The sequence below is a fragment of the Microcoleus sp. B3-D2 genome, assembly GCF_036705345.1.
GTDB lineage: Bacteria > Cyanobacteriota > Cyanobacteriia > Cyanobacteriales > Microcoleaceae > Microcoleus.
This window is the reverse complement of the sequence record NZ_JAUBUG010000038.1, coordinates 1-40,470: the sequence shown is the minus strand read 5'-3', so window position 1 is coordinate 40,470 and position 40,470 is coordinate 1. Positions and strand designations below refer to the sequence as shown.

Below are 40,470 nucleotides of genomic sequence, written 5' to 3'. Positions count from 1 at the left end.
AGCAATGTCAATTTACAAGGAGAATTGGTAGCGGGAAACTGGCAAGCAACAGCAGAAACAGATCGCACTTCCATCAGCCGCTTGGTAGATTTGACACTGCCGATTTTAGATGTGGCTTCAGCATTCAATCCCGAAAATCAGCAATCAGCCAATCTCAACAATCTCAAATCCAAAATCCAAAATCTCAAATCGATTGACGGACTGCTATCGAGTCAATTTACAGCATCGGGAAGTCTTGACAATTTGACTGCTAGCAGCATCAATGCCAGCGGCAACGGCAGACTCAATCTTGCCGACAGCAATGTCAATTTACAAGGAGAATTGGTAGCGGGAAACTGGCAAGCAACAGCAGAAACAGATCGCACTTCCATCAGGCGCTTAGGAGATTTAGGATTGCCCCTGTTAGATGTTGGCTTAGCTTTCGCTGCTGACAATCCCCAAACAGTCGCCAATATCAACAATCTAAAATCCAAAATCCAAAATCTCCAATCGCTTGACGGACTGCTATCGAGTCAATTTACAGCATCGGGAAGTCTTGACAATTTGACCGCTAGCAGCATCAATGCCAGCGGCAGCGGCAGACTCAATCTTGCTGGCAGCAGTGTTAATTTAAAAGGAGAATTGGTAGCGGGAAACTGGCAGGGAACGGCAGAAACAGATCGCACTTCCATCAGGCGCTTAGGAGATTTAGGATTGCCCCTGTTAGATGTTGGCTTAGCTTTCGCTGCTGACAATCCCCAAACAGTCGCCAATATCAACAATCTAAAATCCAAAATCCAAAATCTCCAATCGCTTGACGGACAAATATCCAATCAAATTCAAGCCAGCGGCAGTCTTGATAATTCAACCGCCCCCGACATAGGCGTCAGCAGCAGCGGCAATCTCAATATAGGGGACGGTACTCTTGCTTTTAGAAGTAAATTAGAAGGCAGACGCTGGCAAGCTTTCGCCGATGCCGATCAAGTTATTCTCAGTCGCTTAGAACAAACAATCCGCAATACCCAACTCTTTACCCTAGCGGCGACTTTGCCTAAAGGATTTGACGGCAGAGTTAACGGCGAATTCCAAGCAGCGGGCAGTTTGGATAACTTGACAGCGAAGGGAATTAATGGTAGCGGAGAAGGAGTGATTGTGGTCGATCGACTCGGGGCGATCGATACTACGGCCAAATTAGAAAACGGCAACTTGCAAGCATTGCTGGAAACGAACGGAATTGCCGTCAGTAATTTAGAACAAACCCTCAAACAAACAGGTTTGCTGACAGCGGATTTACCGTCAGAAATCGACGGAACCCTCGACGGCCAAGTCCGCATTTTGGGAACAGTAGACAATCTAACCGCCAACGGCATCACCGCCAACGGCGACGGACAAATTCGACTCGCCAACGGCGGAGGAATTGTCAATGCTAAAGGCCGCGCCGAATCGGGGAATTGGCGGGCGTCAATCGAGGGCGAGCAAATTGCTCTAAGTCGCTTCCAGCAAGCCTTTGACTCGCAGCGACAAAGCTTGCAAGCCCAAGGTGTAGTATCTGGTGCCCAAAATCTCCCCCAGCTTGGAGGACTGTTTAACGGCAATATCAATTTATCCGGCCCGATTGTGGCGGGCACGGGGGCACCACCCCTACAAAATGTTCGCGCCGGCGGCAGTTTCCGCATCTCGGAATTGCCGTTTTTGAACCAACCTTTTGAGGCAGTATTTAATTGGGACGGCAAACGGGTGGAAATTGAGAACGCCACAACTCCCGGTTTGACAGCAAACGGCTTTGTTAACGTCGAACTCGAAGGTAAAGGAGGGCCCTCAATTTCCAACTTAGATTTGGATGTCAAACTCGCCAACTTTAACCTGGAAGCCTTACCAGCAGCAGAAAAGTTAGGATTTTTGTCTGCAATTGCGGACAAAAATTCCTCACAGCAAAACCCACCCCTGCGCGGCAATGTAGATTTTACCGGCAGCCTCACCGGAACCCTCGCCGAACTCAGCTTAGTTGGCGACGTGGAAGTGCGGGATTTAGCAGTAAATCAAATCGCTTTTGACCCGGTACTGGCGGGGAGTGTGAATGCGGATGCTGGGAAAAGTGTAGATTTGCGTTTGGCCGGCCGCCAAGACAAAATCCAAGTAGCTTTAAATCCATCTTTTCTGCCGACATCTTTCTTAGTTCAACGCGGGGAATCTGTGGCTAGCGGCCAAACTGAGGGAGAAACTTTGCGAGTTAATTTAAGCGATTTTCCCCTCGCTGCTTTGAATCTATCACCCGGTAAAGAGGCTGGTTTGGGGCCGATAACTGGTACGGTTTCGGGACAAGTAAATGTGCCGGGTTGGAAGATGCCGTTAAATCCGGCGACTTTGCAAGCAAGCGGACAAATTGCGATCGCCCAACCGGCGATCGGCTACATTAAAGGTGACAGTTTCCAAGCCGAATTTAGCTACGCTAACGGCAGCGCCACTCTCACAAATGGCATATTCCGCCAAGGCAGCGGTCAATACTTAATTTCCGGCAATGTTCAAACAGGCGCCAACCCGCAATTTGCCGGGAAAGTTAACGTCCAGCAAGGCAATTTGCAGCAGGTTTTAGCCGCTTTGCAATATTTCAATTTAGGCGACTTGGCTAGAGGCTTAAAACCTCCGGTTTACGCTAGCGCCGCCGACGTGCAAACTGTAGCAGTAGGAGAACCAGAAGCCCCGCTAATTGAACAGTTGCGCCGCTTGGCAGAAATTGAAACAATTTTGCAACAGCAGCAGCAGGCCGTGGAATCATCAGAAAAATTGCCTCCCTTATCCCAATTGCAAGGCACTTTTGGCGCGGAAATTGCTGTCGCCGGTTCTTTGCAAACAGGTGTGCAAGCTCAATTTAACCTCAAAGGCGATAACTGGCAGTGGGGAGAATATGTCGCTGAAAAGTTCAGCATTGAAGGCAGTTTTCAGGACGGGATTTTAACTGTTTTGCCTTTGGAAATTCGATCGGGAAAAAGTGCGATCGCCTTTTCGGGACAACTCGGGCAAAAAGCTCAATCCGGGCAGTTGCGCGTAGAAAATGTGCCAGTGGAAGAGTTAGCAAAAGTGGTGGAATTGCCTTTTGTGGATGTCACAGGAAATTTGAATTTGCGGGCGAATTTGGCCGGCAGTTTGGAAAACCCGCAAGCCACCGGGGAATTGAGTTTGGTTGAGGGCACGCTAAACGGAGAACCGATTAAACAAGCCGACGGCAGTTTCAGTTACAGCAACGCCCGCCTGAATTTTGGCGGCAGCGCTTTGGTAACTCAAACTGAACCGATTGAGGTGCAGGGAAGTTTGCCTTTTGAGTTGCCATTTGCAGCGGTGAAGGCCGACAGCGATCAAATCGATTTGAGGGCAAATTTGCAAAATGAAGGTTTGGCAATTATTAATGTATTGACTCCGCAAGTTGCGTGGGTCAGCGGCCAGGGACAGGTGCAAATTCGCGTGGGAGGAACGCTGCAAGATCCTGTAGCGCAAGGAATTGCGAATTTTGAAAATGCAACCGTCCGTGCGAACGCCTTCCCAGAACCGCTGACAGGGCTGACTGGGACGGTGCGCTTTGAGGGCGATCGTATTCGGGTAGAGGGAATTCGGGGACAGTTGAGTCAGGGAGAAGTTGTCGCCGCTGGCGTGATTCCGCTGTCTGTGCCTTTTGCTGAGGGCGATGTCGATGCGGCTAATCCTTTGGCTGTGAATCTCGACAAGTTAGCACTAAACCTCAGAGGATTGTACCGCGGCGGCGTAGTCGGTCAAGTGCTGGCAAGAGGCACGGCTAGGCGCCCGCAGTTGAGCGGTAATATTGAACTGTACAACGGCGAAGTATTTCTCCGGAGTCCCGGCGGCGGCACAACTGAGTTAGCTTCTTCCTCTTCTGCTTCTGATTCTCCTTCGACATCTTCCCCTTCCCCTGCGACTGAGGTTTCTGCTTCCCCGACGACTGAGGTTTCTCCTTCTCGTGCGACTCCGACTTCCCCTCCCTTTGAAGTTGGACTGAACGATTTGCGGCTGAATTTGGGCCGGGGAATTCGGGTAACGAGTGCGCCGATATTGAGTTTTCAGGCCACTGGGGGCTTGACGGTGAATGGAACTTTAGATGACCTTCGCCCTGTGGGTACGATTCGGTTGACTTCCGGATCGGTGAATTTGTTTACGACAGAGTTTAGACTCGATCGAGGATACGCGCAGACTGCTACCTTTGTACCAGGACAAGGACTCGATCCGACGCTGGATGTGAGATTAGCAACTTCGGTGCAGGAAGTAACGCGGTTCCGCACTCCGGGCACATCTGTAGCCTCTGAAATCGCAGACGAACCGACAAGTTTCGGCAATGTGCGAAGTGTCCGAATTCAAGCGTTAGTGCAGGGAAGGGCTTCTCAGTTGGCGGAAAGTCTGGAGTTGAGGAGCTCTCCGAGTCGATCGGAAACAGAGATTGTAGCGCTGTTGGGCGGCAGTTTCGTGCAGACTTTGGGACAGGGAGACAGTACGCTGGCGATCGCAAATTTAGCTGGTGCGGGTTTATTGAACAACCTTCAATCTGCGATTACTAACGCCACAGGATTGAGCGAATTTCGCTTATTTCCCACTCGGATTAGAGGCAACGAAGTACAAACAGCTAGTTCCAGTTCTGGTGCGGGTTCTCTCGGTTTAGGTTTAGAAGTTGGGTTTGACATCACGCGCAATATTTCAGCATCAATTATTCGAGTTTTGTCAGCCAATCAACCGACAGAATTTACTGTGCGCTATCGATTGAGCGATAAAATCTTACTCAGAAGTTCCAGTAATTTTCAAGGAGACAATCGCGTCACTGCTGAATATGAATTGAGGTTTTAGGCATCAGCCAACAGCCAACTGTCAGCAGTCAGCAGTCATTAATTACCGCGAAGGCAGCGACAGCGGAGTGAACCAATAGCATATTCTGCCATGCCACCGTATATAGCGATCGATATAATACCAATTATGTAGGGAAACGGCATTTTCGTGTCCGGCACTAGGCGCGGCGACTTTTAAAAATTGGCATAAAATTAAGGACTGTAGCAAGACTTTTTTAAATGGGTATAACCGAACATCATAATCGCAATTCCCATTCCCCTTTACCAATTAATTTGCTATAATAATAACAGCAGCAAATTGGTGCTGCCAACCCCGCACACAAGGTTATAGGAGTTAAGTCAGATGGCAAACAAACTCCAAGTTAATACACAGTCGCTCGGCTACGGCGACTTGTACTGGAACCGCTTTAGTCCGAGAGTTGCGACTATCAGCAGTGTCCGCAACGCCAATCATTGGGACGGCGGATTTATCACCTATATTGCATTTCCCACAAAAGTAGAAGCTACAGCAGCAATGAAATATTTGCTCTTGCATCAAAAAGCTGCTGATGTCGATATGCGGAAAGCCAAGCGACTGAAAGCAAAAGGCATTCGGTGGGAACTCAAAATTCGGGGTTTAGCTTTTAATGAAGTGCTGAAGCTTGCGACGATGGACATAGCTGGAAAGCTAGTTATGTCACCTGCAACTACTACTGAAGCCACAGGCTGATAAAAGCATTCAGATAATAGGTTGGGTGGAGACAACAAAACCCAACCCTGCCCATATTTGTCAATATCCATCTTCCTCTCTTTTCTCCTCCTCTGTGTCCTCAGCGCCCTCTGCGGTTCATAAAAAAAATCCTATAAAATATATGCGCTTCATCAGTCCCAAAACAGATTTTGCATTCAAAAAAATATTCGCTTCTTCCGAACATCCAGAAATTCTCATCAGCTTCCTAAATGCAATGCTGTATAACGGAGAACCAACCATCCAAGAATTAGAAATAATTGACCCTTATTCAGCAGGAAGCGTTACAGGATTGAAAGACACTTACCTGGATGTCAAAGCCAAGATTACCGGTAACAAAACCGTGATTGTGGAAATGCAGGTACTCAACGTCGCCGCCTTTGAAAAACGGGTAGTGTACAATGCAGCCAAAACCTATTCTACTCAACTCAAAGCCGGAGAAGGTTATTTAAAGTTAAATCCAGTCATTGCTTTAACCATCACCGACTTTATCTTATTTGAAAACACCGAAAAACTAATCTCTAACTTTGAATTCACAGAAACAGAAGAGAAATTCGTCTATCCCAACTGCGAGTTAAAATTAGTGTTTGTCGAGTTACCGAAATTTAAAAAAGAATTGAATGAACTCGAAAATCTGCCGGAAAAATGGATCTACTTTATGAAAAACGCGCCCTCTTTGGAAGCAGTACCAGATACATTGGGGTCTGTTGAAGAGATTAATACCGCGCTGGAAATTGCCAACAGAGCAAATTTGACGCTAGACGAATTGAATGATGTAGACAAACGAGAAATGTTTATTCAAGACCAAATTGGGTCTGTGATGAAAGGGATAGAAATTGGTCTACAACAGGGAATCGAAAGGGGTAAAATTGAGGGGGAAATAGGATTAATTATGCGTCAGATAGTGCGGCGGGTGGGTGAGGTTACACAGGAAGTTCAAACTCGCATCCAGGGGTTATCTGCGGAACAGTTAGATGATTTGGGAGAAGCTTTGTTGGATTTTAGGAGTAAAGAGGATTTGATCGCGTGGTTGGAGTCGGCGGGATGAACTGATGAGTTAAAAAGAGAGTCGGGGATTTTTAACGCGGATTTAGTAAAATTCCCAATCTCTGCATTCATTTAAACTTTAGTATCTGCGGGAACTTCCCTCTGTACCAGCATCCAACCTAACAGCGCTAAACTAACTCCAAGAGCGAGAAATCCTAAATCCCAAGCTAACTCGTTGATACCGGGTTTGACGTGGTGGATTCCCAAAATTTGATGGTCAACAATGCCTTCAACAAAGTCAAACAATCCAGCACCAATTAATATGGAACCGAAAAAAGTGGGAGTTGACAAAGGAACATCTTTGCGCTTCACAGCACCCCACAAACAGAAGATTCCCGCCATTGTTACCAACCAATCCGCAGCGTGAAACAATCCATCTCCGAGGGTATTTAATTCTAAACCGGCAACAGTAGCATCGGTTTTAACGCTGCTAAACATATGGTGCCACTGGAGGAGTTGGTGCAGCACAATGCCGTCAAAAAAGCCGGATTGACCGATACCGAGGAGAATTCCTGCGATAATTAGAGGTCGGCGGTTGTTAACAGCGGTGGCGGGTGAGTGTGTACGATCGTTCAATAGAAAACCTCAGATACTTTAACTGCTGAGCCTAAGCCTGTGAAGAGATTTCTAAGTAGATTTTTTAATTTTGCTGGCGAGGGCGGGGCATCGCATCATCCGCGAGATAGATTTCTGGAGTGAAGTGCGATCGCGCCTTGATTTTTGATGGATGATTGGGAAAGTGCGATCGCCCTTTTTAAACAAATTATCCGCCTCTAACTTATCCAACGCGAAAAGATTGCCCCATCGCTTGAAATTCTTGAGTCTCTTCCCGCTGTAGCTGCTGTCTAATTTTGGCAAATTTCCTAACTGTTTCCACAGAATACAACCGTTTTCCACAGCTTAGGCAAACTTCAGTGGATACTTTTAAGATAGCAGTATGCTTGCCGCCCCGTAAAAGTTTATCGACTTCTTTGATAACTATTTCACCGCCGCAATAAGGGCATTTTTCTACAGAGTTCATTCGGAATTTATCCTATGCAAATACTGCTTCTACGGCTTTCGGCAATGCGATGGGTACGAAATATGCGACTGGATACAAATAATCTTCACCTGATTCATCAATAACTCGCATAAATTGATGTTCCGCAGCGCGACTATCCGGTATTATTCGATAAATTTTTCGCACTTCCAAGGATGCTTGATAATCTTGATTGTTAATGCAAACTACAAATTGTGTTTCTAAGTTATGGGGATTCATGACTCCTCCTATAAAATATATTTGATTTTGATTTCTTTTTTCCCAAGGCCGTGTGCTTCGTACCAATGTAGTTCAGCTTCGCAGGCTGTACCATCAGTAAGGATAATTGTTGCAATTCCTTTGAGTTTTCTCCAACGTCCATTACCATAATTTTTCTGCAAACGTTCCACTTCCCGAATAGATTTACCTACTGCTATTGTTTCAATATTAGTAATGTTTCCGATAATTTGAAAGTTCATTCGACATTAAACATTATGTTAAAAATTAGTATCACTGGTAGCCTTTTAGCCCAGTCCGGTGAGTGGCAGGTATCGGAAACGTATAACAGGCGCGGTTTCGTGGTTCAAGCTTTGGTTATTATAATCTTCACGAAACTCTGTAACCCTTAGATGTTACACTCTACAAGTCTCGACGCGAGAGAACGACGACTACCCCACAACACCATATAGTCCCCAAACCCCAAAACCCCTGGCAGGTAACCCTCTGGTGCTTGGGTGGGAAATTTTAGATGCTGGTAGTACAACCATGTGTTATTCACGCGCCAACCTACCCGATCGCCAAAAGCTTCCCAAATTTTCTGATCGTATTCTCCGCTTCCTTCCAGACTTTCATAGATGCGTTTCTGCACCGAAAAGCCGAAAAGTCCGTTACTGTATTTTACCCAAAGTTGGTCAATAATTCGTAAGTCTTCACAGGGGAATCGATAGATATCTTCAATTCTGAACCACCTCTCCGATTCTGTTCTGCCTGCTGCTTCCAGCATCTTATTCTTCGTTTCGTGATCCGCCTCTTGCCATTGTTCGCTAGCCAACAGCCGATCGAGTTTACCATAATCGACTCCTTTTGCGGAAATCAAATTAATAGGTTGGGGAAGCATATCCAACCATTTTTGCACTGACTGAGGCCGCTTTGTCTCATCCATTTCCATCCCTTTCATAATTGCCCGATGCACCGCATCGCTAATATTAGGATTAATCTGAAACGGCGGCTTTAAAGGATGATTTAAAGCCCTCAAAAATGCAGCAGTTGGTGGTGTTATCGTTAGCAGATAGTATAGCGTTGCCGCCAGAGCATAAACATCTGTGTACTCAGCAAATCTGCCCATTTCCCCGTACTGTTCGGGAGGCGCAAAACCATGTGTTAATCCCACAGTCATTTGTTGAGTGCGATCTGGAATAAAACCCCGCGCCAAACCAAAATCAATCAAAACTGCATCTTGATTGTCACGCACCATAATATTTTGTGGCTTGATATCCCGATGGAGCAAACCTTTTTCGTGAACAACTATTACGGCTTCTGCCACTTGGCGGATGTAGTTTAAAGCTTCAGTTTCCGACAGAAGACCGCGCCTTTCCACCCATTTCCACAAATCTTCTCCTGCCACATATTCCATCGCAATGCAAGGCAAATTACCGTGAGTGAAGTAGTTGTCTATTTGCACAATATTGGGATGCCTGCACAAAGATAGCAGTAGCGCCTCATCGCGAAATTTGTCCCGATACCGGGCAAAATTTAGATCGCTCAATAATTCATCTTTCAGCGTTTTGATGACAACCCGCTGCCTGTTTTGCGCCTTCTGCGCTAGGTACGTGACCCCAAAGCCGCCCTCACCTAACTTGCCTTCAATGATATACCGATCGCCATTTAATCGCTGCCCCGGTGTCCAAACCATTCTCCTCACCGCCAACCAATATTAATTTTTATCTCGGCCTAGCCTGTATTTTAACTGTATTTTCTAAGTTCGGTTTAGTTCCACCAGCCCAACTTCAGTTCGCCTTCCCGGTGACGGTTGGCTTTTAGTTCGATCGCCCTTTTCCGACATAATTCGATCGACAAATTCGCAGCAATCTCATTAAGAATTCTAAATCCCAAAACCTCTTTGCCCAAACTGACCCTTTCTGTGCAAACCTAAAAAACAGCAGACACAATTTTATAAACTCTAATTACAGAACACTAGCAACCAGTTATGCAAACTCTGCCGAACCCCACTAAAACCCCCACCACCGAACCAACCTTCGACACCACCATCAAACGCCGCAAAACCCGGCCAGTCCAAGTCGGTAGCGTCACCATCGGCGGCGGCAACCCCGTCGTCGTACAGTCGATGATTAACGAAGACACCCTCGACATCGACGGTTCAGTCGCAGGAATTCGGCGCTTGCACGAGATAGGCTGCGAAATCGTCCGCGTCACCGTGCCCAGCATGGCCCACGCCAAAGCTTTAGCCGAAATCAAGCAAAAATTGCACGCCACCTACCAACCCGTGCCCCTCGTGGCCGATGTCCACCACAACGGTATGAAAATTGCCCTCGAAGTGGCCAAACACGTAGACAAAGTGAGAATCAATCCCGGACTTTACGTGTTCGAGAAGCCGAAAGCCGACAGAAGCGAATACACCGACAGCGAATTCGCCGAAATTGGCGAAAAAATCCGGGAAACTCTGGAACCTCTGGTGATTTCCCTGCGCGACCAAGGCAAAGCTTTGCGAATCGGCGTCAATCACGGTTCCCTCGCCGAACGGATGCTGTTTACCTACGGCGACACCCCCGAAGGCATGGTAGAATCCGCCCTGGAATTCATCAAAATTTGCGAATCCCTCGACTTCCGAAATATCGTAATTTCCCTGAAAGCCTCCCGCGCGCCGGTGATGGTTGCTGCTTACCGCTTGATGGTGCACCGGATGGACGAACTCGGCATGGATTACCCGCTGCATTTGGGCGTCACGGAAGCAGGAGACGGCGAATACGGCCGCATCAAATCCACCGCAGGCCTCGCACCGCTGCTGACTGACGGTATCGGTGACACCATCCGCGTCTCGCTGACAGAGGCCCCAGAAAAGGAGATTCCCGTCTGCTACAGCATTCTGCAAGCCTTGGGACTGCGGAAAACGATGGTTGAGTATGTCGCTTGTCCTTCCTGCGGTCGCACTTTGTTTAATTTAGAGGAAGTATTACATCAAGTGAGAGAGGCGACAAAGCATCTCACGGGTTTGGATATAGCAGTAATGGGCTGTATTGTCAATGGCCCGGGAGAAATGGCTGATGCTGATTACGGCTACGTCGGGAAGCAACCGGGTTATATTTCGCTGTACCGGGGCCGGGAAGAAATTAAGAAAGTGCCCGAAGACCGAGGCGTGGCAGAATTGATTGACTTGATTAAATCGGACGATCGCTGGGTTGATCCTTAGCCCCCGAAGAACAGGCAAGATGCCTGTTCCACAAAACATCAAGTTTCTTGTGGGCCGTTGCTCCTAGCCCGTCAGGAACAGGCAAGATGCCTGTTCCACAAAACATCAAGTTTCTTGTGGGCCGTTGCTCCTAGCCCGCCCTGAATAGAAGTCGGCAAAGTGGAATAATATATGTACGCCAAACGCGAGCCGGCCTTGCCTGTGTTAGATTGAGCGTAATTATTCTGAACTCTTTTCCTCCCGCGCGTCAGACAAATGGTTATAACAAAACGAGGGCTTGTTCTAAGCGCAGCAGCGGTGGTACTCACTGCTGTAACTCTTGCGAACACTGGTTGCAGTTCTAAATCTCTGGCTTCTTTTCGGGGAAGCCCTAAAGAGTTGGTTGATGAAGTTTGGCAAATTATTGACAAAAGTTATGTGGATGGCACTTTTAACCAGGTTGACTGGAAAGCGGTGCGGAATGAATATTTGAACCGGACTTATACCAGCGACGAGGAAGCTTACAAAGCAATTCGGGAAATGCTGAAGAAGCTGGACGATCCTTATACGCGGTTTATGGATCCTCAAGAGTTCAGAAATATGCAGGTTGACACTTCTGGGGAACTGACAGGAGTTGGGATTCAGTTGACTCAAGATGAGGAAACCAAAAAGTTGGTGGTGATTTCGCCGATCGAAGATACCCCGGCTTTTACTGCTGGTATTCTGGCAAAAGATATCATTACTAAGATTGACGGCAAGAGCACAGAAGGCATGGATACGAATCAAGCGGTAAGTTTGATTCGCGGCCAGGTGGATACTGAGGTGACGCTGACTATTTTGCGGGGAAGCAAGGAATTAGAATTTAAGCTGAAACGCGCTAAAATAGAAATTCATCCCGTGCGGAAGTCGGTGCAGAAAGCTCCGATCGGAGAAGTCGGCTATATTCGCTTAAATCAGTTCAGTGCGAATGCTGCATCGGAAATGCGATCGGCAATTAAGGATTTGGAACAGAAAAAGGTAACGGGCTATATTTTAGACTTGCGTTCCAATCCCGGCGGGTTGCTGTACGGAAGTATTGAAATTGCTCGGATGTGGCTCAAAGAAGGTACGATCGTCTCGACGGTCGATCGAGTCGGTGAGGCCGATAAACAAACTGCAAATAAGGCAGAGCTCACAGACAAACCGTTAGTTGTACTGGTAGACGGCGGTTCAGCAAGTGCTAGCGAGATTCTATCCGGTGCTTTGCAAGACAACAAGCGCGCGGTTTTGGTGGGAACAAAGACGTTTGGTAAAGGTTTAGTTCAGTCAGTACGCGGCGTGGGAAATGGTGCCGGTTTGGCGGTGACAATTGCCAAGTATTTTACTCCCAAGGGCACTGATATCAACAAGGCCGGGATTGAACCGGATTTTAAGGTAGAACTCACCGAGGCTCAAAAACAGGAATTGAGGCGCGATCGCGATAAAATCGCTACAACGGCAGATCCGCAGTACGCGAAAGCTATGGAAGTTTTGACACAGCAAGTTACTGGTAAAACAGGGAACAATAAGGCGGAGTCGAAACCGAATGCAGCGCCACCTAAACCAAATGCAGCGCAAGCAAAACCGAGTGCAGCACCTTCTAAATCTAAATAGAAAACCTGTGTAAGGTTCCAGTTAAAAAAAAGCATTCGGGGGAAGATTTACGGCTAAAAGCCAAGATTTAAAACTCGAATGCTTCGCTATTTTTTGCAATGCGTCCCGTGCAACCGAAATTTATATAATTCATCGGCGTTAATCTGTGTTAATCTGCCCTCATCTGCGGTAAAAAAAAGAGAAGGTATTAACCGCAGATGACAATGGATTGACCCTGATTCACGCAGAGGTCGAGAAGAGAGATATGAATAATTCCGCTGCTAACAGATTTGATATCACGTTAGCTTTCGCGATGCGGAGGAAAGTAATAGTAATTCGTCATTGCGGCTGGCATTTGCCGGCGCGAATTAATCCGATGCGGCGGGCAATGGCATCTTCGGCAGAATCGTAAGGACCCCACTTTTCAATAATACTGGGGTTTTGTTCTTCAAGTTGCGCGATCCTCTGCGAGGGCTCCGCCAACGGCAAAATTTCGCAATTACCGACAGGACGTTTGACAATATAAAATTTTGGTGTTTCTGTCATAGCTAAATTCGTCACAAAAAAGCTGGATACTAACTAGGCAATTGGCTCATTATATCAAATAGGGAAACGGCAATGCCGTGTCTCAAGTGTGTCTTAGCATTAAAGTCGCAGTCCTACAGTAGTTCAAACCCCTCCCGGGCTGCGGATTTAACCGCCTGCAACTAATAAGAATTAAAAAAAACTAACACTTTTGGAAGATGCCACAATATTTATCTATGATCAAAATATAGACATTTGTCTAAACAGTGCATTCAACCATTTCAGAAGTGGCGAAATATTCTAATCAATACCAAAAAAAACCATGCAATTTCTACCCAAAACAATCCCCGAAATTCAACCAGAAATCATATCAGTTAAAGAATCACCGCCAGAACTTGTTACTTTCGATGTCGGCGGGATGAAATGTGCCGGCTGCGCGAAAGCTGTGGAACGCCAACTCATGCAATATTCAGGCGTAATTTCAGCTTGCGTTAACTTAGCCGTAGAAGTGGCGACGGTTGAGTGTCAACCGGGGACTGTCGATGCAGAGGCTTTAGCGAAAAAGTTGACTGATAATGGATTTCCCTCTCAGTCTCGTTTAGGTGAAAATCAGCGGGAAGCAGAAGCGGCAACAATTGAACGGCGACAGCAAGAAATTCGACAGCAAATCAAGCAATTGACGATCGCCCTGATCCTAATTATTTTATCCGGTTTAGGTCACGTACTCGGCACAAAAGCTCCAATTCTCAGCAATATTTGGTTTCACTGGGGACTCGCCACCCTAGCTTTGCTGCTACCGGGCCGCCCGATTATCGTTGACGGGTGCCGCAGTTTGTGGCGAAATGCACCCAACATGAATACTTTGGTAGCTTTAGGCGCTGTCACAGCTTACACGGCTAGCAACGCGGCGCTGCTGTTTCCACGGATGGGATGGGAGTGCTTTTTTGACGAACCGGTGATGCTGCTGGGTTTTATTTTGTTGGGCAAAACTCTCGAACAGCAAGCCAGACGGCGCGCTGCATCAGCTTTACAAGCTTTAATCGCATTGCAGCCGGCGAAAGCCCGCTTAGTTGATTTTAAACTCCCGAGTTTAGATTTGCGATCGCAAGAGTTGCCTTTAAATTCCACATCAGAGGTCTACGATCCACAATACATTGAAATTCCCGCCGATCGCGTCCGAGTCGGAGAATGGCTGCAAGTTTTGCCCGGGGAAAAAATACCGGTAGACGGCGAAATTTGCGAAGGCAAAACAACCATAGATGAGTCGATGCTAACTGGCGAATCAATGCCGGTTTTGAAGCAACCAGGAGATACAGTTGCGGCGGGAACTATCAATAAATCCGGGGCAGTTGTGATGCGGGCAACTCGCACGGGTAAGGAAACAACTGTAGCTCAAATGGTGGCATTGGTGCAGGCAGCCCAAACTCGCAAAGCGCCGATTCAAAATTTAGCTGATACTGTCGCCGGATATTTTGTGTATGGGGTAATGGGGATATCGGTTTTAACTTTCCTATTTTGGTATTTTGCCGGGACTCATATTTGGCCTTCTGTGCTTTTAGGACAAGGGGCAATGGATATGGGACACGGGGCAATGAATATGGGGCAATGGGCATCGGGCATCGGGCATCGGGCATCGGGCATGGTAAACCAATTACCAATTACCGATTACCCATTACCAATTACCCATTACCAATCTCCTTTATTATTAAGTTTGAAATTGGCGATCGCAGTTTTAGTTATTGCTTGTCCTTGCGCTTTGGGACTGGCTACCCCAACTGCAATTTTAGTCGGTTCTGGCATCGGGGCGGAGCGGGGACTTTTAATTCGCGGTGGTGATGTTTTAGAACGGGTGCATCAATTAGATACGGTGGTTTTTGACAAGACTGGCACTCTGACAACCGGAAATCTCACACTCACAGATTATTTGCCGGTTTTCCAGAATTCGGAGTGGGATTTGAATTCAGATATTAATGTTGGCAACAGGCAAGATGCCTGTTCCACAATTGATGGGGTTTCTGGCAACAAACAAGATGTTTGTTCCACAATTGATGGGGTTTCTGGCAACAAACAAGATGCCTGTTCCACAATTGATGGGGCTTCTGGCAACAGGCAAGATGCCTGTTCCACAATTGACTCAAAACTGCTGCAAATTGCGGCGGCGGTGGAAAGGGGCGCTTGTCATCCCATCGCCGCAGCGATTTTGCTGGAAGCTCAACAACAAGGTTTGCCGCTGCTAGCTGCTGAGGATTTCTGCACGGAACCGGGCTTCGGGGTTTCTGCTTTGGTGGAGGGCCGACGGGTGTTCGCGGGGAATGCTGAGTGGATGAAGAAGCAGGGGGTCGCTGTGGCGACGGAATTGTCGGGGTCTTTGCAAGGCAAAACGGCGGTTTACGTGGCTTCTGGGGGCGTTTTGCTGGGGGTAATCGGGCTAAAAGATACTCTGAGGCCGGATGCTAAGGCGACGGTGGAACGTTTGCGGGGCATGGGATTGCGGGTGATGATGCTAACGGGGGATACGGCGTCGGCGGCGGCGGTGACGGCGCAGCAGCTAGATTTGACGCCGGCTGATGTTTTGGCCGAAGTGCGGCCGGATGGGAAGGCTCGGGCGATCGCGACTTTGCAAGCCCAAGGCTGTAAAGTGGCTGTGGTGGGAGATGGCATCAATGACGCCCCGGCTTTGGCTCAAGCTGATGTCGGTATCGGTTTGCACTGCGGTACTGATGTCGCAGTTGAGACCGCTCAAATTGTGCTGATGCGAAATGCTTTGATGGATGTTGTTGAGTCGATCGAGCTGGGGCGCGCTACTTTCAACAAGATTCGCCAAAATTTATTTTGGGCTTTTGGTTACAATACTCTGGGAATTCCCGTGGCAGCGGGTATCTTGCTGCCTGCAACCGGAATTCTACTCAGTCCTGCGGCGGCCGGAGCATTTATGGCGTTTAGTTCTGTTAGCGTGGTTACAAATTCTTTGTTTTTGCGCCGGGGATTTCGAGCTTAAATTGAGGGCTTGTAGATCAAAGTCGGAGGTCATATCGTTTCCGGTTGCACTGGTGACCATATAAAGGACACGGCAGTGCCGTTTCCCTACCTGGATTAATTGTAGGGAAACGGCACTGCCGTGTCACAAGCTGTGAGTAATATTAATTTCGATGCTACCGGATTTGCTCTCACCGGTCATTAGCTGGAAACTAATGACTAATGACCTCATCTCAAGACGGATATAAGCCCCTGACACTAAAAGTGGAGAGCAAAGAAGTTTCGAGATTAGTTCGAGGCCCCAGATTCATCTGTGGAGTCAATCTAAAATCTAAAATGTAAAATCGACTGACTGATGGCTACAGTGCCATACTTTCCAAAAGTCGCCAGTTGTTGTTGTTCATAATTGAACGACTCACTAGCTCGAACATTTGACGGCAGTGGTTGTTGGTTTGCAGGGGCAGTTCTTCGTTTTTAATCACGAAGTTCATGCGAACCTCTGAGTCGCTGGCCGTGTTTTTCTCAATTAGGACTTCTGCGGTGACAAGTTTGGCAATCGAAACTTGACCTGGGAGCTCGCGAGCCATGACCGAATCTCCTGTATTGTAGATAATATCAAGATTGCATGACTCTAAAATTTCAATCAGGGACTGACGGAGACGGTCGATCGGAACGGCAACGATAAAAAAACCAGTATAGCGAGCCATAGACAACTCCAGCCGTGAGGCATTTAGACTTTATTATCATACCGAACCTAGAACAGATGCACAGAACAATATGGATTTATTTTATTCAGGTGGAAAGTTAGGGCAATGAAAGGCAAACTGATCGTGTTTGAGGGGGTTGAAGGTGCCGGTAAAACTACGCAAATACAGCGCTTGATACAGTTCCTGCAAGCAAGTTGCTTTCTGAGAGTCCGCTTGGTGGCTACTCGCGAACCGGGGGGTACTGAGCTGGGAAGGGGACTGCGACATTTGCTGCTGAAACAAGATGGGGGCGAATCTGTATCCGATCGAGCAGAATTACTCATGTACGCTGCCGATCGCGCTCAACACGTCGAAACTTTTCTCAAACCCGAGTTATCGAAGGGAACGATTGTTTTATGCGATCGCTTTACTGACTCTACGATTGCTTATCAGGGCTACGGCCGCGGTCTTAACTTAAATTTAATTAAGCAGTTGAATGACATTGCCACCGGAGGCTTGGAAAGCGATCTGACTTTGTGGCTGGATATTAATGTGGAGGCGGGTTTGGCGAGGGTAAGGGCCCGGGGAGGGTGCGATCGGATCGAGCAAGCAGATTTGAAGTTTCACCGCCTTGTACAGCAAGGTTTTGCGGAGTTAGCCGAGGAAAATAAATCTCGAATTGTCCGGATAAATGCCGATCGCCCTGAATATGAAGTCGCTCAGGAAATTCAAACTATTGTAACTAGCAGGTTAGAAGCTTGGGGATATTTAAATAATACCTCTTCTGAAAAATAGCCCTAGATAATGTGTAGAGACACGGCAATGCCCTGTCCGGCTCCAAGAACTTACAATTTAACATTCTTAACTCAAAACAATTATTTAGCAGTCCCTTAAACCACAATAACCTTTTAGTATTATAGCAGCCGCGCCGACGGTTAGGATGTACTTAATTGCTAAAACCCTAGATTTTCTTCCTTCATCCTTCATCCTGATATCCGTTACATCCGTTACATAATCCGTTGCCGAACTTCCTTCTTCCGCAAACATGAATTATTTCACATCATTAATCGGACAAGAGCAAGCAGTAGAATTGCTAACCCAAGCAGTCGAGCGCAACCGAATTGCTCCTGGTTATTTATTTGTCGGATCTAACGGCATCGGCAAAAGTTTAGCTGCTCAGTCTTTCATCGAGCTTTTATTCTCAGCCAATCTTCCCGAAACCCGACTCATAGCCTCTGTACAAAATCGCGTGCGGCAGCGCAATCATCCAGACTTACTCTGGGTAGAACCAACTTACATGAGCCAAGGCAAACGGCTGTCGCCAAAGGAAGCAGAGGAAGCAGGTTTAAAGCGGAAAGCACCACCACAAATTCGCTTAGAACAAGTTCGAGAAATCGGTGATTTTCTCAGCCGACCGCCGCTAGAAGCTGGGCGTTCTGTCGTAGTTTTGGAACAAGCAGAAACAATGGGCGAGGGAGCCGCTAACGGCTTGTTGAAGACATTGGAAGAACCGGGAAAAGCTGCGCTAATCTTAATTGCTCCGACAGTGGAACTTTTGCTGCCCACTTTGATTTCGCGTTGCCAAAAAATCCAGTTTTCTAGGCTGAATCCCCAAGCAATGGCACAAGTTTTGCAGCAAGCCGGATTCGCAGAGATTTTGGATCATCCCGAGGTACTGGGGATGGCTCAGGGCAGTCCTGGGGAGGCAATTGCTATTTGGCAGCAACTGCAATCAATACCCGATGATTTGCTGCAAAAGGTGAAGCAGTTGCCTCAAAATCTGCGGTCTGCTTTGGAATTGGCAAAGGAAATTGATAAAACTTTAGATACTGAATCTCAGTTGTGGTTAATCGATTATTTACAGCACTGTTACTGGCAACAATTTTTGGCAGGGGGAATTAGTCGATCGCCCTTAGAACCCTTGGAAAAAGCGCGACAATATTTGTTAAACTACGTACAGCCGCGATTGGTCTGGGAATGCACAATGATGGGAATATGTCAAGCATAATTTAGTGCCAAGTTTTATCCCAATACGATGAGTAACACAATGGAAAAAGCCACATTTGCAGCCGGTTGTTTTTGGGGAGTTGAACACAAGTTTCGCGCCGTTGCGGGTGTTGTCTCAACTGCTGCGGGCTATACAGGAGGTCACTGGCCGAACCCGTGCTACCTGGATGTTTGCGCCAGAGTGACTGGTCACGCTGAATCTGTGCTGCTAGAGTACGATCGATCGCAGGTGAGTTACGAAGCACTGCTAGATGTATTCTGGAACTGTCACGATCCAACCCAAATCAATCGCCAAGGCCCCGACAGAGGCGAACAGTACAGGTCTGTAATTTTTTATCATAATTCCGAACAAGAAAAAGCTGCTCGCCTCTCCAAACAAAAATTGCAAATTTCCGGTAAATACGACAAAGATATTGCTACCGAAATCAAACCTGCTGGTGAATTTTATATGGCCGAGGATTACCACCAGCAATATATTGAGAAGAAGCGACATTCGTCAAAAGTTATTAGTTAACAAGTAGGCAGACCCCACAAAAAATAAAATATGGTAGGGGCGGTAAGGCAATTATCTATACTAGCGACCCGTTTATTATTAATGCAAAACTCTGCCTCCCCCACGCCATCTTTATTTCACCTACTTAGTAATAAATCATTAGTCATGAGATAGTGTTTGGTAGGGGCAATCCCTCGGTGGTAGCCGGATTCTATGGGGATGCGGCACAAGTCTCAGCTTTGAAAATTGCCAAAAGAAATATAGATGCGGGGCGGGGAATGCCACTCTGAAGAAGAGCGAGCGCGTTTTAAACAGCTTGTTACGCAAGTCATAATATTATAAAAATGCTGTACTAGCTGGGCGCGTAAGACCCCAACAATTTTGAAATAAAGCCTAAATGAAGATTGAGAATTTCTGTTTCAATTTTCTTGAGTAATCCCGGTTTTTGCATCCCGGACTTTAGTCATTAGTCAGCAATTAGTAGTCATTAGTCAGATGACAGAAGGAAAAGGGAAGAATATCTAGTTTTGCCGTATTGCTTGTTTATTTGCTAAGCTAAAGGTGGCGCTCTGTCATCAATAAACTTTAGATTTATGCACAGGTTATTAACTGGGAAACTGCGAATAGAGTATTTAACAATACCAATCACTAATCTTCCAGCAAATCTATCCGGTATTAAAATTGTACAGCTTACTGACTTTCACTATGACGGGGTGCGGCTGTCGGAATGGTTGCTAGAAGAGGCGATTGCGGCAGCAAATGAAGCCGAACCCGACCTGATTTTTTTAACTGGTGACTTTATTACCTACGACCCCGCACCTATTTACACCTTAGTGCAGCGATTAAAAAATTTGCAAAGTCGGGTGGGAATTTACGCGGTTTTGGGCAATCACGACCACTATTGGCCGAGGGCAAAAACAGAGGTTACTAATGCTTTAAATAGCGTCGGGATTCGGGTTTTGTACAACGAAGCAATCTATCCTTTGGGGTCAGAATTGGCTTTAGTTGGGTTGGCAGATTTTTGGTCGGGCGATTTTGCGCCTAAACCTGTAATGGCATCCATAAATCCCGCGATTCCTCGGATTGTCTTGTCTCACAATCCCGATACTGCTGAAAAGCTGCAAAATTGGCGGATTGATTTGCAGTTGTCTGGGCACACTCACGGCGGTCAAATCGTTATTCCCGGTATCGGCCCTTTGTACGCTTGGGTCAGAAAAATTGGCTATTTGATTCCTAAACGAATCCGAAAGTTCATTCCTTTGCTGTCGGCTTCCGATCGAGTAGTTACTCACTGGGAATGGGCTAGCGGTTTGCATCAGGTGGGGAGTAATTTGCTGTACGTGAATCGGGGTTTGGGAACTTATTCGCCGGGAAGGCTATTTTGTCCCCCGGAGGTGACAGTAATTACTTTGGTTTGTCAACCTACGTAAAGGCTGGTTTAGGGTGCATACTTTCCCGATAATAGACAGGAAGAGGGAAGTTCGGCAACCGATTCTGTAACGGATGTAACGGATGTCAGGAAGAGGGAAGAGGGAAGTTCGGCAACGAGCACTGTACAAGATGTAACGGATGTAATGGATGTCAGGAAAAGGGAAGAGGGATTTTTGTACAATTGCTATTATTTTTAATTTGCTTCTCCAAAGCGATAGCCTCTGCCGTAGACTGTGTGAATTAGCACGGATTCGCCCGGGGCTTCTATTTTGCGGCGCAGCAGGCGGATTTGAGCGGCTAATACATTGCTGCTGGGTTTTTCTGCTTCACTCCACAAATACTGGTGGATTTGTTCGTGTGTTAGCAATTGACCCGTATGGCGCATTAAGTATTCTAATAACTGACATTCTTTTTCAGATAAGTCAATTGTGCGATCGCTCCGATAAGCTAATTGATTGTCGTAGTCTAGCTGTAAATCTGCAACTTGCAGCCGCCCGACAGCAACCTCGGCATCAATAGTAGGAGGCCGCCGCAGTAATGCACGGACTCTGGCTAGCAGTTCTCGCAGTTCAAAAGGTTTGACCAAATAGTCGTCTGCACCGGCGTCGAGTCCTTGTACGCGATCGTCTACGGTATCTTTGGCGGTGAGAAATAGCACTGGCGTACTCCGTCCTTGCGATCGCAACTTCTGGCAAATTGCCAGTCCGGTTTGTCTCGGCAGCATCCAATCCAAAATTAGCAAATCGTAATTGCCCTGCATTGCTAAATTGCTGCCACTTGCTCCGTCAAATGCCACATCAACTGTATAACCTTCGCGGGTTAAGACTCGACTCAAAGGGTCAGTTAACTCAACTTCATCATCAACTAAAAGAATCCGCATCCTGATTTCAAACTTGAGATTTGAGATTTTAGGTTAAGTAAACTGATTTATCCTAGATTTTAATGTGTGGAATACTTTCCGTTTCGCTCCAAGCTGCTGCTACCCATTCCTGGATGGCAGGCAAGGCTAAAATAGCCTCCGCATAAGCTTTGGCTGATGAATCTAATTTAACTCCGTAGGTGACAAAACGCATAACAACGGGGGCAAACATAGCGTCAACAACTGTGAATTTTCCGAATAGCATATTGCCGCCTGTCCCGAATTTTTGGCGGCATTCGCGCCAAATGGTAAAGATGCGATCGATCTCTGCTTCTACACCGGCAGTCATCCCTTCTCCCGGATAGCGGTTGCGGCAGTCCATCGGCATATTGTCGCGCAAATTTTGGAACCCCGCGTGCATTTCGGCGGCAATCGAACGGGCGATCGCCCGTTCCGCTACATCTGCAGGCCACAAATCATTTGCAAAGCGATCGGCAACGTATTCGCAAATTGCTAATGATTCCCACACTTTCAGATCGCCGTCGATTAAAACTGGCACTTTTCCCGAAGGAGAATAGCGCCGAATTTCTTCATGCGTTGTAGGCCAGTCTAAAGGGATTCTCACCTCGGCAAATTCCAGTCCAGCTTGTTTCATCGCCAGCCAAGCACGCAGCGACCAAGACGAATAATTTTTATTACCAATAACAAGTGTCAATTCGCTCATAGTTTAACTTTCAGCTATTTGCAATCCCAGTTAAATTTTAAGTTTTAGAGTTGAATACACAAAGGCGTGAGACTGAATGACGATCCTCTTCGAGGGTTTCGCTAACGCGCGTTAGCGAAGCCCTCGAAGAGGATCGGCCCGTTTTCTGCACCAGCCTCTGCAAGCATTTTAGATTAACAGCCTCCCAGCGTTCCGCGTTTTTCTGCAAACTGCGATCGGGGGGCTGTATCGAACACACTTGATTTGGCATCGAATGATCTGTCTCTGTGGATTTTGGCATCGTTAGCGGTAGGTACGGTTACTGTATAGTGCATTTCCTCTGCCTCTACACCACCGCCTGAGAGGATTTCATCTACTGTAATTTTTTTTAGGGAAGCTGGGTCTACATTGTGAAATTTTCTGTCAACTTCTTGACTCTCAAACTCTTGATTGTTTTCCATACTGACCGCCATTGAAAAACGTGACGACATAAAAACTTACTAAATATAATATATACCCAAACAAAGGATCGAGCAATAGCCAAAATTTATTTTTCGCTATGAACTCTATGTGTTATTCTGAGTTTGGTAAAAGCTGTTTCTGCTTAGACCGCGATCGCCCCCTTCCCAAATTGAGCAATTTACACTCTAGAAATTGACATGATTACTGTTGCACTTCCCAAAGGCGGATTGTTAGGAGATAGCATTCGCCTGTTTAAATCGGTTGGATTAGACTTCAGTGCTTTTCTCGATTCCTCTAACCGACAACTTCAAATATATGACCCTACCGGTACGGCCAAAGCTTTGCTAGTAAGGACGCACGACGTGCCGGTTTATGTGGAATACGGTCAAGCGGATTTGGGGATTGCTGGCTATGATGTTTTGCGGGAAAAAAAGCCGAAAGTTGCCAATTTAATTGATTTAAAATTTGGCAAGTGTCGGCTGTCGGTGGCGGTGAAGGAATCTAGTTCTTATCGACGAACTGTGGATTTGCCTCCTCACGGTAGAGTTGCTTCTAAGTTCGTACACTGTGCAAGGGAATATTTTCACAATTTGAATTTGCCGGTGGAAATTGTGCCGCTTTACGGTTCTGTGGAGTTGGGGCCGATTACGGGTATGTCGGAGGCAATTGTGGATTTGGTTTCGACTGGCAAAACGTTGCGGGAAAATGGTTTGGTGGAAATTGATGTTTTGTTTGAAAGTTCGGCTTATTTAATCGGTCATCCTTTGAGTTACCGTTTGAATACCGGAGGTGTGAATGAGTTAATCGGGAAGTTGAGAGAGCAAGTTTTGACGACTGTTTGATGCTAACTCCAATTAGAGTAGACTTATTGGATAAATCTTTCATTGATAGGGAAACCACAGACGCAATGCGGGATAGTTGGGGACTTTTGCACTAAGTCTAAACTATTGTAGGGTGGGCTTGTAGCTCGCCCTAAAAGTTAAATCTTTATGAAGTGCTATTTCCCGGTAAAAAACCTAGTTTTTCCTGGCAGCGATTTATATAAAAACGGACAACTGTATCCGCAGGGTTTTGTTCTATTAGTTGCTGAAAATATCTCAAGGCGGCGACAAACTTTTCGGATTGCCATCCTTGAATTCCTTTGTCAAATAAACCCTGGGTAAGCTGCTTTGCCTCAGAGTCGGGACAGGAGGCTGCCCAGATTTCGTAGATTTCAATAGCTTGCTGCTTGCCGCGCGGAGTTACTCGATCTATCCAGCGATAGTAATAATTGTTCCTTGCCAAACCGCTGTCTGTAGCAGTCGCCTCAGAAGTAGAAGTAATAGTCTCCTGTGTTTCCACTTCCAAGTCGCACTTTAATAATAGACTTTCTTTTGATTTTGAGTTGGAACTTATGCCATGTAGAAATTCTCTTGCATGAACGATCGCATTTTCGCTAACAATAATTTGGCAACCGTATATTTTAGTTAAATTTTCTAACCTAGAAGCTGTATTTACCACATCGCCGATGACTGTAGAGTCCATGCGGCGATCGGAACCTAAAGTGCCGATCATGCCGATACCTGTGTTAATTCCCGTACCAATATTGACGGGAGATTCTAAATTGTATTGGTGGCGACTGGCATTAAATTCTTGCAAAGTTTCTTGCATTGCTACTGCGGCTTCGATCGCATCCATAGCGTGAGAATTCGGCTTGTCAAATACTGCCATGATTGCATCGCCTAGGTATTTGTCAATAAACCCGCCGTGAGACGTTATGCACTCGTTCATTTTAGTAAAAAAAGCGTTCAACCATTCAAAAGTCTCGCGAGCTTGTTGAGATTCCGCGATCGCAGTAAACCCGCGAATGTCGCAAAATAAAACCGTCAGCTCTTCTTCTGTGACATTGCCCAACTGAATAGATTCTATTCCTTGCGGCGCAATTCGTCCGAGAAGTTGCTCTGGCACAAATAGCTGAAATTTTTCTGAAAGATATTCGTTGGCTTCCCAAGCTGCGGCGATTTGGCGTTTGCTTTGCTCTTTGACTTGCTGGTTGAGTTGGGAAGATACAGCTTGCGATCGCATTTGACTCAACTGCAAAATATTTTCCACTTTCGCCAGCAACAAACGACTGTTAAAAGGCTTTGTCAAATAATCATCGGCCATCATTTCTAACCCTTTGATGCGAGACATATCGTCATCGAGGGCAGTTAAAAAAATTACCGGTACAGTTTGCAATGCGGTATCCTTCCGCAGGCTATCGCACACATCAAAACCGTCCATCTCCGGCATCATAATATCTAGTAAAATTAAATCGGGTCGAGAGGCGCGGGCAAGCGAGAGCGCTTCATGGCCAGATAGGGCTGATACTGTAGCGTATCCTTTCAGGTGCAATAACTCTTCCAGTAAAATCAGATTAGCTGGCTCGTCATCAACCAACATGATGCAGGGCGACTTGTTTGACATCGAATATGATATAATATATTGAATTTAGCTCGGGAGTTGCGCGTGGGGAAGCTCGAAAACTGGTTGATTCGTATATTTCTCGTTACTAAACTCGATATTTTTCGTAGGAACCAGCTTTCGCAGGCAAGTGCGGGCAAGTCATATACATATTTATCTACTCTTGAGTTTAACCTTTGTTGTTATCAATTATCATAAATGGCGGTGCTGGAACTGCAAATAATTATTGTTAGCCCAGAAAAGAACGGACAGTAGCAATCATCAAATTCAAATCCAGTGGCTTGCTCAAATAAGCAGAAGCGCCAGCTTCCAAACATCGATCGCTGTCACCGGGCATCGCCATCGCCGTCACCGCAATCATCGGTACCGAGTCCCAGACAGGATCTGCTTTAACTCGGCGCATCAACTCAAAGCCGTCAACATCCGGCAACTGAATGTCCATCAAAATCAAATCCGGCAGCAACTCCGGGGCAGAAGAGGCGGCGAGAATACGATCGGCCATCACCTTCCCATCCGCGAGTATCTCTACCCCGTACCCCTCTAATTCCATCACCTCAGAAATTAACAATTGGTTAAAAGGCTGGTCTTCGACAACCAAAATACGCTTCCTGCCAATGGGTAAAGCAATCGCAGAACCTGGCACTAACTTGCTATCCAAAGCACAAGAAGCAAAGCTTCCCAACTGTTGACGCATCTCCGTCAAAGGCAGCCAAACGCGGAAAAGACTTCCCCGATCGCAAACAGATTGAAAAGAAACAGTTCCCCCGTGCAATTCTGCCAGACGCTTAGTCAAAGCCAAACCCAAACCTGTACCTTCGTGCCGCCGAGTCAGGGAAGAATCCACCTGTTGAAAAGGTCGAAATAGCAAGTGCCAGCGGTCTTGAGGAATGCCGATGCCGGAGTCTTGCACCTCAAAACAAAAATAAGGAGTGCTGGCATTTACAGGAGAACAATCCGGCCGGTAGTCGCCGTCTATTTCACTGCCGTAGACCAGACGCCCGCTGAGTTTAACTTGTCCCTGTTCGGGGGTAAATTTGATGGCATTGGAAAGTAAATTAATCACAATTTGCCGCACTCGCCGTTCGTCGAGCCAAACTTTAGTAATACGGTAGTCGAGTTCTAAAGACAAACCGATTCGCTTTTTGTCTGCCCGTGGCTGCATCATTTTCAGACAGTCTGTCGCGAGTTCTTGAACGCGCACAGGTTGTAAGTTTAGTTCTACTTTCCCGGCTTCTATTTTAGAAAGATCGAGAATATCGTTGATTAGCTGCAACAAGTGCTGACCGCTTTTTTCGATCAGTTCTACATAGTTGATTTGTCGATCGCTCAACTGTCCGGCTGTTTGTCGCAGCAGCAAGTCAGAAAATCCGAGAATGCTGTTGAGAGGCGTCCGCAATTCGTGGGACATTGAGGCTAAAAACTCGGATTTCAACTGAGAAGAATACTCTAATTCTTCGTTAACTTGGCGCAGGTTTTCTTGTGTCTGAGCCCGCTCGATCGCCGCCCCCAGAGTCCGGCAAGCAGCCTCCAGCACTTCTTGGTGGACGGCGGTTTGCAGTTTTTTGACGTTGCGCGACTCCAGCGTCAGCACTCCGATAATTGTACCGTCGGTAGCTGCGATCGGAAAAATGCCCAGTTGTCCGATTCCCGGATGCCGAAATTCCGGCACGGCATTGGGATGTTGGGCATAATCCTCTACGAACACAGGTTTACCAGTTTTCACCACTTCCCACAGCAAACCCATGCCGTAGGGAATGCCTTGGTCGAGCAATTCTTGCATTCCTGCGACTACCGGTTCCCCGTAAGTAGCCAGAAATTGACTAGAAATGTGGTTGGAAATCGCCGCCGCTTGCCGATCGTTTCCCTTGCCGCTAATCACCTTGACATCTCCGAAAGCTGCATTCATTGCCTCTACCAGATAGGTGAGGGCAAACTGACCTATTTCTTGCAAACTGTCAGACTTTTGCAGGCGTTCGGTTAAACCTAAAAGAAAGCTCAGCCGCCTGACTTCTGCGTTCAAGCTAGCTTGGGAGTTTTGGTATATCGTAACGTCTCGAAAGGTTAACAGCCGTCCGCCGCTGTTGGTAATCGTGGCGCACACCTCCAAACAAACCGCATTGGATTGCTCGAAATAAAATGATAAACTTTCATGCTGAGATGTTTCGAGTGCTTGCTGAAACTCTTGCCACTGTTGAACAGACAAGTAACCCCGATCGACAATTGCCGCAAACAGCAAGTGGCACTTCGGCTTTGTTTCCAGCCATTCTGGGGAGAGATCCCAAATTCCGGCCAATTTTTTGTTAAACAAAACTAAGCAGTCAGACGAGTCGAACAGAGCGATCGCATTGTCTACTTGGTTGAGAATCAGTTCTTGGTCTGCCCTCAACTGGTGCAAGTCTCTCTCCATTTTCTCTGTGTGTGTAGCTCTTAGTTTTGTTGTCATAACTTTCTAGGGATATGGCAATAATTATTTTATAATCCCTTACTTAATGTGACATAATTTTAGGTTTTTGGGCAGTGAGGGGGATCGATCGGTCTTGTGATCTGAGACACTTGCTGGTTTCCGAGGGCGATCGGAACCCGCTTTGAACTGCGCCGGCTATTGTTTAATCATCAGGCAATAAGGAGGGAAATCCTTATGACAGAAGCAGAATTTTTTAATAACAATGTTGTCGAACTTGATGGCATCTGACTTGAAAGTATTGTGTCCAACCCTGTGCTAAATTGACCCATAATAAAAACTAATTCCGGCGATAAGGAATCACCATATAGCAATCATCGCATCATTTGTGAATGTCTTACTCCCTCTAAGCAGGTTCGGGGAGGGTTGGGGTGGGATAAAAAAATTACGACTTGTGCAATGATTTCTATAGGTCAAATGCAATCATGACCTTACCCTTAAATTTTATTAGCAATAACTTAGTTATTTAGATTAACTGCTCAAGCAAGTGTTGGATTCAAAAACATAGGCATAAGGCGCGCCCTAACCACCCGGAGACAGTGTTCTGAGTTTCAAAAAAGCAACTTTAGGCTCGTGAACCCAAACCATACACAATCAGTTATTCCCAATAATTTAATCTAAAATTGTGCGACTGAGCGCTCGCGCCGAACTCTAAAATCTACAATGATATGAGTTATTACGATCGCACTTATGAGTAAGGTGTGCACAGTGCACACCCTACAAATGTGAGTTAAGCTAATCCGCGTTTAAATGGCAGAGTAAAATAAATTTTTACTCTTGTGGAGCGGGCAGGAGCTCCCGCACTTAACATACAATTTAAATGCCGTACAGGTTAGAGCGTAAGTATTGTTAATGTTTCTTAGGATTTTTCGGAAAAGGAATGCCCAAACTTTCGTGAAAAACAACCTGAGTTTTATAAGTCAAGCGCCGGTTAACTTGTTTGATGATTTTTTCCAAAAGCGCATCGCCGGTTTTTTCTATTAAAGGTTGAGACATCGATCGAATAAACTTGGGAAAGCAAACCCCCACAGCCAAATCCAGCTTCCAGCTAGTAATGGTAATCGCAGGCGGCAGCTTAGCACGTTCCGAGCTCGGCCAATCCGCGGCAAACTCCTGAGACGGTATCTCCACTAGCTTCATTGCCGATCGAAAATCCACTTCATACCCAGGCGAGGTATAATCCGGAACCGGAATTGTCTTAATCAAATAGCAGCCTTCAGCGTCAGGCGGCAGCAATTCTAAACCAATTCTCGCTTCAACGCGGTAGCCGAAAGCCCCAAAACGCCCGATTAATAAATCATAGCCGTTTTCTCCGAGCGGCTCGGCCTTCATCGGCGAAGCGCAGTGGCAAAACCAAGTCTTGTGGTTGTTCAAATGGTTCCCCACCGTCTCCGCATCTGCGTACATCTCCATGCTGTCTTCAAAATGCGTGTGAAACCAAATCGGCTCAACTTCCTCTCCTGCATCCGCGCTTCCACTTTCGGGCTGTCGGAAACTCGCATCTGGGTAGCAATTTTCGTCAGAAGCTTCAACAGTTTGATATTCAGCGGAATCGTGCTTCATATTATGCTCTCCTGTTATACACGCCAATCAATCTGGTTGGGGATGTGTTAAGGAAGTTTCCTCCCTACAATTGAGAAATTGATAGTAACAAAACTTACCCTAATCCAGCATAACTCGACTTATGAAAGCATTTGTAGCAGGAGCCACAGGTCAGACTGGCCGCCGCATCGTCACAGAATTGGTCAAGCGAGGTATTCCCGTGCGCGCCTTAGTCCGAAATCTAGACACAGCTAGACAAATTTTACCACCGGAGGCTGAGTTAGTGACTGGGGATGTATTAAATGCGACTTCCCTGGGCGATGCCATCGGCGATAGTACGGTATTGCTGTGCGCGACAGGGGCGGCCCCTGGTTTTGACCCGACAGCGCCTTACAAGGTGGATTTTGAAGGTACTAAAAATTTGGTGGATGCAGCTAAGGCTAAGGGCATTGAGCATTTTGTGCTTGTGACTTCTCTGTGCGTCTCTCAGTTTTTTCACCCGCTGAATTTGTTCTGGCTGATTCTGGTTTGGAAGAAGCAAGCCGAGGAATATTTGCAAAAAAGCGGCTTGACTTATACGATCGTCCGTCCGGGCGGTCTCAAAAATGAGGATAATTCAGATGCGATCGTCATGACTGGTGCGGACAAAATGTTTGAGAGCAGCATTCCCCGCACTAAGGTAGCCCAAGTGTGCGTGGAGGCGCTGTTTCAGCCGGCTTCTCGCAACAAGGTTGTGGAAATTGTGGCGAAGTCGGAGGCTCCGCAAAAGAGTTTTGAGGAGTTGTTTGCCAGTGTGATTTGATTGAATTAGCGTCGCTTGGGTTCGGTGCGTCAGACTAAAAACACTTTGATTTGGATCTGATATCAAATCCGTTAGCATCGGAATAGTAAATTCGAGTTCACTGTTGACGGTTGACTGTTGACTGTTCACTCTCAACAGTCAACCGTCAACATCATGTATGAGTGTAACCGGAAATGATATGAGATGTTGCACCATTGTCAAGAACAGGCAAGATGCCTGTTCCACAACAAAAAGTGCATTTTCTTGTGGGGTGGGCAGGAGAGCCCGCCCAAAAAAGGCTTATCGAGAATGGTGCAAGATGTGATTTGGGTCAAAGATTTGGGCTGACGCACCCTACAACAATTTTCCGATCGCCAAATCTGGCAAAATCTTAATAGTTTTACGATTCGCCGTTGAAATTTCCCTCTCCCAGCATGAAAACTCTCAAGTGGCCAGCTTGGTTCCCCTATCCGATTTCGTGGTTAAGGGCATTTGCTCTCGCTCAGAGTTTTAGTTTTGTCCTTCGCAGGGGCATTCCTTTTGTCAGCGACGATATCGGCTTTCTGACTCTACTGCTGGCGGCTTGGCTGATTCAGTTGCCTGTGTTTTTTGTTTTTCATTTGTTCTCCGTCAAAATCTTAAATCCCTTACTAATTATGCTGCCGGGGCGCTTTCGCGTTGCGCGCAAGTTCCAGCGCAGGCACACAGGTATTCGATCGCACTTGCGAGAAGGCTTGAATGCTGTTGTAGTGATTTTTTTTGCATTTAATCTGTCGCTGTTGGTGCAACTTGCGATTTTTTATTGGCCAGCGCGATCGATCGATCCGGCTCAGTTACTAACAGGAATATCTACTCTGACAAATGTTGCGGTAGCAGGTGAATTAGATTTCTGGTCGATTAAATTGGCGGGGGTTTTATCGAGTTTAACACTGTTAGCGGCCCCCCTATATCAATACGATTTTCGGGTGCGCCGGATGCGGGTGGCTCGAAAATGGGTTGAAATTTCGGAAATGGAAATGACTTTGCTGGAAGCTGAGAAATTTGGCCGTCGAAAAAGAGGTTTGCTGAGGCGATCGGAGATTCAAATCCTCGGATTTATACTTTTAATCGGCGCTGTGATTAGCGGCGGTGTTTTTTTGGTTCCTAATTTGCGGGGAAATCAGCAGTTATCACAGTCGGCGAGTGAGGGGAGAAAATTCCCGCCGCTGGCTATGAAAACCGGCGATCCTTACATTCGGGCGCTGATGCGAACTATTTCTGCTAGCGAGTCGAATGTTTCTCGCCCTTATCACGTTGTTTACGGTGGCAAATATATATTAGATTTGAGCCGCCATCCTGACTGGTGCGTGAAGATTGTTAAGGGCCCGAATCGAGGCAAGTGTACTACCGCTGCGGGCAGGTATCAATTTCTGACTACGACTTGGAAGGAGAAGGCGAAGCGCTATCAGGCGCGTCGTGCTAATTTTTTATTCTGGGAAGATTACAGTTTTGAACCAGAAGATCAGGATGCTGTGGTTTATGCTTGGTTGAGCGATCGCAAGTTTTGGAAAGCCGATATTCCTGAGATGTTGCGCCAGGAAAGATTAACTGAGGTATTGCGGATGCTTTCAGGAACTTGGACGAGTTTGGGATATGGAATTGAGAACAATTCTATGAGTTCTCGTTTGCCGAAAGTCTACCGGGAAATGCTGCGGGAAGAATTGGAAAATGCTGGTTCTTAGGGAGTTAAATGTTGGCTGTTGACAGTTGACGGTTGACGGTTAACTGTTAGCTGTTAAGCTGAGGTGCATCTACATTTTACAGTCAACTTTGATGAAATTATTGTGGGGTGGGCGTCTCGCCCGCCCTAAAAATACAACTTAAATGCACAACAGCTTAACGAATCTTATTGGTGATAAACAAGGCAAAGAAATTAAGAAATCACCACTAAAAAGTAACGAATAACTAATCCTTCAATTTGGGTAAAAATGCTGTCAAACATTTGTACAATTCTAATCCCGATCCAGCTTGCAGCGGATAAAAGTTGTCGAAATTAATGGGGTTTCCGGGTGCTAATTTCCACTCGGTTTTCTGTGCTGTTTTTGGGGAAATTTCGATCGCTACCGTGATGTTAATAATGTTGTTGTGCTGGGGGATTCCCCGGAAGCAGTAACTTTTGCCAGTGCGTTTGTCTGAATCGCTGCCGGTGATGTATCTGTCTTGTTTGCGAAATTGGATTTCTCTGAAAGGTCGATCGATCGCAAAGGAGTCTCGGTAGCGGTAGTCTCCCTCGCGCAAGATTTCGACAGTCGGCTTGATTTGACTTATAACTATTGCTGGACTAAGAGTTAGCATCATTGATCCGCGTTCCTCTTGTGAAATCAGTGATTTTGCTGCCTGGTGGCTGAGTCGCTGTGGGCGATCGGCTTAAACAAACCCGCCGTGTAACAAATTAATAAAAGTTGTGATGAAGTTTAAGTTTATCCCTACCTATCGTGAATAATTATTTCATGGTTTCAGCTCTGTTACCTATCTGACTAATAATAGAAATATACAGCAAGCCCTGAGAAACTTTACGGGCGAATATTTAGGATTAATTGACTATACTACGAGGATACAGCTATGTTGGGCGTGACGCAAGAAACAAAAAATTTAGGGCGGGTTGAAACCGAAAATTCCCAACTACGAGGCTCTTTCACCTCTGCGTCTAACAGTACCAATATTCTCCGATCGCGAGTTTACAAAGATGAGGCTTTGGTGTCTGCTACCTTGGCCGGGCTGCCAGCTCTTTTGGCATCCCTCGAAAGCTTTCGCGAGCAGTAGAACTTGGCATTTTATAGTGCTATATATGGCGCGTGGATGTTTGTGATAGCGACTGCCAACCGAGCAGGGGCTGTTTTGATTCCACCTAAAATTCTTCTCGATTTGAGTAGAGTTTTACGGTACTGAACTCTTCTGGGACGCAGAAACCTGGTTGTTTACACAAAAACATTTTTACAGCCCTTTGTTAGGGTATGAAAAATGGTATAAAAACCCGGTTTCTTAGTGTGTGTGCGTAAGTCTTGTGTTAACAAAATTTATTTGTGAGTGTCATCGGGTGCGATCGATGCCTCTACCTCTTGGGAAGAACGGCTTAACATAGAGTCGTGCAGGTGTTCGTTGTGCTGCCTTTCTTGAGCCATTAATTCTCTGGCTTTTTCTTCAGCAATTCCTTCGCTAGGTGTTTCTAGCTCGTGGGAGGAACGGTTGAGCATAGAGTCTTGCAAGTGTTCGCTATGCTGCCTTTCTCGTGCAATTAGTTGTCTAGCTTTTTCTTCTGCGTTCATGAGTAGTTTCTCCAATTGCTTGTTAGAACCGATTCTTATATTAAGATGCCACACTTCGAGGGTAAAGGTAGCAAATTTAACAGAAAATTTTACAAAAAATTGATAAATAGTTGAGTATGCTGGCGGTGGGTATGGGGAGCGGTGGTTGCCGAGCTAATTATTGCCAGACGCCGGAAAAGATATTCTTGACTGCGATCGCAATTCGATTTAAGTCTTCCTTCAGCAGCGGTGGCCAAGAAACTCCTCTGCCGAGTCCAGCTTCAAATTGCTGCAAACCTTCTACTGAGAGTAAATGCAGTGCCGAAATCAATTGTCGATCGAGCATTGGAGATTCTTGCAGCCCTTCAAACAATATTTTTAAAGCTAATAAAATCGATGTCACCTGTCCGGGTACGGGGGGCTGACCTTGTTTGAGACGCATCAGGAAGGCGTCGGGATTTTTCTTGGTTTCCAGGGCGGTTCCTTGGTCGATCAGAAAACTGCGGGCTGTTTTGTAATCCATTTGACGTGCGATAGATCTCCTGCAATTAATTAGCTGGCATTATATCACTTTTTGTCGCGCTCAATTTGGTAATATATTTCCATACAGCCTACACTACAGCTACTCGTGAGGTACGCCCACAAGCACGCTACAGCTACTGATTAGAGGCGTAGCATTCATCCCACAGTCGCATTGAGCGAAGTGAAACGGACAGGGAAAAATAAAACAATGGCAAAACACCAAAGAAATAGCAGAAAATCCAAGATTTATCGCTACTTGTGGCTGCTTTTTTTGTGTCTGAGCTTTCTGTTAGTTCCGCTCATCAAAAAAATAGCGCTCGATACGCCATTCCCCCCACCTGCTCCTATTGAAAATAATGCTACTTTTGGAGCGAGGATTCAAAGGACGATGGGGCTACTTGCAGCTAGCACTCCAACAGACCGCCGCCAAGTGCGTATCCTATTCTACGGTCAATCCATCACAGCACAAGATTGGTGGAAAGATGTAGTGAAGGATTTGAGACAGCGATTTCCCAATGCAGATTTGATTGTGGAAAATCGGGCAATCGGAGGATTTGCAGCCCCGATTTTAATCCGTCCCAGCGAACACGATTTGTATCCTTTTTATCCAGACTTGCTAATTTTTCACGTTTACGGAGGCGGTGAAGATTACGAAACCATAATTGCCAATGTCCGCAGCCGCACTGCTAGCGAAATACTCTTGCATTCAGACCACATCGACTGGATGCCGACAGGCAACAGCGACGATCCAAATTCAGTCAGCAGATACGAATGGCACAACACTCATTCTACTAAATTGCTGCCTGAGTTGGCCGATAAATACGGCTGCGAAATCGCCGAAATTCGTGAACCTTGGATGCGGTATTTGAAAGATAATCGCTTGCAGCCAAAACAGCTATTGAGCGATGAAATTCACCTCAATGATTGGGGAAATTTTCTCCTAGCTGCTCTCATAAAACCGCACCTGCGATACAAGCCAAATTCTTTTCAACCGCCGCAGGATTTAGTGAAAACCTATACAGTTGGCAGGGATGTTAAGTGGCAAGATGGCAAGTTGGTTTTAGAATTTGAAGGGAATAGAATAGATGCGATCGCCGATAAAACCTTCAACGGCAAGGCAATCTCTGCTAAAATAGCGATCGACGGCAAAAAACCCTCAGAATTTCCTGAACTTTACAGCATCACCAGACCTAGCCTTAGCCTTGGCGTTCCTTGGCCCGCTATTCTCCAAGTATCCAGCCAAAAACCGCTAATCGTCGAGGACTGGAAAGCTGTAATTACTGAGATTAACAGCGACGCCAGCAAGTTTAAATTTGACGTTGTAGGTTCTAAAACAGGTTACGACGGCAGCGGTACAAACGACAAATTGTTTGTCTCAAACTCGGGTCGCGTCGTGATTGAACCGAGAAACTGGTGGCTGAAAAATTCTTATGAATACTCTAAAAAACCGACGCCTAAAGGCTTTGAGATTTCCTGGCAGGTGCGACCAATGTTTGTGGATTCATACGTTCCTCCACAAATTCCAGATTCAAGCCGCGAGTATTCTACAACATTGGCTCAGAATTTGAGCAATTCCAAACACACCCTCGAAATCGTCCCCGAAACAGATGGGAAAGTTCCTATTGGGGCAATTCGAGTGTATCGCCCTCCTTTCTCCAATCTAAAATCTCAAGTTGAGAGTTTGAAACCGCAGATATCAGCGGATGAAAACCGATGAACGCTGATGCAATTTTATCAGCGTTTATTTGCGTTCATCTACGGTTAAAAAAATCTTCATGTTAATTTTTTTATAGCCATCGCCTTGGCGGCGCAGGGCGTTGATGATTGTTCAAACGCTTAATATTTAAGCATCTTGACTCCTGACTGCGGCTATAATCGCCAAGATTATCAACTTCTAGGACTCCCCAACTCCTGAAACATCAACAGCGATAAACATAAATCCGCCATAAAAATCAACACCCAAGAAGTTACCACCGCCGCCGTGGCAGCTTGGCCTACTCCTTTCCCTCCGCCCACCGTCGTCAATCCCCAACCGCAACCGACAAGGGCAATTATCAACCCAAAAATAAAACTTTTAATCGCCACAGTTACTAAATCCCAAGGCGCCAAAAAAGTTCGCACTGATTCCAAAAATACCGACGGTTCCAAATTATAAAAATTAACCGCTACAAATAGCCCGCCCAAAATCCCCATCGCTACCGCACAAATTGTTAAAATCGGCAGCATGATGCAGCAAGCTATCACCCTCGGCACTACTAAATAATCAACCGGATTTGTTCTTAACATATACAGGGCGTCTATTTGTTCCGTCACCTGCATTTCTCCTATCTCCGCCGCAAAGGCCGAACCTACTTGTCCCGCCACCACGCCCGCCGTTAAAAGCGGTGCTAATTCCCCACAAAATGCCACAGCAAAAGGACCTCCCACCGCCTCAACCGCGCCAAAGCGAACCAATTCTCGGGCGGATTGAAAGGTAAAAATCATGCCCCCAAAAAAGGCTATTAGCAGCACGGATCGCAAAGAATCCAGGCCTACTGTTACTAAATGTTCCATGATTTTGCGGTGGTCAATTTTGCCTTGGAGTATGCGTAGCAGCACTTGACCGCCCAAGAACAATGTCAAGAAAAACCGCTGAAACCATCTGTTATTAAAGGTTTCATCTAAATGTCGATCGTGCTTTTCTTGGTATTTTTTAACCAATGACTGATGGCTCGCGATTAATTGCAAACAGAGCGAAGCATTGCCACATAGAGATTTCCGGCAATCCTAAAGCAATTATTGCACGATTTGTCAACATATATTTTTAGTCTGCCAGCCCTGCGGTTGGTGTGCTCTACCTTTTTAGATTTTAGATTGGCACTGATTGATTCTGTGGTAATCATCACTCATTTTCAAATCTAAAATCTAAAATCCTAGGACTACTCCGCCAGTAATAAGTCGATCAACTTATCCAACTGTTCATTATATTTTTCGGCTTGCTCCTTGCCAATTCTCAGCAGGTCAGATATCTTCTCTTCCGAGGCATCATCAATCGGCAGCGGTTGTTCGCGGCTCAAATCTGGATTAATTCTCAAATATTGATTGGGTCTTTCAATTGCATCATAAATTTGGACCATTTGATAATTTACAGTTTCAGCAACTCCCGTCATCATGATATTAATCAAAGGCTCCACCCACTCAACTTTACCCCAATCTTTCGCTTCTTCATAGGGGAATTTTTTCTGAGCTTGTCCTGTCCCCAGCGATAAAATTACCATATCTTGTGCTGTCGGGCCTTTGTCGGGGCGAGCGTCAGGAATCCTGAATTTATTTCTAACTTCTGCATAGGCACAAAGTGCGGGATTGTTTGCGAAAACTCCCCCGTCAATTAAAGCGTAGAATTCGTTGGTTAAAGATCGGATTTTGGGAAGTTCAAAGTAAGAGGGAGCTGCAGATGTCGCTCTGGCGATATCTCTAATAAAATAGTCTTCTGCTGGATATTGTTTAGCATCTATTTGATCAAAAAAGTGAGCTTTTCTCCTTTCGATGTCGTAACTGGAAATTAAACAAGGTTTCAGCAGTTCGCTGAGGCGGCAATCTCTAAAGTTTTCCAAAAAGAACTGTTCTAAGCGCTCGCCGGGATATTTCTCATCTATCAAACCGTCTATAGATCTGAGTTTTTGCCATAATGAACTTTTAAAAACGTCGCGGCCGCTCTTAATCGAAAAATTAACAGCATCTTCGGCCGACCACCGAGGTCTGGTGGGATTTTCGGCGTCAGGACACAAATAGATGCAAGTTAAAATTCCTCCCGCACTCGTGCCAGCGATTAAATCAAAATAGTCAGCTATTTTCGCATCTGGGTTGCCACTTTTTTGTTGCAGCTTTGACTCAACGCTAACTAAAATTTGCGCGGGAATAATTCCTCTAATTCCGCCTCCATCTATTGATAAAATCCTGGTATATTTAGCCATAACTGTTGCCTCTTCTGAATATTTGCTCGTTTCTTACAGTCCGGGATACAAAAATTGGTTTTAGAGGCTAATCTTAGCGGTAAGGTGCTTAGCGCACCTACATAATTCCGAATTCATGCAGCGCTCAATCTCAAATCCCAAATCTTCAATCTAAATTTAATTGGCGGGCTGCGATCGTATAGCGAAAAATGTATTCTACAATTTCTACGTAATTGTAAGCGGCGGCTGGCGAATCTGCCCAGACTGTGATGCCGTGATCGCGAATTAACAAAGCGGGTACAGAGGGCGCACAAATCGCAAAGAATTCGCAAATTTCCTTGGCTATCTTAGGGACTTCTAAATAATTTGTAAAGAGGGGTATCGACACTTGCGGGTTTTCCTCCCAGACCCCCAAACCTTTCAGCATTTCGATCGCGGGTAAAGGCACTGCATCTCCTACTGTTAGCCGAGAAACTAAATTTGCTTCGATCGAGTGGACGTGATAGCAAGCTTTAGCGTTTGGAAAACAATTGTAAACGGCTAAATGAATGCTGGTTTCGGCCGAAGGGCGGCTGTCGGCAACAGGTTGCTCGACAATTGCGCCGTCTGAGTTCATTCTGAGAAAATCCTGTTCAGTTAACTGCCCTTTCGCGCGGCCGCTAGCAGTAATCCAGAAACTGCCATCTGGTAAGCGGGCTGAAAGATTGCCAGCAGTCCCAACCATCCAACCGCGATCGTAAAAATGTTTGGCTGCTGCAATTAAATCCGATCTCAAATCGCCACTCATTCTTTATAATTCCTCAGTTTTTTATTTATTTTTTACGTTAATAGGAATTGCGCTGACCTATCTAAACGTAGGGTAATCCGTGCAAAGCTTACCAATACATATCGCTCTCAACGTAGGGTGAGCCATCAGCATTTTACTAAATACACATACCGCATAGTGCGATTTTTTTGTCGCAATTCCTACGGTAATTTCAATTCCATTTCTGGGACAAACTTTCCAAGATATCAAAAAAATTATCCCATTTAGTATAAGGCTTTTGCTGTTCGTCTAGATACTCGGCAAGCCGATCGCGCGCAAACACCGACGAAGCCTGCAAAGCCATATTAAAATCCGTCAGCGAATCTCCGATCGCCACCTGTTCTTCGGCCGGGTGCTGCGCCATCACCCGCACCTTAGCCACCAATTCCTCATCTCCTTCCAACTCAGAATTGACTTGCAACCGAGGGCCGCTAGCGTCCACATCCACAGCGTAAATAACGCTCGCCCGGTGTACCAAATCGCCCATTACCGTCTCTACCATAATCCGAAGACCGCCGGACACGATCGCAAAATCTACCTTTTTCTCGTCCAAAAAATCCAGCAATTCCAACAATCCCGGCCGCATTAGCCTTCCCCTCGAAAATTCCACAATTTCCCCGTAACATTCCGAGGGAATAGACTCTAGTAACTGCCGCACTCCCGATCGCAAACTCAGCCTTCTAGCGTATATTTCAGGCATCAGTTGAGACGACAGTTCCGGTGCGAAATGCTTGAGCATTGCCACAAAAGTTTCTTCAACGGTTATCGTGCCGTCAAAGTCGCAGAATACCACCCGTTGCTGACGGTTCGGGATAGTAGATTTTTGCTTGTCATCGGTCATTGTCAGTCGCACCTTTCGAGAACGGGAAAAGTTTACACAATTCATCGTACACTGTCGAGCGATCGAGCGCGACTGCCCAAAACTAATAGTGACGCGCTGTTTGTTGGCAATTTCCCGCAGGATTTTATGCAGATTCTTCGAGAGAATCTTCATCTTCCAGGGAATCTTCATCTTCCAGGGAATCTTCCAGGGAATCTTCCAGGGAATCTTCCAGGGAATCTTCTACGTCCTGCTGTTGGTTTTTTGTCTTTTGGGGGTTAGACTTAGCCGGCAAACAGATTAAATTATCATCCTCAGTATTAATCAAACCTTTCGATCGCAACTTACCCATCAGCCGCGTCACCGTCACCCGCGTTGAGCCGATCGCGCTGCCAATTTGAGCGTGAGTCAAGGCCCAAGGCAGCCGATAGCCCCGAACCACATCCGGTTCGCCCTCACCTACGTAAGGTTCGCCGAACTCCTCGATCAACAAAGTGAGAAATCCCAACAGTCGGTCGATCGTCCGGCGCTGTCCCAAAGTGCTCAGCCAGAGAAGTTTCCGCTGGTGCTGGTAGCGAAACGCATCCAAAATTTCCCTACGAAAGTGAGGCCAATTATCCAAGTCGTGCCAGTACATCCACACTACGTGAGTTTGATCGGCATGAGCGTAAGCTTGGAGAGTAAACGGAGACTGAGCAACCAGTTCAAAGGGCTGACCGGCGCCGACGAAGCCCAAAAAAGCTTCTTCTGTAGTTTTGTCAGCGGATTTTGACTTCGCCGCTGCGGCGCTAACTTGAGCGCTGCCTACGAGCCGCACAGAACCTTTCTGAACTAAATACAGCAGTCCGGGTCTTGCGGGAATCCGCTCGTCTTTGCTAAAAGTGCGGCAGCGGTAGTGTTCCTGGGCCCAGTCGATAATTCGCTGCCAAGTGATAAAAGGTCTATCGATAGTCTCTAGAGGTGTGGAAGTTGATTGCATAGGTGAGGCTCTGGGATATATTTGATCAGTGAGAAAAACAGCTTCTGCCAGCAGTTAGAGTCGATTAGGGAGTTACCCCCCTAACCTCTCCTTCAGAACCGTGCGTGAGACTTTCACCTCACACGGCT

The 40,470-nt window shown here is 46.3% G+C and carries 37 protein-coding genes; 15 read left to right on the top strand and 22 right to left on the bottom strand.

Translation table 11 applies throughout. The features are described from left to right. From QUB14_RS15795 to QUB14_RS15785, 3 genes are all read left to right on the top strand, one after another. A partial coding sequence (locus QUB14_RS15795; RefSeq protein ID WP_333297241.1) for a translocation/assembly module TamB domain-containing protein occupies nucleotides 1-4,824 on the top strand: 4,824 nt, incomplete at its 5' end. A gap of 342 nt (nucleotides 4,825-5,166) precedes the next feature. Then, complete coding sequence (locus QUB14_RS15790) at nucleotides 5,167-5,532, top strand: hypothetical protein (protein ID WP_333217857.1); 366 nt, start codon at nucleotides 5,167-5,169, stop codon at nucleotides 5,530-5,532. A 142-nt stretch (nucleotides 5,533-5,674) separates the two neighbouring features. Further along, nucleotides 5,675-6,598 (top strand): Rpn family recombination-promoting nuclease/putative transposase, encoded by a 924-nt coding sequence (locus QUB14_RS15785; protein WP_190733890.1) that lies wholly within the window; start codon nucleotides 5,675-5,677, stop codon nucleotides 6,596-6,598. A gap of 71 nt (nucleotides 6,599-6,669) precedes the next feature. Here the strand turns inward: QUB14_RS15785 and QUB14_RS15780 are convergent, their stop codons facing one another. The 6 genes from QUB14_RS15780 to QUB14_RS15755 all read right to left on the bottom strand — a co-directional run bounded on the left by QUB14_RS15780 (nucleotide 6,670) and on the right by QUB14_RS15755 (nucleotide 9,727). Next, complete coding sequence (locus QUB14_RS15780) at nucleotides 6,670-7,173, bottom strand: DUF2243 domain-containing protein (RefSeq protein ID WP_333217856.1); 504 nt, start codon at nucleotides 7,171-7,173, stop codon at nucleotides 6,670-6,672. A gap of 202 nt (nucleotides 7,174-7,375) precedes the next feature. Next, nucleotides 7,376-7,618: a YgiT-type zinc finger protein gene (locus tag QUB14_RS15775; RefSeq protein ID WP_333217855.1), complete on the bottom strand. Its 243-nt coding sequence runs from the start codon at nucleotides 7,616-7,618 to the stop codon at nucleotides 7,376-7,378. 12 nt (nucleotides 7,619-7,630) lie between these two features. After that, nucleotides 7,631-7,855: a hypothetical protein gene (locus QUB14_RS15770; protein ID WP_333217854.1), complete on the bottom strand. Its 225-nt coding sequence runs from the start codon at nucleotides 7,853-7,855 to the stop codon at nucleotides 7,631-7,633. An 8-nt stretch (nucleotides 7,856-7,863) separates the two neighbouring features. Next, nucleotides 7,864-8,094: a hypothetical protein gene (locus tag QUB14_RS15765; protein ID WP_333217853.1), complete on the bottom strand. Its 231-nt coding sequence runs from the start codon at nucleotides 8,092-8,094 to the stop codon at nucleotides 7,864-7,866. Nucleotides 8,095-8,240: 146 nt separating this feature from the next. Further along, a complete protein-coding gene (locus QUB14_RS15760; RefSeq protein WP_333217852.1) occupies nucleotides 8,241-9,527 on the bottom strand; it encodes a serine/threonine-protein kinase in 1,287 nt (428 codons plus the stop codon). A gap of 74 nt (nucleotides 9,528-9,601) precedes the next feature. After that, nucleotides 9,602-9,727: a hypothetical protein gene (locus QUB14_RS15755; protein WP_333297238.1), complete on the bottom strand. Its 126-nt coding sequence runs from the start codon at nucleotides 9,725-9,727 to the stop codon at nucleotides 9,602-9,604. Between the two features lie 94 nt (nucleotides 9,728-9,821). Between QUB14_RS15755 and ispG the strand changes: the two genes are divergently transcribed. Further along, complete coding sequence (gene ispG / locus QUB14_RS15750; RefSeq protein WP_333217850.1) at nucleotides 9,822-11,042, top strand: (E)-4-hydroxy-3-methylbut-2-enyl-diphosphate synthase; 1,221 nt, start codon at nucleotides 9,822-9,824, stop codon at nucleotides 11,040-11,042. Between the two features lie 255 nt (nucleotides 11,043-11,297). After that, a complete protein-coding gene (ctpC, locus tag QUB14_RS15745) occupies nucleotides 11,298-12,653 on the top strand; it encodes a carboxyl-terminal processing protease CtpC (protein ID WP_333217849.1) in 1,356 nt (451 codons plus the stop codon). Nucleotides 12,654-12,971: 318 nt separating this feature from the next. On the opposite strand, the gene QUB14_RS15740 is transcribed toward ctpC, so the two are convergent. Beyond that, on the bottom strand, nucleotides 12,972-13,178 hold the full coding sequence (locus QUB14_RS15740) for a DDE transposase family protein (protein ID WP_333217848.1): 207 nt from the start codon (nucleotides 13,176-13,178) through the stop codon (nucleotides 12,972-12,974). A gap of 301 nt (nucleotides 13,179-13,479) precedes the next feature. Between QUB14_RS15740 and QUB14_RS15735 the strand changes: the two genes are divergently transcribed. Next, a complete protein-coding gene (locus QUB14_RS15735) occupies nucleotides 13,480-16,155 on the top strand; it encodes a heavy metal translocating P-type ATPase (RefSeq protein WP_333217847.1) in 2,676 nt (891 codons plus the stop codon). Nucleotides 16,156-16,492: 337 nt separating this feature from the next. Here the strand turns inward: QUB14_RS15735 and QUB14_RS15730 are convergent, their stop codons facing one another. Continuing rightward, nucleotides 16,493-16,840 carry a hypothetical protein gene (locus tag QUB14_RS15730; RefSeq protein ID WP_190659999.1) on the bottom strand — a complete coding sequence of 116 codons (348 nt, stop codon included), beginning with the start codon at nucleotides 16,838-16,840 and terminating at the stop codon, nucleotides 16,493-16,495. A gap of 105 nt (nucleotides 16,841-16,945) precedes the next feature. Between QUB14_RS15730 and tmk the strand changes: the two genes are divergently transcribed. The 4 genes from tmk (at nucleotide 16,946) to QUB14_RS15710 (ending at nucleotide 20,749) form a co-directional block, all read left to right on the top strand. Next, on the top strand, nucleotides 16,946-17,614 hold the full coding sequence (gene tmk / locus QUB14_RS15725; protein WP_333217846.1) for a dTMP kinase: 669 nt from the start codon (nucleotides 16,946-16,948) through the stop codon (nucleotides 17,612-17,614). A gap of 250 nt (nucleotides 17,615-17,864) precedes the next feature. Further along, complete coding sequence (locus QUB14_RS15720) at nucleotides 17,865-18,827, top strand: DNA polymerase III subunit delta' (RefSeq protein ID WP_333217845.1); 963 nt, start codon at nucleotides 17,865-17,867, stop codon at nucleotides 18,825-18,827. Nucleotides 18,828-18,866: 39 nt separating this feature from the next. Beyond that, nucleotides 18,867-19,340 (top strand): peptide-methionine (S)-S-oxide reductase MsrA, encoded by a 474-nt coding sequence (gene msrA / locus QUB14_RS15715; protein ID WP_333217878.1) that lies wholly within the window; start codon nucleotides 18,867-18,869, stop codon nucleotides 19,338-19,340. A 572-nt stretch (nucleotides 19,341-19,912) separates the two neighbouring features. Then, nucleotides 19,913-20,749, top strand: coding sequence for a metallophosphoesterase (locus tag QUB14_RS15710; RefSeq protein ID WP_333217844.1), 837 nt, complete (start codon nucleotides 19,913-19,915; stop codon nucleotides 20,747-20,749). Between the two features lie 194 nt (nucleotides 20,750-20,943). Here QUB14_RS15710 and rppA read toward each other — a convergent pair whose 3' ends face one another. The 3 genes from rppA to QUB14_RS15695 form a co-directional block, all read right to left on the bottom strand. After that, on the bottom strand, nucleotides 20,944-21,630 hold the full coding sequence (gene rppA / locus QUB14_RS15705; RefSeq protein WP_190659991.1) for a two-component system response regulator RppA: 687 nt from the start codon (nucleotides 21,628-21,630) through the stop codon (nucleotides 20,944-20,946). Between the two features lie 52 nt (nucleotides 21,631-21,682). Further along, a complete protein-coding gene (locus tag QUB14_RS15700) occupies nucleotides 21,683-22,333 on the bottom strand; it encodes a glutathione S-transferase family protein (protein WP_333217843.1) in 651 nt (216 codons plus the stop codon). Nucleotides 22,334-22,506: 173 nt separating this feature from the next. Continuing rightward, on the bottom strand, nucleotides 22,507-22,773 hold the full coding sequence (locus QUB14_RS15695; RefSeq protein ID WP_333217842.1) for a hypothetical protein: 267 nt from the start codon (nucleotides 22,771-22,773) through the stop codon (nucleotides 22,507-22,509). Nucleotides 22,774-22,971: 198 nt separating this feature from the next. Here QUB14_RS15695 and hisG point away from each other — a divergent pair, with 198 nt between their 5' ends. Further along, nucleotides 22,972-23,616 carry an ATP phosphoribosyltransferase gene (hisG, locus tag QUB14_RS15690; RefSeq protein ID WP_006633153.1) on the top strand — a complete coding sequence of 215 codons (645 nt, stop codon included), beginning with the start codon at nucleotides 22,972-22,974 and terminating at the stop codon, nucleotides 23,614-23,616. Between the two features lie 145 nt (nucleotides 23,617-23,761). On the opposite strand, the gene QUB14_RS15685 is transcribed toward hisG, so the two are convergent. The 3 genes from QUB14_RS15685 to QUB14_RS15675 all read right to left on the bottom strand — a co-directional run bounded on the left by QUB14_RS15685 (nucleotide 23,762) and on the right by QUB14_RS15675 (nucleotide 29,240). Beyond that, a complete protein-coding gene (locus tag QUB14_RS15685; protein ID WP_333217841.1) occupies nucleotides 23,762-25,219 on the bottom strand; it encodes a response regulator in 1,458 nt (485 codons plus the stop codon). A 226-nt stretch (nucleotides 25,220-25,445) separates the two neighbouring features. Further along, on the bottom strand, nucleotides 25,446-27,659 hold the full coding sequence (locus QUB14_RS15680; protein WP_333217840.1) for an ATP-binding protein: 2,214 nt from the start codon (nucleotides 27,657-27,659) through the stop codon (nucleotides 25,446-25,448). A gap of 867 nt (nucleotides 27,660-28,526) precedes the next feature. Further along, nucleotides 28,527-29,240, bottom strand: a complete 714-nt coding sequence (locus tag QUB14_RS15675; RefSeq protein WP_333217839.1) for a DUF1997 domain-containing protein — start codon at nucleotides 29,238-29,240, stop codon at nucleotides 28,527-28,529. A gap of 121 nt (nucleotides 29,241-29,361) precedes the next feature. On the opposite strand from QUB14_RS15675, the gene QUB14_RS15670 reads away from it, so the two are divergent. After that, entirely contained in the window at nucleotides 29,362-30,021 is a 660-nt protein-coding gene (locus tag QUB14_RS15670) for an NAD(P)H-binding protein (protein ID WP_333217838.1), read from the top strand. 413 nt (nucleotides 30,022-30,434) lie between these two features. Beyond that, nucleotides 30,435-31,721 carry a glycoside hydrolase family protein gene (locus QUB14_RS15665; protein WP_333217837.1) on the top strand — a complete coding sequence of 429 codons (1,287 nt, stop codon included), beginning with the start codon at nucleotides 30,435-30,437 and terminating at the stop codon, nucleotides 31,719-31,721. Between the two features lie 223 nt (nucleotides 31,722-31,944). Here the strand turns inward: QUB14_RS15665 and QUB14_RS15660 are convergent, their stop codons facing one another. Next, nucleotides 31,945-32,337 (bottom strand): hypothetical protein, encoded by a 393-nt coding sequence (locus tag QUB14_RS15660; protein WP_333217836.1) that lies wholly within the window; start codon nucleotides 32,335-32,337, stop codon nucleotides 31,945-31,947. 264 nt (nucleotides 32,338-32,601) lie between these two features. On the opposite strand from QUB14_RS15660, the gene QUB14_RS15655 reads away from it, so the two are divergent. Then, complete coding sequence (locus QUB14_RS15655) at nucleotides 32,602-32,802, top strand: hypothetical protein (protein ID WP_333217835.1); 201 nt, start codon at nucleotides 32,602-32,604, stop codon at nucleotides 32,800-32,802. Nucleotides 32,803-33,056: 254 nt separating this feature from the next. Here the strand turns inward: QUB14_RS15655 and QUB14_RS15650 are convergent, their stop codons facing one another. Together QUB14_RS15650 and QUB14_RS15645 are read right to left on the bottom strand one after the other, a co-directional pair. Then, nucleotides 33,057-33,305, bottom strand: coding sequence for a hypothetical protein (locus QUB14_RS15650; RefSeq protein WP_333217834.1), 249 nt, complete (start codon nucleotides 33,303-33,305; stop codon nucleotides 33,057-33,059). Nucleotides 33,306-33,462: 157 nt separating this feature from the next. Next, a complete protein-coding gene (locus QUB14_RS15645) occupies nucleotides 33,463-33,807 on the bottom strand; it encodes a hypothetical protein (RefSeq protein WP_006633144.1) in 345 nt (114 codons plus the stop codon). Nucleotides 33,808-34,014: 207 nt separating this feature from the next. Between QUB14_RS15645 and QUB14_RS15640 the strand changes: the two genes are divergently transcribed. Continuing rightward, nucleotides 34,015-35,523, top strand: a complete 1,509-nt coding sequence (locus tag QUB14_RS15640) for an SGNH/GDSL hydrolase family protein (protein WP_333217833.1) — start codon at nucleotides 34,015-34,017, stop codon at nucleotides 35,521-35,523. Nucleotides 35,524-35,693: 170 nt separating this feature from the next. On the opposite strand, the gene QUB14_RS15635 is transcribed toward QUB14_RS15640, so the two are convergent. The 5 genes from QUB14_RS15635 to QUB14_RS15615 form a co-directional block, all read right to left on the bottom strand. Further along, nucleotides 35,694-36,506: an MlaE family lipid ABC transporter permease subunit gene (locus QUB14_RS15635; protein ID WP_333217832.1), complete on the bottom strand. Its 813-nt coding sequence runs from the start codon at nucleotides 36,504-36,506 to the stop codon at nucleotides 35,694-35,696. 218 nt (nucleotides 36,507-36,724) lie between these two features. After that, nucleotides 36,725-37,759: a patatin-like phospholipase family protein gene (locus tag QUB14_RS15630; protein ID WP_333217831.1), complete on the bottom strand. Its 1,035-nt coding sequence runs from the start codon at nucleotides 37,757-37,759 to the stop codon at nucleotides 36,725-36,727. A gap of 145 nt (nucleotides 37,760-37,904) precedes the next feature. Further along, complete coding sequence (gene mtnB / locus QUB14_RS15625) at nucleotides 37,905-38,525, bottom strand: methylthioribulose 1-phosphate dehydratase (protein ID WP_333217830.1); 621 nt, start codon at nucleotides 38,523-38,525, stop codon at nucleotides 37,905-37,907. 190 nt (nucleotides 38,526-38,715) lie between these two features. Then, nucleotides 38,716-39,555: an HAD-IB family phosphatase gene (locus QUB14_RS15620; protein ID WP_333217829.1), complete on the bottom strand. Its 840-nt coding sequence runs from the start codon at nucleotides 39,553-39,555 to the stop codon at nucleotides 38,716-38,718. After that, complete coding sequence (locus QUB14_RS15615; protein WP_445243782.1) at nucleotides 39,509-40,342, bottom strand: Crp/Fnr family transcriptional regulator; 834 nt, start codon at nucleotides 40,340-40,342, stop codon at nucleotides 39,509-39,511. The genes QUB14_RS15620 and QUB14_RS15615 overlap by 47 nt, the downstream gene beginning before the upstream one ends. Nucleotides 40,343-40,470: the final 128 nt, after the last annotated feature.

Bases quoted from the DNA above. Each gene is read 5' to 3' on its own strand.
- QUB14_RS15790 (WP_333217857.1), top strand. From the start codon at position 5,167: ATGGCAAACAAACTCCAAGTTAATACACAGTCGCTCGGCTACGGCGAC.
- QUB14_RS15785 (WP_190733890.1), top strand. From the start codon at position 5,675: ATGCGCTTCATCAGTCCCAAAACAGATTTTGCATTCAAAAAAATATTC.
- QUB14_RS15775 (WP_333217855.1), bottom strand. From the start codon at position 7,618: ATGAACTCTGTAGAAAAATGCCCTTATTGCGGCGGTGAAATAGTTATC.
- QUB14_RS15770 (WP_333217854.1), bottom strand. From the start codon at position 7,855: ATGAATCCCCATAACTTAGAAACACAATTTGTAGTTTGCATTAACAAT.
- QUB14_RS15765 (WP_333217853.1), bottom strand. From the start codon at position 8,094: ATGAACTTTCAAATTATCGGAAACATTACTAATATTGAAACAATAGCA.
- QUB14_RS15760 (WP_333217852.1), bottom strand. From the start codon at position 9,527: ATGGTTTGGACACCGGGGCAGCGATTAAATGGCGATCGGTATATCATT.
- ispG (WP_333217850.1), top strand. From the start codon at position 9,822: ATGCAAACTCTGCCGAACCCCACTAAAACCCCCACCACCGAACCAACC.
- ctpC (WP_333217849.1), top strand. From the start codon at position 11,298: ATGGTTATAACAAAACGAGGGCTTGTTCTAAGCGCAGCAGCGGTGGTA.
- QUB14_RS15740 (WP_333217848.1), bottom strand. From the start codon at position 13,178: ATGACAGAAACACCAAAATTTTATATTGTCAAACGTCCTGTCGGTAAT.
- QUB14_RS15735 (WP_333217847.1), top strand. From the start codon at position 13,480: ATGCAATTTCTACCCAAAACAATCCCCGAAATTCAACCAGAAATCATA.
- QUB14_RS15730 (WP_190659999.1), bottom strand. From the start codon at position 16,840: ATGGCTCGCTATACTGGTTTTTTTATCGTTGCCGTTCCGATCGACCGT.
- tmk (WP_333217846.1), top strand. From the start codon at position 16,946: ATGAAAGGCAAACTGATCGTGTTTGAGGGGGTTGAAGGTGCCGGTAAA.
- QUB14_RS15720 (WP_333217845.1), top strand. From the start codon at position 17,865: ATGAATTATTTCACATCATTAATCGGACAAGAGCAAGCAGTAGAATTG.
- msrA (WP_333217878.1), top strand. From the start codon at position 18,867: ATGGAAAAAGCCACATTTGCAGCCGGTTGTTTTTGGGGAGTTGAACAC.
- QUB14_RS15710 (WP_333217844.1), top strand. From the start codon at position 19,913: ATGCACAGGTTATTAACTGGGAAACTGCGAATAGAGTATTTAACAATA.
- rppA (WP_190659991.1), bottom strand. From the start codon at position 21,630: ATGCGGATTCTTTTAGTTGATGATGAAGTTGAGTTAACTGACCCTTTG.
- QUB14_RS15700 (WP_333217843.1), bottom strand. From the start codon at position 22,333: ATGAGCGAATTGACACTTGTTATTGGTAATAAAAATTATTCGTCTTGG.
- QUB14_RS15695 (WP_333217842.1), bottom strand. From the start codon at position 22,773: ATGGAAAACAATCAAGAGTTTGAGAGTCAAGAAGTTGACAGAAAATTT.
- hisG (WP_006633153.1), top strand. From the start codon at position 22,972: ATGATTACTGTTGCACTTCCCAAAGGCGGATTGTTAGGAGATAGCATT.
- QUB14_RS15685 (WP_333217841.1), bottom strand. From the start codon at position 25,219: ATGTCAAACAAGTCGCCCTGCATCATGTTGGTTGATGACGAGCCAGCT.
- QUB14_RS15680 (WP_333217840.1), bottom strand. From the start codon at position 27,659: ATGACAACAAAACTAAGAGCTACACACACAGAGAAAATGGAGAGAGAC.
- QUB14_RS15675 (WP_333217839.1), bottom strand. From the start codon at position 29,240: ATGAAGCACGATTCCGCTGAATATCAAACTGTTGAAGCTTCTGACGAA.
- QUB14_RS15670 (WP_333217838.1), top strand. From the start codon at position 29,362: ATGAAAGCATTTGTAGCAGGAGCCACAGGTCAGACTGGCCGCCGCATC.
- QUB14_RS15665 (WP_333217837.1), top strand. From the start codon at position 30,435: ATGAAAACTCTCAAGTGGCCAGCTTGGTTCCCCTATCCGATTTCGTGG.
- QUB14_RS15660 (WP_333217836.1), bottom strand. From the start codon at position 32,337: ATGATGCTAACTCTTAGTCCAGCAATAGTTATAAGTCAAATCAAGCCG.
- QUB14_RS15655 (WP_333217835.1), top strand. From the start codon at position 32,602: ATGTTGGGCGTGACGCAAGAAACAAAAAATTTAGGGCGGGTTGAAACC.
- QUB14_RS15650 (WP_333217834.1), bottom strand. From the start codon at position 33,305: ATGAACGCAGAAGAAAAAGCTAGACAACTAATTGCACGAGAAAGGCAG.
- QUB14_RS15645 (WP_006633144.1), bottom strand. From the start codon at position 33,807: ATGGATTACAAAACAGCCCGCAGTTTTCTGATCGACCAAGGAACCGCC.
- QUB14_RS15640 (WP_333217833.1), top strand. From the start codon at position 34,015: ATGGCAAAACACCAAAGAAATAGCAGAAAATCCAAGATTTATCGCTAC.
- QUB14_RS15630 (WP_333217831.1), bottom strand. From the start codon at position 37,759: ATGGCTAAATATACCAGGATTTTATCAATAGATGGAGGCGGAATTAGA.
- mtnB (WP_333217830.1), bottom strand. From the start codon at position 38,525: ATGAGTGGCGATTTGAGATCGGATTTAATTGCAGCAGCCAAACATTTT.
- QUB14_RS15620 (WP_333217829.1), bottom strand. From the start codon at position 39,555: ATGAAGATTCCCTGGAAGATGAAGATTCTCTCGAAGAATCTGCATAAA.
- QUB14_RS15615 (WP_445243782.1), bottom strand. From the start codon at position 40,342: ATGCAATCAACTTCCACACCTCTAGAGACTATCGATAGACCTTTTATC.